The sequence below is a fragment of the Streptomyces longispororuber genome (assembly GCF_014656095.1).
In the GTDB taxonomy this organism is placed as follows: Bacteria; Actinomycetota; Actinomycetes; order Streptomycetales; family Streptomycetaceae; genus Streptomyces; species Streptomyces longispororuber.
This window is the reverse complement of record NZ_BNBT01000019.1, coordinates 1-56,972: the sequence shown is the minus strand read 5'-3', so window position 1 is coordinate 56,972 and position 56,972 is coordinate 1. Positions and strand designations below refer to the sequence as shown.

Annotated in this window: 49 protein-coding genes (1 of these 49 running past the window's edge); 23 read left to right on the top strand and 26 right to left on the bottom strand. The window is 72.4% G+C overall.

Going from position 1 to position 56,972, the window contains the following annotated elements:
* A protein-coding gene (locus IE330_RS09465; RefSeq protein ID WP_190135447.1) for a UdgX family uracil-DNA binding protein crosses the window boundary here: on the top strand, window positions 1-532 show its 3' portion. 248 nt of this gene lie to the left of the window's left edge; 532 of the gene's 780 nt are visible here — the last part of the coding sequence; its start codon lies off the left edge, out of view; the stop codon is at window positions 530-532.
* 75 nt (window positions 533-607) lie between these two features.
* A complete protein-coding gene (locus tag IE330_RS09460; protein ID WP_190135446.1) occupies window positions 608-763 on the top strand; it encodes a DUF6131 family protein in 156 nt (51 codons plus the stop codon).
* A 207-nt stretch (window positions 764-970) separates the two neighbouring features.
* Here IE330_RS09460 and IE330_RS09455 read toward each other — a convergent pair whose 3' ends face one another.
* Entirely contained in the window at window positions 971-2,137 is a 1,167-nt protein-coding gene (locus IE330_RS09455; protein WP_190135445.1) for a lactate 2-monooxygenase, read from the bottom strand.
* Between the two features lie 135 nt (window positions 2,138-2,272).
* Window positions 2,273-2,488, bottom strand: coding sequence for a dodecin (locus IE330_RS09450; RefSeq protein ID WP_190135444.1), 216 nt, complete (start codon window positions 2,486-2,488; stop codon window positions 2,273-2,275).
* A 264-nt stretch (window positions 2,489-2,752) separates the two neighbouring features.
* On the opposite strand from IE330_RS09450, the gene IE330_RS09445 reads away from it, so the two are divergent.
* Window positions 2,753-4,021 carry an extracellular solute-binding protein gene (locus IE330_RS09445; RefSeq protein WP_373314600.1) on the top strand — a complete coding sequence of 423 codons (1,269 nt, stop codon included), beginning with the start codon at window positions 2,753-2,755 and terminating at the stop codon, window positions 4,019-4,021.
* Window positions 4,022-4,078: 57 nt separating this feature from the next.
* Here IE330_RS09445 and egtD read toward each other — a convergent pair whose 3' ends face one another.
* The 4 genes from egtD to egtA all read right to left on the bottom strand — a co-directional run bounded on the left by egtD (window position 4,079) and on the right by egtA (window position 8,674).
* Window positions 4,079-5,041, bottom strand: coding sequence for an L-histidine N(alpha)-methyltransferase (gene egtD / locus IE330_RS09440; protein WP_190135442.1), 963 nt, complete (start codon window positions 5,039-5,041; stop codon window positions 4,079-4,081).
* On the bottom strand, window positions 5,038-5,793 hold the full coding sequence (gene egtC, locus IE330_RS09435; protein ID WP_190135441.1) for an ergothioneine biosynthesis protein EgtC: 756 nt from the start codon (window positions 5,791-5,793) through the stop codon (window positions 5,038-5,040). Before egtC ends, egtD begins: the two co-directional genes overlap by 4 nt.
* Window positions 5,793-7,160, bottom strand: coding sequence for an ergothioneine biosynthesis protein EgtB (gene egtB, locus IE330_RS09430; RefSeq protein WP_229925511.1), 1,368 nt, complete (start codon window positions 7,158-7,160; stop codon window positions 5,793-5,795). The genes egtC and egtB overlap by 1 nt, the downstream gene beginning before the upstream one ends.
* 110 nt (window positions 7,161-7,270) lie before the next feature.
* Window positions 7,271-8,674, bottom strand: coding sequence for an ergothioneine biosynthesis glutamate--cysteine ligase EgtA (gene egtA, locus IE330_RS09425; RefSeq protein ID WP_190135439.1), 1,404 nt, complete (start codon window positions 8,672-8,674; stop codon window positions 7,271-7,273).
* Between the two features lie 270 nt (window positions 8,675-8,944).
* Between egtA and IE330_RS09420 the strand changes: the two genes are divergently transcribed.
* Entirely contained in the window at window positions 8,945-9,763 is an 819-nt protein-coding gene (locus IE330_RS09420; RefSeq protein ID WP_190135438.1) for a TIGR02452 family protein, read from the top strand.
* Window positions 9,764-9,872: 109 nt separating this feature from the next.
* Here IE330_RS09420 and IE330_RS09415 read toward each other — a convergent pair whose 3' ends face one another.
* Both IE330_RS09415 and IE330_RS09410 read right to left on the bottom strand, forming a co-directional pair.
* Entirely contained in the window at window positions 9,873-10,184 is a 312-nt protein-coding gene (locus tag IE330_RS09415) for a hypothetical protein (protein WP_190135437.1), read from the bottom strand.
* Window positions 10,185-10,269: 85 nt separating this feature from the next.
* Window positions 10,270-11,691 carry an amidase gene (locus IE330_RS09410; protein ID WP_190135436.1) on the bottom strand — a complete coding sequence of 474 codons (1,422 nt, stop codon included), beginning with the start codon at window positions 11,689-11,691 and terminating at the stop codon, window positions 10,270-10,272.
* Window positions 11,692-12,280: 589 nt separating this feature from the next.
* On the opposite strand from IE330_RS09410, the gene IE330_RS09405 reads away from it, so the two are divergent.
* Window positions 12,281-13,378: a LacI family DNA-binding transcriptional regulator gene (locus IE330_RS09405; protein WP_190135435.1), complete on the top strand. Its 1,098-nt coding sequence runs from the start codon at window positions 12,281-12,283 to the stop codon at window positions 13,376-13,378.
* Window positions 13,379-13,396: 18 nt separating this feature from the next.
* Here IE330_RS09405 and trxA read toward each other — a convergent pair whose 3' ends face one another.
* Window positions 13,397-13,780, bottom strand: coding sequence for a thioredoxin (trxA, locus tag IE330_RS09400; protein WP_190135434.1), 384 nt, complete (start codon window positions 13,778-13,780; stop codon window positions 13,397-13,399).
* Between the two features lie 117 nt (window positions 13,781-13,897).
* Here trxA and IE330_RS09395 point away from each other — a divergent pair, with 117 nt between their 5' ends.
* Entirely contained in the window at window positions 13,898-15,355 is a 1,458-nt protein-coding gene (locus IE330_RS09395; protein WP_190135433.1) for a dihydrolipoyl dehydrogenase family protein, read from the top strand.
* 126 nt (window positions 15,356-15,481) lie between these two features.
* Window positions 15,482-17,629: a tetratricopeptide repeat protein gene (locus IE330_RS39640; protein WP_190135432.1), complete on the top strand. Its 2,148-nt coding sequence runs from the start codon at window positions 15,482-15,484 to the stop codon at window positions 17,627-17,629.
* Window positions 17,630-17,691: 62 nt separating this feature from the next.
* Here IE330_RS39640 and IE330_RS09385 read toward each other — a convergent pair whose 3' ends face one another.
* On the bottom strand, window positions 17,692-19,392 hold the full coding sequence (locus IE330_RS09385; RefSeq protein WP_308438993.1) for a hypothetical protein: 1,701 nt from the start codon (window positions 19,390-19,392) through the stop codon (window positions 17,692-17,694).
* Window positions 19,393-19,629: 237 nt separating this feature from the next.
* Window positions 19,630-19,911 (bottom strand): WhiB family transcriptional regulator, encoded by a 282-nt coding sequence (locus IE330_RS09380; RefSeq protein WP_190135431.1) that lies wholly within the window; start codon window positions 19,909-19,911, stop codon window positions 19,630-19,632.
* A 133-nt stretch (window positions 19,912-20,044) separates the two neighbouring features.
* On the opposite strand from IE330_RS09380, the gene IE330_RS09375 reads away from it, so the two are divergent.
* A complete protein-coding gene (locus IE330_RS09375) occupies window positions 20,045-20,368 on the top strand; it encodes a plasmid stabilization protein (protein WP_190135430.1) in 324 nt (107 codons plus the stop codon).
* 167 nt (window positions 20,369-20,535) lie between these two features.
* On the opposite strand, the gene IE330_RS09370 is transcribed toward IE330_RS09375, so the two are convergent.
* Together IE330_RS09370 and IE330_RS09365 are read right to left on the bottom strand one after the other, a co-directional pair.
* Window positions 20,536-21,462, bottom strand: a complete 927-nt coding sequence (locus IE330_RS09370) for a glycoside hydrolase family 18 protein (RefSeq protein WP_190135429.1) — start codon at window positions 21,460-21,462, stop codon at window positions 20,536-20,538.
* 320 nt (window positions 21,463-21,782) lie between these two features.
* On the bottom strand, window positions 21,783-22,136 hold the full coding sequence (locus tag IE330_RS09365) for a tetratricopeptide repeat protein (RefSeq protein ID WP_190135428.1): 354 nt from the start codon (window positions 22,134-22,136) through the stop codon (window positions 21,783-21,785).
* Between the two features lie 181 nt (window positions 22,137-22,317).
* On the opposite strand from IE330_RS09365, the gene IE330_RS09360 reads away from it, so the two are divergent.
* Both IE330_RS09360 and IE330_RS09355 read left to right on the top strand, forming a co-directional pair.
* Window positions 22,318-23,283: a pirin family protein gene (locus IE330_RS09360; RefSeq protein ID WP_190135427.1), complete on the top strand. Its 966-nt coding sequence runs from the start codon at window positions 22,318-22,320 to the stop codon at window positions 23,281-23,283.
* Window positions 23,284-24,250: 967 nt separating this feature from the next.
* Window positions 24,251-25,057 carry an AfsR/SARP family transcriptional regulator gene (locus tag IE330_RS09355; RefSeq protein ID WP_190135426.1) on the top strand — a complete coding sequence of 269 codons (807 nt, stop codon included), beginning with the start codon at window positions 24,251-24,253 and terminating at the stop codon, window positions 25,055-25,057.
* Between the two features lie 65 nt (window positions 25,058-25,122).
* On the opposite strand, the gene IE330_RS09350 is transcribed toward IE330_RS09355, so the two are convergent.
* Complete coding sequence (locus IE330_RS09350) at window positions 25,123-26,322, bottom strand: 3-hydroxybenzoate 6-monooxygenase (RefSeq protein ID WP_190135425.1); 1,200 nt, start codon at window positions 26,320-26,322, stop codon at window positions 25,123-25,125.
* A gap of 387 nt (window positions 26,323-26,709) precedes the next feature.
* Here IE330_RS09350 and IE330_RS09345 point away from each other — a divergent pair, with 387 nt between their 5' ends.
* The gene (locus IE330_RS09345; protein WP_229925506.1) at window positions 26,710-28,653 is read left to right on the top strand and encodes a GAF domain-containing protein; all 1,944 of its coding nucleotides are present in this window, start codon (window positions 26,710-26,712) and stop codon (window positions 28,651-28,653) included.
* A 212-nt stretch (window positions 28,654-28,865) separates the two neighbouring features.
* Here the strand turns inward: IE330_RS09345 and IE330_RS09340 are convergent, their stop codons facing one another.
* From IE330_RS09340 to wrbA, 6 genes are all read right to left on the bottom strand, one after another.
* Complete coding sequence (locus tag IE330_RS09340; protein WP_190135424.1) at window positions 28,866-30,773, bottom strand: anthranilate synthase family protein; 1,908 nt, start codon at window positions 30,771-30,773, stop codon at window positions 28,866-28,868.
* Between the two features lie 38 nt (window positions 30,774-30,811).
* Window positions 30,812-31,489: an isochorismatase family protein gene (locus IE330_RS09335; protein ID WP_190135423.1), complete on the bottom strand. Its 678-nt coding sequence runs from the start codon at window positions 31,487-31,489 to the stop codon at window positions 30,812-30,814.
* A 16-nt stretch (window positions 31,490-31,505) separates the two neighbouring features.
* Window positions 31,506-32,276: a 2,3-dihydro-2,3-dihydroxybenzoate dehydrogenase gene (locus tag IE330_RS09330; RefSeq protein ID WP_190135422.1), complete on the bottom strand. Its 771-nt coding sequence runs from the start codon at window positions 32,274-32,276 to the stop codon at window positions 31,506-31,508.
* Between the two features lie 38 nt (window positions 32,277-32,314).
* A complete protein-coding gene (locus tag IE330_RS09325; protein ID WP_190135421.1) occupies window positions 32,315-33,487 on the bottom strand; it encodes a 3-deoxy-7-phosphoheptulonate synthase in 1,173 nt (390 codons plus the stop codon).
* Between the two features lie 387 nt (window positions 33,488-33,874).
* Complete coding sequence (locus tag IE330_RS09320; protein WP_229925505.1) at window positions 33,875-35,044, bottom strand: IS701 family transposase; 1,170 nt, start codon at window positions 35,042-35,044, stop codon at window positions 33,875-33,877.
* A gap of 419 nt (window positions 35,045-35,463) precedes the next feature.
* Entirely contained in the window at window positions 35,464-36,081 is a 618-nt protein-coding gene (wrbA, locus tag IE330_RS09315) for an NAD(P)H:quinone oxidoreductase (protein WP_190135420.1), read from the bottom strand.
* Between the two features lie 282 nt (window positions 36,082-36,363).
* Between wrbA and IE330_RS09310 the strand changes: the two genes are divergently transcribed.
* Window positions 36,364-38,043, top strand: coding sequence for a carboxylesterase/lipase family protein (locus tag IE330_RS09310; protein ID WP_190135419.1), 1,680 nt, complete (start codon window positions 36,364-36,366; stop codon window positions 38,041-38,043).
* A 64-nt stretch (window positions 38,044-38,107) separates the two neighbouring features.
* Window positions 38,108-39,973 carry an asparagine synthase (glutamine-hydrolyzing) gene (gene asnB, locus IE330_RS09305; protein WP_190135418.1) on the top strand — a complete coding sequence of 622 codons (1,866 nt, stop codon included), beginning with the start codon at window positions 38,108-38,110 and terminating at the stop codon, window positions 39,971-39,973.
* Window positions 39,974-40,035: 62 nt separating this feature from the next.
* Here asnB and IE330_RS09300 read toward each other — a convergent pair whose 3' ends face one another.
* Window positions 40,036-40,524 carry a MarR family winged helix-turn-helix transcriptional regulator gene (locus IE330_RS09300; protein ID WP_190135417.1) on the bottom strand — a complete coding sequence of 163 codons (489 nt, stop codon included), beginning with the start codon at window positions 40,522-40,524 and terminating at the stop codon, window positions 40,036-40,038.
* Window positions 40,525-40,562: 38 nt separating this feature from the next.
* Here IE330_RS09300 and IE330_RS09295 point away from each other — a divergent pair, with 38 nt between their 5' ends.
* Window positions 40,563-41,876 (top strand): multidrug effflux MFS transporter, encoded by a 1,314-nt coding sequence (locus IE330_RS09295; protein WP_229925504.1) that lies wholly within the window; start codon window positions 40,563-40,565, stop codon window positions 41,874-41,876.
* A 118-nt stretch (window positions 41,877-41,994) separates the two neighbouring features.
* Window positions 41,995-42,243, top strand: a complete 249-nt coding sequence (locus tag IE330_RS09290) for a response regulator transcription factor (RefSeq protein WP_268257276.1) — start codon at window positions 41,995-41,997, stop codon at window positions 42,241-42,243.
* An 88-nt stretch (window positions 42,244-42,331) separates the two neighbouring features.
* On the opposite strand, the gene IE330_RS09285 is transcribed toward IE330_RS09290, so the two are convergent.
* Window positions 42,332-43,891, bottom strand: coding sequence for a hypothetical protein (locus tag IE330_RS09285; protein WP_190135415.1), 1,560 nt, complete (start codon window positions 43,889-43,891; stop codon window positions 42,332-42,334).
* 176 nt (window positions 43,892-44,067) lie between these two features.
* On the opposite strand from IE330_RS09285, the gene IE330_RS09280 reads away from it, so the two are divergent.
* From IE330_RS09280 to IE330_RS09270, 3 genes are all read left to right on the top strand, one after another.
* Entirely contained in the window at window positions 44,068-44,988 is a 921-nt protein-coding gene (locus IE330_RS09280) for a pseudouridine-5'-phosphate glycosidase (RefSeq protein WP_190135414.1), read from the top strand.
* Between the two features lies 1 nt (window position 44,989).
* On the top strand, window positions 44,990-45,676 hold the full coding sequence (locus IE330_RS09275) for an HAD family hydrolase (protein WP_190135413.1): 687 nt from the start codon (window positions 44,990-44,992) through the stop codon (window positions 45,674-45,676).
* Window positions 45,677-45,942: 266 nt separating this feature from the next.
* Window positions 45,943-46,506: a hypothetical protein gene (locus IE330_RS09270; RefSeq protein WP_190135412.1), complete on the top strand. Its 564-nt coding sequence runs from the start codon at window positions 45,943-45,945 to the stop codon at window positions 46,504-46,506.
* Window positions 46,507-46,544: 38 nt separating this feature from the next.
* On the opposite strand, the gene IE330_RS09265 is transcribed toward IE330_RS09270, so the two are convergent.
* The 3 genes from IE330_RS09265 to IE330_RS09255 all read right to left on the bottom strand — a co-directional run bounded on the left by IE330_RS09265 (window position 46,545) and on the right by IE330_RS09255 (window position 50,324).
* Window positions 46,545-48,221, bottom strand: coding sequence for a glycosyltransferase family 4 protein (locus IE330_RS09265; protein ID WP_190135411.1), 1,677 nt, complete (start codon window positions 48,219-48,221; stop codon window positions 46,545-46,547).
* Window positions 48,218-49,789 carry an asparagine synthase-related protein gene (locus IE330_RS09260; RefSeq protein WP_190135410.1) on the bottom strand — a complete coding sequence of 524 codons (1,572 nt, stop codon included), beginning with the start codon at window positions 49,787-49,789 and terminating at the stop codon, window positions 48,218-48,220. The genes IE330_RS09265 and IE330_RS09260 overlap by 4 nt, the downstream gene beginning before the upstream one ends.
* 211 nt (window positions 49,790-50,000) lie before the next feature.
* Window positions 50,001-50,324, bottom strand: a complete 324-nt coding sequence (locus IE330_RS09255; protein WP_190135409.1) for a hypothetical protein — start codon at window positions 50,322-50,324, stop codon at window positions 50,001-50,003.
* Window positions 50,325-50,896: 572 nt separating this feature from the next.
* Here IE330_RS09255 and IE330_RS09250 point away from each other — a divergent pair.
* A complete protein-coding gene (locus tag IE330_RS09250) occupies window positions 50,897-51,862 on the top strand; it encodes a hypothetical protein (protein WP_190135408.1) in 966 nt (321 codons plus the stop codon).
* A gap of 86 nt (window positions 51,863-51,948) precedes the next feature.
* Here the strand turns inward: IE330_RS09250 and IE330_RS09245 are convergent, their stop codons facing one another.
* Window positions 51,949-52,449: a hypothetical protein gene (locus IE330_RS09245; RefSeq protein WP_190135407.1), complete on the bottom strand. Its 501-nt coding sequence runs from the start codon at window positions 52,447-52,449 to the stop codon at window positions 51,949-51,951.
* 277 nt (window positions 52,450-52,726) lie between these two features.
* On the opposite strand from IE330_RS09245, the gene IE330_RS09240 reads away from it, so the two are divergent.
* From IE330_RS09240 to IE330_RS09225, 4 genes are all read left to right on the top strand, one after another.
* Window positions 52,727-54,088: an MFS transporter gene (locus tag IE330_RS09240; protein WP_229925502.1), complete on the top strand. Its 1,362-nt coding sequence runs from the start codon at window positions 52,727-52,729 to the stop codon at window positions 54,086-54,088.
* A 471-nt stretch (window positions 54,089-54,559) separates the two neighbouring features.
* The gene (locus IE330_RS09235) at window positions 54,560-54,670 is read left to right on the top strand and encodes a keywimysin-related RiPP (RefSeq protein WP_190135406.1); all 111 of its coding nucleotides are present in this window, start codon (window positions 54,560-54,562) and stop codon (window positions 54,668-54,670) included.
* Between the two features lie 27 nt (window positions 54,671-54,697).
* The gene (locus IE330_RS09230; RefSeq protein WP_190135405.1) at window positions 54,698-56,542 is read left to right on the top strand and encodes a lasso peptide isopeptide bond-forming cyclase; all 1,845 of its coding nucleotides are present in this window, start codon (window positions 54,698-54,700) and stop codon (window positions 56,540-56,542) included.
* 27 nt (window positions 56,543-56,569) lie between these two features.
* Complete coding sequence (locus IE330_RS09225) at window positions 56,570-56,824, top strand: lasso peptide biosynthesis PqqD family chaperone (RefSeq protein ID WP_190135404.1); 255 nt, start codon at window positions 56,570-56,572, stop codon at window positions 56,822-56,824.
* Window positions 56,825-56,972: the final 148 nt, after the last annotated feature.

The following is a 56,972-nucleotide window of genomic DNA, read 5'->3' as shown; positions in this document are numbered from 1 at the left end:
GCTCGTCGGCGAGCAGCCCGGCGACCAGGAGGACCGTGCGGGCGAGCCGTTCGTGGGCCCCGCCGGGCGGCTGCTCCACTCGGCCCTCGGCAAGGCCGGCATCGACGCGGAGCAGGCCTACGTCACCAACGCCGTCAAGCACTTCAAGTTCGCCCCCGTCACCGAGGGCCGCAAGCGCCGCATCCACAAGGCGCCGAACCTCGGCGAGCTGACCGCCTGCCGCCCCTGGCTCGCGGCCGAGGTGCGGCGCGTGCGGCCCGAGCTGATCGTCGCGCTCGGCGCCACGGCCGGGAAGTCGCTCCTCGGCAACTCCTTCAAGGTGACCGAGGCGCGGGGCGCGCTGCTCTCCCTCGCACCGGGGACGGAGCTGCCGCTGGTGGCCGGAGAGGGCGACGGTGACGACGGCGGCGACGGTCATCGGCACTTCCTCGCCACGGTGCACCCCTCGGCGGTCCTGCGGGCCACCAACCGCGACGAGGCGTTCGAAGGCCTCGTCGCCGACCTGCGCGTCGCCTCGGGCTTCCTCGGCTGAAGCGGCCGGGCCGACCGGCGCGGCACTCCGGTACGCGCGGCGCATACTGGACGTACCGGGAGATTGGAGGACCCAATGATCACTCTTGGGCTCATTCTGCTCGTCATCGGCTGGGTGGCCGGTATCTCGATCCTCTGGACGATCGGCATCGTCCTCCTCGTGGTCGGCGCCGTCCTGTGGGTGCTCGGCTCCGTCGGCCACGCGGTGGGTGGCAGGCGGCACTACTGGTGACGCGCGGCGGGAAGGACGCGCACGCCCGGGCGCGGCGGGCAGGGCTCGCGCCCGCCGCCCCGCAGGCCGTCGTCCCGCACGCCGTCAGTCCGTACGCCGTCGTCCCGCACGCCGTCAGTCCGTACGCCCCCAGCCCGTACGCCGTCGTCGCGTACGCCGCGTTCCGTACGCCGTCAGTCCGTCCCCCGGTCCCGGCCGTCCCGCCCGTCACCCCACGCGCCGGAGCGCCTCGGGCGTGAGGTGGGCCAGGGTCGGGTAGCCGTCGACGGCCATGGTCAGGTCGGTCTCGGCGAGGAGTGAGCGCAGGACGTGCACGACGCCGTCGGCGCCGCCGAGGGCGAGCCCGTACGCGTAGGGGCGGCCCACGGCGACCGCGGTGGCGCCCAGGGCGAGCGCCTTGACGACGTCGGCGCCGCTGCGGACGCCGGAGTCGAACAGGACGGGCAGCCCGTCGGCCGCCGCCACGACGCCGGGCAGGGCGTCGAGCGCGGGCAGCCCGCCGTTGGCCTGCCGTCCGCCGTGGTTGGAGCAGTGGATCCCGTCCGCGCCGCCGTCCTTGGCCCGGCGTACGTCCTCGGGGTGGCACAGCCCCTTGAGGATCAGCGGCAGGTCGGTCAGCGAGCGCAGCCAGGGCAGGTCGTCCCAGGTGAGCGGGTTGCCGAAGACGCGCACCCAGTTCAGGACGGCCTCCTGCGGGGCCTCCTCCGGCGGGCGCTTCAGGTGGGCGCGGAAGACCGGGTCGGAGAAGTAGTTGGCGAGGCAGTGCCCGCGCAACTGCGGGAAGTTGGCGGTGGACAGGTCGCGCGGGCGCCAGCCGGTGACCCAGGTGTCCAGCGTGACGACGATGCCCCGGAACCCGGCGGCCTCCGCGCGGCGCACCAGGCTCTCCGCCAGGTCGCGGTCGGTGGGCGTGTAGAGCTGGAAGTACCCCGGTGTGTCGCCGAGCGCGGCGGCGACGTCCTCCAGCGGGTCGGCCGACAGCGTCGAGGCGATCATCGGCACGCCGGTACGGGCGGCCGCCCGCGCGGCGGCCAGGTCGCCGTGGCCGTCCTGGGCGCACAGCCCGAGCACCCCGATCGGCGCCATGAGCACGGGGGAGGGCAGGACCGTCCCAAACAGCTCGACCGTCAGGTCGCGTTCGACCGCGCCGGCGAACACGCGCGGTATGAGGCCCCAGCGCGCGAAGGCGGCGACGTTGGCCCGCTGGGTGTGCTCGTCCCCGGCGCCGCCGGCGACGTACGACCAGACCGAGGGCGGCAGCGCCGCCTCGGCCCGGGCCTCCCACCCGGCGAAGCCCATGGGGAAGCGCGGCGCCACCCCGCCGAGCCCGTCCAGGTAGATCTCGTTCTGGTAGGAACCGAATGCCTGCCCCATGCGCCTGCCCCTCCGCTCCGGGCGCCGTCCCGTGCGGCACCCCGGCGACCAGGGTGCAGGACGGCGCCCCGGCGCACCACGAGGGCCTCGCGAGGGTGCGCCACCAGGCTCCTCCTGGAGCGGGCGGCGCCCGGCTCAGCCCGCGTCCTCCAGGCGGAAGCCGACCTTCAGGCCCACTTGGTAGTGCTGGATCTCCCCGTTCTCGATGTGGCCGCGCACCTGCGTGACCTCGAACCAGTCCAGGCCGCGCAGCGTCTGCGAGGCGCGGCTGATCCCGTTGCGGATGGCCTGGTCGACGCCCTCGGGGGAGGTGCCGACGATCTCCGTGACCCGGTAGGTGTGGTCGGACATGAGGGAGGTTCTCCTCTCCGCGGCGGTGCGGGTGCCTCCACGGTAGTGCCGCGCGCGGGCGGGGGCCTCCTGACGGCCGGGACGGACGGGGTCACTGGCGCGAGAGGCGCTCTTGACAGAAAAGCCGCGCGTGGGGCCGATGTGCCGCGAACCCTTGACCGGATGGCTGGTCCGTACCAAAATCCCGCATACCCGTTCGAGCGCCGCTCTTCCCCACGTCGGGTCCCCTTCCCCCATGCTGTTCCCCGGCAGAAAGTGACCGACGTGACCACGCGCCACAGACGTATCGCCCTCTCCCTCACCCTGTCCTGCGCCGCCACCGCCCTGCTGGCCGGCTGCGACGCCCTGCCCGGCGGGGACGACAAGACCACGGTCACGGTCTGGCTGATGCGCGGCAGCGCCACGGACGCCTTCGTCGAGCGCTTCACCGACGGCTTCGAGAAGCAGCACGACGACATCGACCTCGACATCCGCATCCACCCGTGGACCGGCATCGGCCCCAAGGTGCAGAAGGCCCTCAAGCGCGACGACGGCCCCGACGTCATCGAGGTCGGCAACACCCAGGTCGCCCAGTACGTCGACGGGGGCGGCCTGGAGGACCTCACCCTGGAGTCCGCGCGCGACCTCGGCATGGACGACTGGCTGCCCGGCCTCGCCGAGCCCGGGCGCTACCGGGGCGCCCAGTACGGGGTGCCGTGGTACGCGGCCAACCGCGTCGTCCTCTACAACAAGGACCTGTTCGCCCAGGCAGGCATCAAGCAGCCGCCGAAGACCCGCGAACAGTGGCTCGCCGCGACGCAGCGCCTCAACACCGGCGGTAACCAGGGCATCTACCTCGCCGGCCAGGACTGGTACACACTGTCCGGGTTCATCTGGGACGAGGGCGGCGACCTGGCCAAGGAGAAGGACGGCATGTGGAAGGGCGCCCTCGACTCCCCGGCGGCGCTGCGCGGCATGGAGTTCTACCAGCGGCTCCAGGAGCTCGGCAACGGGCCGGAGGACGCGGACGAGGAACACCCGCCGCAGGCCGGGGTGTTCGCCAAGGGCGACGTCGCGCAGATGATCGCGGTGCCCGGCACCGCCCGCGCCATCGAGGCGAAGAACCCCCGCCTCAAGGGGAAGATCGGCTACTTCCCGGTCCCCGGCAAGACCGCCCGCAAGCCGGGCGCGGTCTTCACCGGCGGCTCCGACCTCGTCGTGCGTGAGGGCACGAAGGACCGCAAGGCGGCCGTCGAGGTCGTCCGGGCCCTCGCGGGCGACAAGTGGCAGAAGGACCTGGCGCGGACGATGAACTACGTGCCGAACAAGACGACGCTCGCGCCCGCCGTCTCCGGCAACCCGGCCGTGGCCGCGATGGCGGCCGGCGCCGCGCGCGGCCGGGCGACACCCGCCTCGCCCCGCTGGGCCCTGGTCGAGGCCGACAACCCCATCAAGGCGTACATGACGAAGGTGCTCACCGGTGGCGACCCCGCCGCCGAGGCCAAGGCCGCCTCGCGCCGCATCACCGAGACCCTGGACGACCACGGCCGCTGAGCCGCGGGGCGGGGGCCCGCCGGTGGCGGGCCCCCGCGGTGCGCACCGGGCCGGGTCTCAGGACGCCGTGCTCAGGGACAGCGCGAACCGGCCGCGCTCGTCCGTCCACCACTGCGTCAGTTCGAGACCGGCCGCGGCCAGTTCGCCACGGACGCCGTCCTCGCGGAACTTGGCGGACACCTCCGTCCGCAGGTCCTCGCCGCGGTCGAAGTGGACCGCGAGGTCCAGCGCCGGGATCTTCACCGTCTGCGCGAGGCGGGACCGCAGCCGCATCTCGATCCACTCCCGGTCCCGGTCCCAGACCGCGACGTGGGCGAACGCCTCGGGGTCGAAGTCCGCGCCCAGCTCGCGGTTCACGACCCGCAGCACGTTCTTGTTGAACGCCGCCGTCACCCCGGCCGCGTCGTCGTACGCGGACACCAGCACCGAGGCGTCCTTGACCAGGTCCGTGCCGAGGAGCAGCGCGTCGCCGGGGGACAGCAGGCCGCGCACCGAGGTGAGGAACGCGGCGCGCTCGGCGGGCAGCAGGTTGCCGACGGTGCCGCCGAGGAACGCCACCAGGCGCGGCCCCGGCGTCTTCGGCAGTGCCAGGCCCCGGGTGAAGTCGGCGACCAGCGCGTGCACGCGCAGCCCCGGGCGGTCCGCGAGCAGCGAGTTCGCCGCGCCGGTCAGCGCCGACTCGCTGACGTCCACCGGCACGTACGTGTCCAGGTCCGGCAGCGCGTCGAGGAGGTGGCGGGTCTTGTCGGAGGAGCCGGAGCCCAGCTCGATCAGGGTCCGCGCGCCGGTGACCTCGGCTATCCGGGCCGCCCTGGCGACGAGGATCTCCCGCTCGGCGCGCGTCGGGTAGTACTCGGGCAGCGTGGTGATCTCGTCGAACAGGACGCTGCCGCGCGCGTCGTAGAACCACTTCGGCGGCAGCGTCTTCGGGGTACGGGTCAGGCCGTGCAGGACGTCGGCGCGCAGCGCGGCGCCGGTGGCGTCCTCGGGCAGGGTGCGGGTCAGCGAGAACGGGCTCACGCGGGTGGCTCCTTGAGCGGGGTGAGGAGAACGTCGGTGCGGTCGGCGACCAGCAGGGCGCGGTCGGGCGCCGCGCGCCAGCGCGGGTCGTCGTCGTAGGGCTCGGAGGCCACCACGGTGCGGCGGCCCGGCCCGGTCAGGTACCAGAGGGTGTCGCCCCAGGCGGTGGCGGCGATGCTGTCGCCGTCGGTGAGCAGGAAGTTGAGCCGGGAGCCCGGCGCCGCCGCGGCGACGTCCTGGACGACGTCCACGAGCGCCTGGCCGGGGCTCTCGCCGCGCGTGAGGCGGGCCAGGACCAGCCGCCACACCAGGGCCGAGTCGCAGCGCGCCTCCAGCGCGAGCAGGTCGGCGGGCGGCAGCGCCCCGGCGAGGTCCGCCAGCGAGCCGGGCCAGCCCGTGACGGCGCCGTTGTGGCTGAACAGCCAGCGGCCCTGGGCGAACGGCGCCGCCGCGGCCTCCCCGTCCGCGCCCGCCGCGGTGGCGTCGCGCACGGCGGCGAGCACCGCACGGGAGCACACCACGCGGGCGAGGTCCGCGAACGACAGGTCGGCCCAGATCGGCCCGGCCCTGCGGTAGCGGGCGGGCACCGGGTCGCCGTCGGCGTACCAGCCCACGCCGAAGCCGTCGGCGTTGACGGTGCCGTACCGCTGTCTGCGGGGCGCCCACGACTGCCGGAACAGGCTGTGCGGGGGCGCCACGAGCAGCGTGCCGAGCGGCTCGGGGTCGCCCACGTAGGCGAAGTGACGGCACATCAGGCGCGCCCCGCCGCCGACTCGGCGGGCGTGACGTCGCGCGCCGTGCGGAAGCCGGAGAAGATCTGCCGCCGCACCGGGTGGTCCCAGTTGCGGAAGGTGCCCCGGCAGGCGACGGCGTCCACGGAGAAGGCGCCGCCGCGCAGCACCTTGTAGTCGCCGCCGAAGAACACCTCGGAGTACTCGCGGTAGGGGAAGGCGACGAACCCCGGGTAGGGCAGGAAGTCGCTCGCCGTCCACTCCCACACGTCGCCCATCAACTGGCGTATCCCGAGCGGTGAGGCGCCCCGCGGATAGCTGCCCGCGGGCGCCGGGCGCAGATGGCGCTGGCCCAGGTTCGCGTGCCGGGGCGTGGGGTCCTCGTCGCCCCACGGGTAGCGGGCCGAGCGGTCCTCGCCGGGCCGGTGGCGCGCGGCCTTCTCCCACTCGGCCTCCGTGGGCAGGCGCCGCCCCGCCCAGCGCGCGTACGCGTCGGCCTCGTACCAGCTCACGTGCACCACCGGCTCGTCGGCGGGCACCGGCTCGACGTGGCCGAAGCGCCGCCGCAGCCACTGCCCGCCCTCACGGCGCCAGAACAGCGGGGCCGTGACGCCGTGGGCGCGCACCATCTCCCAGCCGCGCTCGTGCCACCAGCGCGGCTCGTCGTAGCCGCCGTCGTCGACGAAGCGCTGGTACGCGCCGTTCGTCACCGGCGTGGCGTCCAGGAAGAACGGCGCCACTTGGCGCCGGTGGGCCGGGCGCTCATTGTCCAGCGCCCACGGCTCGGTGGACGTGCCCATCGTGAACGGGCCGCCGGGTACCAGGACCTCCGCCGGACCGTCGTACGCCGGGACGGGCTCCGGGTCCGGCGCGGTGAGCGCCGGGGCGCCCTTGCGGAGCTGATGGGTGATCAGCATGGTCTCGTCGTGCTGCTGTTCGTGCTGGGCGATCATCCCGAAGGCGAACCCGGCGTCGGTGAGGCCGCCGCGGCCGTGTTCCCCGTCGTACGCGAACGGCGTGCCCGGGGTGAACGGGGTGGTCTCCAGCACGTCGAGCGCCCGGCCGCGCACCTCGGCGGCGTAGCGGCGGGCCTCCTCGGGCGGCAGCAGCGGCAGGGAGGGCCGGGTGGCGCGCGGGTGCTCGAAGGCGTCGTACAGGGAGTCGATCTCGGGCCGCAGCGCGTCACGGCCGCCGACCGCGCGCAGCAGCCACTGCTCCTCCTGGTTGCCTATGTGGGCGAGGTCCCACACCAGCGGCGACATCAGCGGCGAGTGCTGCGCGGTCAGGTCGGCGTCCTCGACGCAGGAGGTGAGCAGCGCGGTGCGCTCCCGCGCGGCGACCAGCGCGGCCCGCGCCCGCCGCCGCAGCGCCTCGGGGTCGGCGGCCACTTGGTGCGGCTCGGGCTGGTGCGGGGTGCGGGGCGTTCCGCCCGGGGCGCGGGGTGTGCCGCCCGGGGTGCGGGCCGCCTCGTGCGGGGTTCGGGCCGTGGAGCCGGTCGTCACAGTACGTCCTTCCCGGGGGTGAGCGCCCCTCGTGCGTCGAGTGCGTCGAGCAGGTCGTCGGCGGGGCAGCGCCCGCGCGCCACGTACCGGTCGGCGTGCGCGGCGACCGCGGCCGTCACCTCGGGGGAGGCGCCGATCCGGGGCAGCGCGTCCAGGGCGGCGGTGAAGCACGCCTGCGCCGCCTCGCGCAGCTCCGGGTCCGTCAGGCCGTGGCGCGCCGCGTCCCGCCAGAGTCCGTTGTGCGGCGCCGGTGCCGCTCCGGCCCGCTCGGCCAGCGGCTTGACGGTGCGGTACGCGGTCTCGGAGGCCTGCGCGTCGTCGAACAGCGCGGTCGTCAGCGCGAGCGGCACCACCCAGCCGTCCTCGCCGGGCTGCGCGTCGACCATGCGCAGCTCCAGGTGCCCGCGCGGCCTGACCGGCGGGAACAGCGTGGTCAGGTGGTAGGCGAGGTCGGCGCGGGTCGGCGGCCGGGGCAGCCCCGAGCGCACCCAGGAGCGGAAGCTCAGCCCCTGGGGCACCAGCCACGGCGTCCCGTCCGGCGCGTCGGCGGCGCCGACAGCCTCCGCGGTCTCCGCAGGTTCCGCGGCCTCCGCGGTCTCCGCGCTCCCGGTGGTCTCCGCGGTCTCGGCGCCCGGCGTACGGACGCACATCACCGGCGCGTCCAGGGCGTGCCGGGCCCAGGCCGCCCGCGGCTCGTCGTCGAGCGCGGGCGCGCCCGACCTGCCGGGGTCGATGCCCGCCCAGACGGCCTGCCGCGTGGAGCGCCAGCCGGTGGCGCGGCCGTCCTGCACCGGCGAGTTGGCGAACGCCGCCACCAGGACCGGCCCCAGCAGGTGCGCGAGCCGCCAGCGGCGCGCGAAGCCGAGCGGGCCCGGCTCCTCGTACCCGGCGTCCAGGCAGATCTGCACGGACGCGGTGGAGCACATCATGCGCCGTCCGGCCTCGCCCGCGCGGTCGAACCACGACTCCATGGCGTCGTAGCGCGGCTCGCGCAGTACGCGCGTGGGGGCGCGCCAGGGGTCGGCGCCGAGGCCGGTGAGGGTCAGACCCAGGGGGTGCAGAGCGTCACGGACGAGGGCCACATCGGCGGCGACGGCGGAGACGCAGTCCGTGAGCGAGGGGGCGGGCAGCGAGCTGAGCTCGAGCTGACCGCCGGGTTCCACGGTGACCGCCGAGTGCGGTGCTCGGGTCCGCAGCACCGCGCGGGCGGCCTCGACGCGGGCGGACGTGACGGGAAGACGCGGGGAACGCCGGTCGTGGACGAGCCACTCCAGCTCGACACCCACAGTGGCGGGCGGCCCGGTCTTGAAGCAGATGCCGCGCACCAGGGCCTCGACCTCGGCCTCGGTCACGGCGTCACCGGGGGGCGCGTGACGGTGCGTACAGTCTCCCTCTGGCATGCCGGGAACCTCCTGTTCCGGGACGGCGGGGACATGGCCCGGCGGCGGCCGGGCCCGGACGGCGCCGACGGACAGCGCTCGTAACAGCCAAGACCGTCACGGTATTTCGCACAAGACGGCCGCCGGTGGCCGGGAAATGCCGTTGCGGTGAACGGCAGGCGCGCCCCACCATCTGTTCATGCACTACACGGGGGACTTCTTCCGACACAGCACCGCCCTGCGCTTCCCGCGCAGGATGGCCGAAACAGCACACCTGACACAGGGGGACCGATGAGCGCCCGGCTGCGCGGCATCGCGCAGGAGACGGCGGCGATCGTCGCCGCGGGCGGCTATACCGCCCCGGACGGGCGGTACGTCCGCCTCGCCGACCAGGTCGCCGCCGCCCGCGCCGGCACCCGGGTCCACGGCCCCGGGCCGGTCGCCGTGGAGCCGCGCGCCGCGGGCCCGACGCGCGTCGAGGTCACGGGCGAGTCCAGCCTGGAGGCGGCCCGCCGCCTGGACGCCGCGGGCGCGGACCCGGTGGCCGTGCTGAACTTCGCCTCCGCCCGCAACCCGGGCGGCGGCTTCCTCAACGGCGCCCAGGCCCAGGAGGAGGCGCTCTGCCGCGCCTCCGCGCTGTACGCCTGCCTGCTGGAGGCGCGGGCGTTCTACGACCACCACCGCGCCGAGCGCGACCCGTTCTACAGCGACCGCGTCGTCCACAGCCCGGCCGTGCCCGTCTTCCGCGACGACCGCGGCGCGCTCCTCGACACCCCGTACGCGGCCGGGTTCCTCACCTCGCCCGCGCCGAACGCCGGGGTGATCCGGCGGCGAACCCCCGAGCGGGCCGCCGAGGTGCCCGGGGTCCTCGCCGTCCGGGCCGAGCGCGTCCTGGAGACGGCCGAGGCCTGCGGCTACCGCCGCCTGGTGCTCGGCGCCTGGGGCTGCGGGGTCTTCCAAAACGACCCGGCGCAGGTCGCGGAGGCCTTCCGGGCGCTGCTCGGTCCGGGCGGACGGTTCGCGGGGCACTTCGCGCACGTGGTGTTCGGTGTCCTGGACCACACGAAGGGCGCGACGACGCGCGGGGCCTTCGAGAAGGCGTTCGCGTAGGCGCGGCGAGGCGAGGGCACGGGGGCGGGGTGCCGGCTTCCGGGGTGCTCGGGGGGAGTGGGGGAGGGGCGTCAGCTCCCGGGGTGCTCGGGGGAGCGGGGGAGGGGTGTCAGCTCCCGGGGTGCTCGATCCGGTACTGCTCCGCCAGCTCGTCGAAGAGCCCGTCCGCCGCCTCACCCAGCGTGACCGGATGCGCCTCGCCCACGAACGCCCGTACGCGGTCGGCCACGTCCGCGGCCTTCGCCGCGCTCGCGAAGATGCCGAGCACCAGCGCGTCGTCGCCGAGGGTGAGGCCCCACGGCACCTCGCAGGGCCCGTCGTGGTCCTCGACCGGGCACAACAGCCGCGCGACGGGCTCCTGGAGCGCGAGCGCCGTGTCCGTGTCGGCGCATCCGTGGATGTGGATCTCGTAGAGCTGCACGGACCGGACGGTAGACGGCGCTCCCGCGCGGCGCACCGCAATTTCCCGCCCCCCCGGCCCGCCCCCGCGCCGGGCCCCGCCCCGGTCAGGGCGCCGCCGACGTGCCCGCCAGCGGTTCGGGCCAGTACCGGTGCCAGCGCCGGTCGTCCTCCAACTGCGCCGCGAGCGAGATGAGCAGGGGCTCGCCGCCCTCGGGGCCCAGGAGCTGGGCGCCGACGGGCAGGCCGCCTGCGACGCGGCCCGCGGGCACGTTCACGCCCGGCCAGCCGAGCACGTTCCACGGCCACGCGTACGGGCACGCCGCGATCATCGCCTGGTCGGTCCGCCAGCCGCTCAGCTTCGCGAGCGTCCCGACGGGCGGCGGCGGGGTCGCCGTGGTGGGCGCGAGCACCACGTCGTACGTGTCGAAGACGGCGCCGACGCGGCGGGCCAGGGTCGCCTCCGCCCGGCGCGACAGGCGCAGCGGCGCCCCGCCGAGCAGCCGGCCGAGGCGCGCGGCCTCCTTGGTGCGCGGGTCCAGGAGCGAGGGGTCGGGCACCTGGCGCACCCAGTCGGCGATGCCCGCCGTGGCCCGGGGGACGAAGGCCAGGCCGATCTGCCCGTAGCGGGGGTCGGCCTCCTCCACGTCGTGCCCGAGCGCGGCCAGGCGGTTGGCGAGGTCGACCACCTTCGTCCGCACCAGCGGGTGCAGCCGCTTGGGCGTGCCCGTGAACGGCGTGCGCAGCGAGAGCGCGATCCGCAGCTTGCCCGGTTCGCGCGTGGCGGCCTCGGCGGCGCGGATCGCGGGCGGCCGGTGCGGGTCGTCCTCGTGGTTGCCGCTGGCCGCGTCGAGCAGCAGCGCGGCGTCGGCGACCGTGCGGGCGAGCGGGCCGTTCACGGTGATGCCGTTGAACGCCTCCGGCCACGGCCACGTGGAGATGCGCCCGCGCTGCGGCTTGATGCCGACGAGGTGCGTCCAGGCGGCCGGGATCCGTACCGAACCCGCCCCGTCCGAGCCGAGCGCCGCCGGTACGAGGCCCGCGGCGACGGCCGCGGCGGAACCGCCCGACGAACCGCCCGGCGTGTGCCCGGTGTTCCACGGGTTGCGGGTGTCGCCGAAGGCGGGGCCCTCGGTGAACGGCCACTGCCCCAGCTCGGACGTGTTGGTCTTGCCGACGATCACCGCGCCCGCCGCCCGCAGCCTGCGCACCGCCTCCGCGTCCCGCGCCTTGGGCGGGAAGTCGCCGGGGCAGCCGAACGCCGTGGGCTCGCCCGCCACGTCGGTGTCGTCCTTCACCGCCACGGGCACCCCGAGCAGCGGCGCGCGGACGCCCGCCGCCAACTGCCGGTCGGCGGCGTCCGCCTCGGCGAGCGCCGCCTCGGCGCGCACCACGCGGAAGGCGTTCAGGACGGGCTGCGTCGCCAGGATCCGGGCGAGCGCCCGCTCGGTCAGCTCCCGCGCGGACACCTCACCGGCGGCAAGCGCACGAACGGCCTCCGCGAGGCCTTCGGAACGGTCGGCGGTCATCTTGCGGCACCTTCACTTCGCATACGTCGAACGGCGGACGGTGGTGGGTGGCGGTGGTGGGTGGCGGTCGGTCGGCGGGTGGTGGGCGGCGAACGGTGGTGAGTGGTGGGCGGCGGCAGCGGGCGGCGGGCAGCGGACGGCGGCAGCGGGCGCACCGGAGCACTTCGGCGTACCGACGCCCCGGGGGCGCGGGTACGGGGCTCGCACCGAACCCCGTGCGCTCCCGCGCGGGCCGCCGCACCGGACCGCGTGCGAGGCGCCCCCACCGAGCCGCGGGGACGTCGCCCCGGACGGCGCAGGGCCGCGCGCCACCGTCGTCACTTACCGCACGGTAGCTTCCGGTGGGGCAACGCGGTATCGATTGGCGGGAGTTCGCCTCCGTCCGCCGCGCGCGGGGCCGCGCTGTGGCGGCGCGCGTACGCGGCGTGTGCCGCCTCCGCCGGGCCGCGCGTGCGCGGGTACCGGCGCGTATGACATCCCGCGCCACCAGCCACGACGGTGTGCGCGGCCGTGCCCCGTCCCCTGCCCGGCAGCGCCCCCGCGCCCGCCTGGGTGCGCCCCGGGGCGGTCTGGAAGGATTGCCCCCGTCATGGTGCAGATACCGAAGCAGCAGCCCGCGCCGGATCCGGCGCCGGACGCGCCGAGCCCGCCATCCGACCCCGAACAGCGGGACGCCCCGCACCCCGTGCCGCACTCCGTTCCGACCAGTGCCGACGTCGCCCGCCTCGCGGGCGTCTCCCGCGCGACCGTCAGCTACGTCCTGAACAACACCAGTGCCGTGCGCATCAGCGAGCCCACGCGCCGCCGCGTCCTTGAGGCCGCCAAGGAACTCGGGTACGTCCCGCACGCCGCCGCCCGCAGCCTGCGCGCCGGGCACACCCGCATGGTGCTCATGCCCACGCCGCAGATCCCCGTGGGCCCGCTCTTCAGCCAGTTCTTCAGTGAGTTGCAGTGGGCGCTCAGCCGGTTCGACTACACCGTCGTGCAGTACGGCAGCCTCGGCCTGACCGGTGAGGAGGCCGCGCGCGCCTGGGCCGAGCTGCGGCCGGTGGCGGTCCTCGCGCCCGACGCGACCGCGCTCGGCGCCCGCGGCGTGGCCGTGCTCAAGCGCTCCGGCGCCAAGGCGGTCTTCACGCTCGGCCCCCAGCGCGCCGAGGGCGCGCACGCGCTGCTCATGGACCAGCGCCTGGTCGGCCGCAGCGCCGCGGAGCACCTGCTGGCACGCGGCCGCCGCCGCATAGGGGTCGTGGTGCCCGAGGAACCGGGCCTTGAGCCCTTCGCCCGGCCGCGCCTGGACGGGGCCCGCGCCGCCGTGCGCGGGGCGGGCGCCGCCGAGGTGACCGAGCTGCCCCTCGGCTACGGCGAGGCCTCCGCCGCCCGGCTCGCCGCCCGCTGGCGGCTGCTCGGCCTCGACGCCGTGTACGCGTACAACGACGAGTACGCGATGCTGCTGATGCGTGCCCTCCAGGACGCGGGCATACGGGTCCCGGACGAGACCGCCGTCGTCGGCGCCGACGACCTGATGCTGGGGCGGCTGCTGCGGCCGCGCCTGAGCAGTGTGCGCATCGAACTGCCGTCGGGGCGCGGCCTCGCGGAACTCGTCCACCGCGTGGTGCGGGAGCCGGGGACCCGGCCCGAGGTGCACGACGTGCTCGGCGTGAGCGTGGTGCACCGCGAGTCGAGCTGACCCCGGCCCGCCGGGGCCCTACGCCTGGCCCTGCTCCTTGGCCTGCTGCTCCGCGACCGACTTGCGGACCTCGTCCATGTCCAGCTTGCGGGCCTGCCCGATCACGTCCTCCAGGGCGGCCTCCGGCAGCGCGCCCGGCTGCGCGAACACCGCCACCTGGTCGCGGACGATCATCAGCGTGGGGATCGACTGGATGCCGAACGCGGCGGCCAGCTCGGGCTGCGCCTCCGTGTCCACCTTGCCGAAGACCAGGTCCGGGTTGTCCTCCGCGGCCTTCTCGTACACCGGTGCGAACTGGCGGCACGGCCCGCACCAGGACGCCCAGAAGTCGATCAGCACGAAGTCGTTCTCCGTCATCGTCTGGTCGAAGTTTTCCTTCGTGAGCTCCACGGTCGTGCTCATGATGAGTCTCTCTTCCTGATGTGGGCGAAGCCGTCCCGCACAACAGCCGCGACGGCGGCAGTATTCCGCGCGCGTACCCATGTGGCCTCGGCGCACACCTGGCCCCAGACTGTCCCCATGACGCCAACCTCGAACGCCACGGCCGCCTCATCCACCACGGACACCCGCACCTACGACGTCGTGGTCCTCGGGGCCGGACCGGTGGGGGAGAACGTCGCCGACCGGGTCCGCGCCGCGGGCCTCAGCGCGGCGATCGTGGAGAGCGAACTCGTCGGCGGCGAGTGCTCGTACTGGGCCTGCATGCCCAGCAAGGCGCTGCTGCGCCCCGTCGTGGCCCGCGCCGACGCCCGCCGCGTGCCCGGCCTGCGCCACCTCGTCGAGGGCCCCTTGGACGCGGCCGCCGTCCTCGCGCACCGCGACGACTACGCCTCCCACTGGAAGGACGACGGCCAGGCGGGCTGGCTGGACTCGATCGGCGTGGACCTGTTCCGCGGCGTGGGCCGCCTCGCGGGCGCCCGCCGGGTGACCGTCACCGCCCCCGACGGCACCGTACGGGAGCTGGCGGCCCGGCACGCCGTCGCCGTCTGCACCGGCAGCCGCGCCGTCGTCCCCGACCTGCCCGGCGCCGCCGACGCCAAGCCGTGGACCAGCCGCGAGGCGACCAGCGCCGACCACGTGCCCGAGCGGCTGATCGTGGTCGGCGGCGGCGTGGTCGGCGTCGAGATGGCCACGGCCTGGCAGGCCCTCGGCTCCCACGTGACCCTGCTGGTGCGCGGGGCGGTGCTGCCCAAGATGGAGCCCTTCGCCGGGGAACTCGTCGCCGACGCGCTGCGCGAGGCGGGCGCGGAGGTGCGCACGGACACCTCCGTGACGGCGGTGCACCGGCAGAACGGCACCGTCACCGTCGAACTCGACGGCGGCGACCGGATCGGCGCCGACGAGATCCTCTTCGCCACCGGCCGCGCCCCGCGCACCGACGACCTCGGCCTGGACACCGTCGGCCTGGAACCGGGCGCCTGGCTGTCCGTGGACGAGAGCTGCCGGGTGGCCGGCAGCGACTGGCTGTACGCCGTCGGCGACGTGAACCGCCGCGCGCTCCTGACCCACCAGGGCAAGTACCAGGCGCGCATCGCGGGCGCCGCCATCGCCGCCCGCGCGCAGGGCGTGCCCCTCCTGGAGAGCGACCGCTGGGGCGCCCACAGCGCCACCGCCGACCACGACGCGGTCCCCCAGGTCGTCTTCACCGACCCGGAGGTGGCGTCGGCGGGCCTGACCCTCGCCGCCGCCGAGGCCGCGGGCCGCCGCGTCCGCGCCGTCGACTACGACCTCGCGAACGTGGCCGGGTCCGGCCTGTACGCCGACGGCTACCGGGGCCGCGCCCGCATGGTCGTCGACCTGGACCGGGAGGTCGTGCTCGGCGTCACCTTCGCCGGGCCCGGCGTCGGCGAGCTCCTGCACTCCGCCACGGTCGCCGTCGCGGGCGAGGTGCCGATCGACCGCCTGTGGCACGCGGTCCCGGCGTACCCGACCATCAGCGAGGTGTGGCTGCGCCTGCTGGAGACGTACCGGGGGTGAACACCCGCCGCGGGAAGGCCTGATGGCGCCGCCACCGGGCCTCCCTCCGCGCCGCCCGCGCGGATAGGGTGGCCTGCCGGGGCGGCGGCGCCCCGGCGCGGGACTGCGAGGAGAGCGGGGGGCACGGTGGATCCCATTTCGCTGGGCGTGGTGACGGCGACCCTGGCGGCGGTGGGCTCCGGGATGGCCAACGAGGCGGGCAAGCAGCTCTACACCCTCGTCGGCGGCCTGTTCGGGGCCGGCACCCGCGCCCCGGACCGGACCGCGGGACTCACCGCCCTCGCCCCCGAACTCGCCGAGGCCGCCCGCCGCGACCCCGTGGTGGCCGCCCGCCTCGCCGGCCTCGGCCGCCTCGCGGAGCTGTCGCTCCCCGGCCCCGCGACCCTGACGGTCGCCCAACCGCCCCCGCCGGTACGGACGTTCGTCGACCGCCAGGAGCCGCTGCGGCGCCTGCGCCGCGAAGCGGCCCGCAGACACGACGGACGCCCCCGCCGGGTCCTGCTGCACGGCCCCGAGGGCGTCGGCACCACCGGCCTCGCCGTGCAGTTCGGCGCGGGGGAGGAGCACCGCTTCCCCGACGGACGGCTGTACGTCGACCTCGCCTCCGGGCCCGGCGGCGCGCCCCTCGACGCCGAGGCCGCCCTGCGCACGGCCCTGACCGGGCTCGGCGTCGCCGACCCGGACGTCCCGCCGGGGCCGCGGGAGCGGGCCGCGCTGTTCGCCCGCCTCCTCGCCGGACGCCGGCTCCTCGTCATCCTCGACCACGCCCACTCCGCCGCCCAGGTCGGCCCCCTCCTCGCGGCGTCCCCCGGCGTCCTCACCCTGGTCGTCGCCCACCGGCGCCTGACCGGCCTCGACGCCGAGACCGTCGAGGTCGCGCCGCTCACCCGCCGTCACGCCCGGGAGCTGCTCACCAGGGCGGCGGGCAAGGAGGCCGTGGACCGGCTCGGCCCGGCGCTCCCGGCCACGCTGTCCCGGTGCGCCGGATCCCCCTACGCCCTGTGGGCCACCGCAGCGCACCTCGCCGACGGCGGCCGCGACCCCGCGAGGACGCCCGTGCCCGCTGCCCCGCACCCCGACGACGCACTGCTCGACGGCCTCTACGACGGCCTGGAGCCGGACCTGGCCCGCGTCTACCGGCGCGGCGCGCTGTGGCCCTGGCACGCGGTGACCGCGGGCCCGGTGGCCGCCGCGGCCGGACTCGACGAGACCACCGCGGCGGCCCTCCTGGACCGCCTCGTCGAGCGCAGGCTCCTGGACCAGCCGGAGGCGGGCCGCTACCGCTACCGGCCCTCCGTACGCCGCCACGCCGAGCGGACCGCCGGGCGCGAGGACGGCGTCGCGGGCTGCGCCCGGGCCGTGGAGCGCACCCTCCAGTGGTACCTGCGCTTCGCCGTGGCGGCCGACCTGGACGCGCTGCCGCAGCGCTGGCACCTGGGAGCGGCCTACGCCCGCGCCACCCCGGGCACGTACCCGGACCCGGGCGCGGCCCTCGCCGCGCTGCTCGCCGAGCGCGGCAACCTCGTCCAGGCGGTCCTCGCCGCCCGGGAGTACGGCTTCGGCGACATGGCCTGCTCGCTGGCGGAGGCGCTGTGGACCGTCCAGCTCAAGGCCGGCCACCACGAGGAGCTGCTGCCCGCGCTGCGGGCCGCGGCACAGGCCGCCGACACGGTCTGCCCGGGCACCCGGATGGCGGGGCGCCTGCACACCTACCTGGCCTCCGCCCTCATCGAGACGCTCGCCTTCGACGAGGCCGAGCGCGAGGCCGCCGCGGCCCTGGAGGCCGAGCGCCGGGCGGGGCACCTGCGCGGCCAGGCCACGGCGGTGGAGACCCTCGGCCGCGTCCGGCTCGCGCGGTGGGCGTTCCGGGAGGCCGACGAACTGTTCGTGGAGGCCGGGCGCATCGCCGACCGCATCGGCCCCGGCGACGACGGCTTCGCGGACCTGCCGCGCGTCCGCGCCCTCCTGGAGCGCTTCCGCGGCCGGGCCCAGCGGGGCATCGCCCTGCGCGAGAACCTGCCCCTGGACGAGGCGGAGGGGCGGCTGCGGGAGGCGATGCGCTTCTTCGACGCCACCGGCGAGGCGTACAACGGCGCCCGCGCCCGCACCGACCTCGCCGAGCTGTACGTCCTCAGCGGCCGCCGCGAGGCCGCCCTGCCGCTCATCGACCGGGCCCTGGAGGCGCTGACCCGGGAGAACGCCCACCAGCACGTGGCGTACCTGCGGGCGCTGCGGGACGGACAGGCCAGCGGCCCGCCGGAGCCGCGGGACTGACCCGCCGGGCCCGTCGGCGAGACGGGACCTGGCCTGCCTGCGCGGCGCGTCCGGTGGCCACGTCAGCGGGGTCCCGGGCCGCCGGGGCCGACCGGGGTCACGGAGACGGCGTGCGCCGTGCCGCCCGTCCACACGGTCAGGCCGCCGGCCAGCTCGTCCGCGCCCTTCCCGGACGCCAGCCAGGCGAACAGCGCCGACGCGCAGGCGGCCGGGTCCACGTCCCGCGCCCCGCCGGCCAGGACCAGCACCTGCCCGTCGCGGGTGCGTACGGTGCACTCGCCCGGGCCGGTGACGTAGGCGGCGAGGCCGCAGTGCGGGTACCGGCCGAGGACCTCCGCCGCCCAGGCGGCGGGCGGCCCGAGCCGCGGGTCGTCGGCGGCCCCCTCGCGCACGATCACGTCGGCGACGGTCAGCAGCGCCGGGTCCAGGGTGTCCTCGTGCACCGCCGTGTGGGCCGCGCCCTCCGCGTCCGGCTCGTCGCGGGGGTCGGCGTACCGGGCCACCGCCACCTCCGCCGCGCCGCGCAGCCGGGTCAGGACCCGTACGGGCGCGGTGCGCGCGGGCGGCTCGTACGGCGGCAGCGGCAACGGCTCAAGGAGGGCGGGCGCCGTCGGCTCCGGTATCCCCATCAGGCCGTAGAAGGCGCGCCGCAGCAGCTCCGCCGAGCGCCCCGGGGCGGACGACGTCAGCTCCGCGGGGCCGGGCACGGGGACGTGCCGCGCCACCGCCGCGTCGAGCTGCGGGCGCAGCGGCCGGTACGGGTTGAGCCGCGGCGCGGCCCGTACGAACGCGGCGAGCGGCGAGTCCGCGCCGAGGACCCGCTCCCCGGCCGCGCCGAGCAGCACCGGCGTACCGAGGGCGGCGCTGTAGTACGACACCGACCCGAAGTCGCCGAGGGTGACGTCGGCGGCGACCAGGGCCTGCCGCCAGCCCGCCAGCGGGTCGACGAGCGTGAGCCCGCCCCGGCGCGCCCGGTCCAGCCACATCCTGACCTGGCCGGGGCCGTGCCCGTACCAGATGTTCGGGTGCAGCACGGCGGCGACGCGGTACTCGTCGGCGGGCAGCTCGGCCGTGAGGCGCGGCAGCAGCGCGGGCAGCACGTCGCCGTCCCGGTCCGGCCTGTCGCCGTCGCCGCCGTCCCCGAACAGCGACTCCGGGTTCCAGGTGGAGTTCAGCAGGACGAGGCGCTGGCCGCGCCGCACCCCCAGGGCGCGGCGGTACCGCTCACGGTGGTGCCGGGCGGCGAGCAGCCGGTCGTAGCAGGGGTCCCCGGCGAGCACGGCCGACGGCACGGCCTCGGGGCAGACGGCACGCAGCCGCTCGACCTGCTCGGGGTGCGACAGGACGAGGGCGTCCACGAACGGGGCGCCGTCCGCGAGCAGCCACTGGGGCGACAGCCCGAACACCGGCTCCGGGGCACCCAGGGCCTGACCGGGCCTGACCGGGCCTGACCGGGCCTGACCGGGCCTGGTCAGCCTCTTATTGTAGCCGACGCCGTGCGACAGCACGGCCAACCGCCCCGCGTAGCGCGGCAGTTGACCGCCGAAGCTGGCGGCGACGGCCAGGTCCACCGGGGTGCGCAGCGCCTGGTCCCAGGGCAGGACGGGGACCCCGACGTCCCGCAGCAGCTCCGCGACCCCGGCCCGGTACGGCGAGGAGCCGGTGCAGGTGGCGAGGAGCTGTACGCGCAGGTCGTCGCGGAACAGCGGCAGGACGTCAAGGAGCCGGGTGGCGGACGTGACGTTGTGGACGATCAGCAGCACACGACGGCACCGCCCCCGCGTCGCCCACCGCCCGGCGTCCTCACCGACCGGTACGCGAAGCCACTCCCCGCGCGCCTGCCGTTCCTGCCCCTCTTGCCGCTTCTGCCACGCCTGCTGCTCCCCGAGCACCGCACCCCCTGGTCCCTCGCGCGCGCCCGCGCCCCTGGCGCGCAACGATAACCGCGCGCCTCGGTGCCCGAGCGCCCGTCCGGGACCCTGATGTGCGCCGACGCGCCCTCAGCGCGTGCTCACGCCCGCCCTTCTCCGCGCGGACGCCGAGCCGCGCAGCTCCGCGAGCTCGCGCTCGCCCTTGCCTCCCCACACCCCGGACGTCTGCCCGGAGCGCAGCGCGTACGTGAGGCACTGCCGCATCACGGGGCAGCGCTCGCAGATCCGTTTGGCCTCCTCCTGCTCCCGTTCGGCCGGTCCGGTGGTCCCGACCGGGAAGAAGAGCTCAGGGTCCTCATCGGTACACGCGGCCCGACGAATCCAGTCCTGTCGCAGAGGTACCCATGTCATGCGCGCCGGGTGCCCGGGGCCCGGGGGCCGAAACGGGGTTTGGCGGACACGGCGACCGGTTACACGTGGTGGTCGTGGTCCGGGCCACGCCGTGGTCCCGGCCCGTGGACGCCTCAGCACGGAAGGACGCGTCATGCCCCGAGGATCGAGTGCCAAGCGCGAGCGGCAGTACGAGCACATCAAGGACAGCGCCGAACAGCGCGGCGAGTCGACGAAGCGGGCGAAGGAGATCGCCGCCCGCACGGTGAACAAGGAGCGGGCCCGCAGCGGCGAGTCGAAGACGGCCTCCCGCACCTCCACGCAGGACATGTCGTCCAGCCGCAGGGGCGGCCAGCGCTCGCACAGCGGAGCGCAGGGACGGACCCGCGACCAGCTCTACGAAGAGGCCAAGAAGAAGAACGTGAAGGGCCGCTCGTCGATGAACAAGGCGGAGCTCGAGCGGGCCGTAGGCCGCTGACACCGCGCGGGACGGGCGGCGCCCGCCACCGCCGGGCCCCGCGGTCCCGCAGGGCGGGCGGCGCCCGCCACGCGAAGGCGCCGCCCTCCGGCGGAACCGCGCTGCCCCCTTCCGGCCCCTCGGGGGAGCCGCCCTGCTGGGCGGGCCGGTCCGCGGAGCCGGCCGGGTCAGCCCTTCAGGGCCGCCGAGACCTCCGCCGCCCACCGCCAGGGCTGCGCCGTCCCGCCCGGCTGGGAGTTGAAGTACTCCCAGCCCATCACACCGCCCATCTGCGGGTACCTGGCGACCAGGCCGCGGATGGTGGACTTCAGGCGGGTGACGTCCACATAGCCGCTGCCGCCGTTCGACGGGTCGGTGAGGGTGCCCGCGACGACCTTCGAGGCCGGGATGAGGCCGCGCCGCATGACCGCGTCGTAGCTCGCCGTCGACGCCATGCTGCCCCAGCCGTTGTAGAACTGGGCGTTGAACCAGGCGATGTCGCCGCCGCGGTCGCGGTACAGGCGTTCGTAGTTGAAGCCGGAGAGGTTGCCGCCGCCGCTGAGCGCGCTGCCCACCGGCGCCAGGGTGATGAGGAAGCCGGGGCCGAAGTCGCGGCGCAGGGCGTCGATGACGCGCTCGATGCCCGCGAGGGACATCCGCTCCTCCACGTCCAGGTCGACGCCGTCGAGCCCGTACCGGCGTATGAAGTCCCGCAGCAGCGGATAGTACGTGTCGAACTCCGTGTCCAGCCGGGTGAAGCTGCCCGGTGCCGCGCCGCCCACCATCGCGAGCACGTGCACGCCTTGGCCCTGCAGCGTTTTCAGGTCGCGCCACATCTGGTCGTACTTCGCGGCGCCCGGCGGGTCGTCGTTCACGTGCACCGGCGCGTAGGGGCCGTTGACGTCGTTGAGGTGCACCGCGGCGACGATGACGTCGGTCACGCCCGTGCGGTGCGCGGTCAGGTTCAGCGGCGAGACGTACGCGCCGTTCGTGTACTGCGTCTGGTAGTAGACGACCACGCGCCTGCTCGCGGCGGCGCGCGGGGCGGCGTGCGCGGTGGCGGCGGCGCCCACCGTGAGCGCGAGGGCGCCGAGAAGTACCGAGCGTCTTTCCATGCGGGACTCTCCTCCGTGTTCAGCGCGTCGGCGGCCGGGGGCCGCGGGCGCCCGGCGACCGGAAGACCTGGTCAGCGGGCAGGGCGGACCTCGGCCGTGGCCGCTGACCGGGTGATCGGGGGCCCTGATCGGGACCGCCGTCATTCTGACGACGGAGAAGAGGCGCGGGCTAGGGTTTCGCGGGAACTAATGCGCTTTAGTTGGGTGCGGGGGAGTGTGGCGGGCGTCCGTCCGGCCCGCTCCCCGGAACGGCGGGAGGGCGCGTGGCGGGCGCGTATCGCCCACCACGCGCCCTCCGGGGCACGGCCAATCCTGTGGCCCTAAGCCACCGGCTCCGCCGTCCCGCCGGTCAGCGCCGCGGCGAGCCGCAGATGGGGAGCGGCCTCCGCGTCCCGGCCCTGGCGTTCGAGGGTGCGGCCCAGCATGAGGCGGGCGTAGCTCTCCACCGGGTCGCGCTCCAGGACGGCGCGCAGCTCGGTCTCGGCGCGGCGGAGCTGGGCCGAGTGGTAGTAGGCGCGGGCGAGCAGCAGGCGCGGGGCGACCTGCTCGGGCACCTCGTCGGCCAGCGGGGCGAGGATGCGCGCCGCCGTGGCGTACTCCTTGGCGTCGAAGAACTGCCGCGCACGCTCCCAGCGCTCGGCCGCGGTTCCGTGGTCGTAGTACGTGATGTTCACTGCTGCCTCCTTGCCGCCTCCAACGGACCGCTGTTGTTGAATATTCCACTACGTACGGCCGTGGTGTCGCTCGGCCGCCGCTCACCGGCGGGACGCCCCGGGACGCCCCGGGGCCGGACGGACGGCGGCGGTGGGCGGGCGGATGCTGACGCGAAGCCCCGCCGGGGCTAGGTTGTGCGGCATGAGCAATCTTGATCGTGAGGCGGTGCCGTCCCCGTGCGGCGGCCGTGGGTTCGTCGTCGCGGAGCCCGTGCGGGAACTCCTCAGCCCCAGGAGCGTGAAGCTGGGCGAGGCCACCGAGGTGCGCCGGCTGCTGCCGAACCTGGGCCGCCGCATGGTCGGCGCCTGGTGCTTCGTCGATCACTACGGGCCGGACGACATCGCCGAGGAACCCGGCATGCAGGTGCCGCCGCACCCGCACATGGGCCTGCAGACGGTGAGCTGGCTGCACGAGGGGGAGGTGCTGCACCGCGACAGCACGGGCAGCCTCCAGACGATCCGCCCCCGCGAGCTGGGCCTGATGACCTCGGGCCGGGCCATCTCCCACTCCGAGGAGAGCCCGAAGGCGCACGCCCGGTTCCTGCACGGGGCGCAGTTGTGGGTGGCGCTGCCCGACGCCCACCGGCACACCGAGCCGCACTTCGAGCACCACGCCGACCTGCCGGTCGTCACCGCCCCGGGCCTGAGCGCCACGCTGCTCCTGGGCGCCCTCGACGGCGCCGCCTCGCCCGGCACGACGTATACGCCGATCGTCGGCGCCGACCTGGCCCTCGCGCAGGGCGCGGACGTCCGCCTCCCGCTCGAACCCGACTTCGAGTACGCCGTCCTGTCCATGTCCGGCGAGGCCCACGTGGACGGCGTGCCGGTGCTCCCCGGCTCCATGCTCTACCTGGGCTGCGGCCGGACCGAACTCCCGCTGCGCGCCGCCTCGGACGCGGGCCTCATGCTCCTGGGCGGCGAGCCGTTCGAGGAGGAGCTGGTCATGTGGTGGAACTTCATCGGGCGCAGCCAGCAGGACATCGAGCAGGCCCGGACGGACTGGATGACGGGTACGCGGTTCGGTGAGGTGAAGGGGTACGACGGGGGCCCGCTGCCCGCGCCGGAGCTGCCGCCGGTGCCGCTGAAGGCGCGGGGGAGGGTGCGCTGACCTGCAGGGACAATGATCGACGACGGCTCAGGGCGAAGGGCGAGGGTATACCGGTGCAGCGGTAGTCGCTCCTCTCAGGAAGTCGCCCTACTCGCCTGCCGGTGACCGTAGCGGTGTCGCACCAGAACCCAATCTGAGGCGGCCGCGGTCGGCGGCAACCGGACTCATGTCGACTGGCCCGGACTGGCCGCGGTGCGCGATCGACTCCGTCAGCGTCCGCGCCTCCACAGCGAGCAACTGACGGGACCCCATCCCGGCCGAGCGCGGCAAGAACCAATCGGCGATGCATCTCAAGCTACTGAGCGCCCGGCACTTGAGCACAGGAGGGGAGCCGGAGGCGGCGGGGGCGTTGTCACGCGGTGCTCGTGGGCGTGGTGTCGGCCGACGCAAGGCGGGGAGGGGAATGTTCATCAGTTGTTGAGATTTGTAAGTGCCATGTCATGTTGGCTGTACTGAGAAGGCTTGAATGTATGTCATCGTGGCGTATTCGCTGCCGAGATGAGGGCCGCTTCAGCAAAGGCACTGGCGCCGCGTGTGATCGATGGGCGGCAGAGCCCTCCACGCAGGGACTGGCTCCGGCACGCGGGGGCGTGAGGCCGCGGCTGCGTGGCGGCTCTGCCGGCTGGGTCCGGATTGCGGTGGGCGTGCGTGGGTCTTCCGAAACCAAGTTCCGTTTCTGCGGCGGGGTTTGGGCGTGCAGCAGGAGATGCTCGCCCCGTACCACCACTTGCTGACGACTGTCCCAGTTCGGGGCGTGCTCATGAAGCCGGACGTCTCCCGGCCCGGGGTCTCGCATGCCCCCGAGGGCTTTCCAGGCGCAGTGGCCGCGGGGTGCCGAGACAGTCCCACGGTGCCCGCCATCGGGCTCACCTGACGCAATGTGCGCAATTGCAAATTGATGCATTCGGTGATAGCATTTTGTAACGGGTTTGACTGCATGACTTTTGCATGGGTGGAGCGGGGGGTTATGGAGATCAAGGTTCTCGGGCGTCTTTGCGTCATGGCGGGGGAGAAGTGCACCGTTCCGGCGGACCAGGAAGTGTGCCGGGTGCTGGCCCTGCTCGCTCTCAACGCCGACCAGGTCGTGCCTACATGTCTCATCGCTCAGGAGCTGTGGCCGAAAGGGCCTTTGCCGAAGGCCGATTCCCAGGTCGTGACCTACGTCGCCTTCATCCGGGAGCTGCTGATGGCGATGTTGCGGGAGGGGGAGGGCGTACGTGGGCGCGAAGCGAGCGGTGGAGACCTGCTGATCTCCGCCCCGGGCGGCTACAGGCTGGACAGCAGAGGGTGGGACCTTGACGCTCGTCGCTTCGAGCGTGACCTCGGTGCGGGATACCGAGCGATGGCCACCGGGGAAGCCGGTCAGGCCGCAGAGCGGCTGCACGCCGCACTGTCTGTGTGGCAGGGGGAGGTGCTGGCAGGACTGCCGCACGGTGTGGGGCTTCGGTCCCATGTCGCACGGCTCCAGCGAGCCAGGGCGGATGCCTTGGAGCAGTGGGCGGGGATCGAGTTGCAACTGGGCCGGCATCGTGAACGGCTCGCCGAGCTGAGCGACCTTGCCACCCGGTATCCTTCCCACCAAGGGTTGTACCGGCACTACATCCGGGCTTTGGTGCGTTGTGGCCGACTGGCCGACGCACTCCAAGCCTACGAACGTCTGGATGCGGCTCTGCGTGAATGCGGCACGGAGATGTCTCTCCCACTGCGTCGGCTCGGACGCCGGATCGCGGTGGCCGCCGACGAGCTCCGTCACCCGCTCCTGGCGGTCGGTTGACCGCGCAGGGCTGGGGACACGCCGGGCGCGCAACCACAGTCTCGGACGGCCGAGTCCCCGGCCGGTCAGTTGTTACCGGTGCCGGGCTGAGTGAAGTCGCGGGCACCGTGCAGCCACGACACCTTGTCGTACATATCCTTGACCGACAGCGATCGCAGCATCGCGTTGCGTGCCTTGGCCGCGTCGCCCGCCGGATGGTACAGCTGGGCGCCCATCTCGCGAGCGAGCAACTGCGTCCGGCCGGCGCGCTCACGCCGCTCGGCATTGAACGTCCTCAGCTGCCGGACCAAGTCGGCACCGCCGCCACCATCGAGCAGGTCCCCAAGGACGACCGCGTCTTCCAGTGCCTGGCAGGCGCCTTGGGCCGCGTACTGCAACATCGGGTGGGCGGCGTCGCCCATGAGGACAACGCGGCCGTCGACCCAGTCGTCAACAGGATCCCGGTCGCACAGAACCCACTCACGCCAACTCTCACCGAGTTCGAGGAGGCGTCGGGCTGTTGGGCAAAGTCCCGGGAAGCGGTCGAGGACGTGTGCCCGCTCGACCGGGCGGCCCGCCACCGCCTCACGGGCGCCGTCGTCCCGGGTCGCTGCGAGGTTCAGGTACTCGCCGCCGGCGATGATGTAGTGGACGAAGTGCCATTGTGGGCCAGCCCACAGGGTCACAGCGTTCCAGCGCAGTTCCTCCGGTACTTTCTCGATCGGAATCACGGACCGGTAGATGGTGTGCCCGGAGACGCGGGGTTCGCCGTCCGCGAGCGCCTGGCGGCGTACGGCCGAGCGGATGCCATCGGCCCCCACGAGGACATCTCCCGTGAATTGCCGACCGTCCGCCGTGTCCACGGTGATGCTGTCGGCGTCCTGTGCATATCGGTCTACGGTGGCGCCACCGATCAGTTCCAGGGTGTCGGCAGCCTGGCAAGCGGCGAGCAGCGGCTGATACACATCCCCTCGATGCACCACGGCGTAAGGGTTGCCGAATCGTTCACGGTAGGCACTGGTGAGCGGCATGACGGCTATTCGCTCATTGGTTGTGCCATCCATGAAGCGCAGTTCGTCGATGAACACGGCGCGTGCTCGTACTTGCTTCCCGACGCCCAGCAGGTCCAATGCGTGGAAGGCATTCGGTCCCAGCTGGATGCCCGCACCGATCTCAGCGAAACTACTGCGGCGCTCAAGCACGACGGCGTGGTGCCCGCGACGGACGAGGGACACTGCGGTGGCGAGTCCGCCGATACCGCCGCCTGCGATGAGTATCCGAGCCATCTTGCTCCTGGTGTCCCTTCTCGCTGCGCGCCCTGTGTCGAGCCGCTATCCAGCCACGGGAGTGCGCACGAGGCAACGCCACTCAGGACACTTCGTCATAACAATGCTTACTTGGTCAGATCGGCTCGCTGTATCTGCGCCACCTACGCCCCACATTTCCGGGAGCGCTCTCTTCCCAGAACCCACTTGCCGGACCGCCTGGCCGGCTCGCGGCGGCTCGCCTCTGGCGACCACAGGTGCGGGCCTGTGGCCGAGAACGTGTCCAGAGGGTGTGCAGCCGGGACCTGGCCCTCACGGGGCGGGGCTTCATCGCTCTAGTCTGCAGCGGGTTCAGCAATGCGCATTGCCTTTCGAATGCTGGGAAACCTACTGGGGGAAGGTGCCCTCGTGTCTGATGCGGCGTCACTGCATACCTACGCCTTGTCAATCCTTGAGCTGTTGGCGCATGAAGCGCCTGCCGACGAGATCGAGAACCTCCTGCACGCGGCCCTTGACGCCTCACCAAATCCCGAGCAGTCGGCGTATTTGGAACGGGCCTCTCAGTTAGGTCTGGAGGTTTTGGCACTGTTCAGCCAGCGACAGAAGCGGGAGGCGGATATGGCGGCTCTCATCGACACGGCACGTGACTTGACCTACCCGCATGACCTCGACAGCCTGCTGCGCGTGATCATCCGCCAGGCCCGTCGGCTGCTGGGCTTCGACATGACGTACATCGCCCTTCAGGACGAGAACGGGGGCGGATGGCACATCCGGATGTCCGAAGGAGAGACTGCCGACTTGCATATCGGGCTCCAGGTTGAGCCCGGCTACGGCTTCGGTCACGCACTCAAACGCAATGCCGCGTTCTGGACCCCGGATTACCTCAGGGACGGGCGCATTCAACACACCAAGCGCATGGACGATGTGGTGCGAGGCGAGGGGCAGCGCGCCATACTGGCCGTACCGCTGCATCGCGGCGGTACACCCTTCGGTGGCCTGTACGGCTCCGACCGCGCCGTGCGCCACTTCTCCCCCCACGAGGCCGGCCTCCTGCGCATTTTGGCCGACTTGGCGGCTGTCGCCATCGACAAGTCCTGGGTACTTGATCAGGCACGTGCGGATGTCGACGACTTGGAAGACGACGCCCATCAAGCCCGGCTGCAAGTGGCGCGGATGCGAGGCCTGCTCGAGGCGGAACGGCGGCTGATCGGGCTGGTGCTCGGCAGTGGAGACGTGTCCGCCGTCACCGTGGCTGCCAGTGACGCTCTGGACAGCGTTCTCGTCGTCCGGGACACCTCGGGTCAAACCATCACCGCAACGGGCGACATACCGGACCTGGATGAACGGAGTGTCGCCAGGGCTCTGCTGGATGCCCAAGCAGGCAACTGTCCAGTGGCAGCGGAGAACGGGGTCCGGATCGCTCCGCTTCAGGCCAGTGGAGAGAACCTGGGGTCGCTGTTTGTGCATCCGCATGGGGCGCTGACGCCGGAGGACGAGCAGTTACTGCAGCTTGTCGCACAGTGCCTCACGATCACCATGCTGCTGCAGCGGCGCGCGGTCGTTGTCGGAGGCCCCGTGCGAGACGAACTGCTCGATGACCTGCTGGCGGATCCGCCGAGCCATTCGCAGCGCCACCTCGTGGACCGGGCGGCGCGTTTGAGTATCGATCTGGCTGAACCACACGTCGTGGTGGTAGCGCGTCCTGTGGGCGGAGAGCAGGGCAGGGCCGGGGTCTGGGCCGCTTCGTACGCGCATCGCCTGAACGGACTCAAGGGAGTGCTTTCCGGTTGTGTCGTGCTCCTGTTGTCCGGCAATGACGCGTCGGATGCGGCCAAGCGAGTCTCGGCCGAGCTGTCATCGCTCCTCAGTAACCCGGTGACAGTGGCCGCCGCCGGGCCAACACGTGGCGCGGCCGATGCCGGACGCGTATACCGGGAGGCGATGCGCTGCCTGGACGTTGTCACCTTGTTGCAGGGCAACGGGGCGACGGCCGCTCTCGACGACCTCGGCTTCCTTGGCCTGCTGCTCTCCGACGACCGGGACATCGACGGCTTCATCGACTCCATCCTCGGGCCCGTGCTGGCTTACGACAGCGAGCGCCTCACCGGGCTCGCCCGGACACTGCAGGCATACTTCGAAGCGGACCGCAGTCCTACCCACGCCGCAGACGTGCTTCACGTGCACCCCAATACGGTTTCCCGGCGCCTGGAACGCATCACTGAACTCCTCGGCCCGGAATGGCAGAAGCCGCAGCAGGCGCTGGAGCTGCAGCTGGCGCTCAGGCTTCAGCAGAGCCGCAGTGCCCTGCGCACGCAGGGACGCACCGCGTCGCAGTCCGACGGAGACCTGTGAGGCGTGTCCCGGCCGCAGGACACGCCGCACAGGTCGGGGTGTTCTCGCTTCCAGCGCCGCTCCACGGCCCGCCGGCGACGACGTACCCCGGAGTTTGTTCAAGAGTTCGGACACAGAAACCGCACCCTCGGCCTCTCGACCTCGGAGAAGCGGTCCACGACCTCGTCGCGAAGGAAGCCGTGTGGCGACTGCACGGTCCGCGCGGGTCGCTGTCAGGTCCCACCGAACCGCTGCCGCATGGACGACCGCACCACCCCGGTCAGCAGATCGCGGATGATGCGAGGGCCGTCCCGGGTGAGCACCGACTCGGCGTGGAACTGTACGGAGGCGAAACGGCTACCACGTAGCGCGTGAATCTCACCGGACTTCGGGTCGCGGCTCACCTCGACGGTTCCGGCGGCCGGGTGCTGGAACCAGTCAAGATCGCTTCGGGCCGCGAAGGCGTTGTAGAACCCCACCCGCTCGGTACGGCCGAACAAGGAGATCTCGCGCTGTACGCCTTGGTGGGGAACCGGACGGCGGACCACAGCGAGGCCCAGCAATGAGCTGAGTACCTGATGGCTGAGACACACCGCCAGAAAGGGTTGTCGTTCGTCCAACAACTGGGAGGCGAGAGCCCGCAGATACGCGACCTTCGGGTGCCGGGCGTCGCAAGGGTCACCGGGCCCCGGGCCCATGACGACGAGGTCGTGGGCCCGCAGGTCATGGTCCTCGTCGAATCGCCGTACGATCACCTCGGGCCCCATGGCGCGCAGTTGTTGGGCAATCATCGCCGTGAAGGTGTCCTCGGCGTCGATGACCAGGACCCTGCGTGCGGCGAGTTCATCGACACCGTGCGCGCGTCCATCCGGTTCCCGCTGCCAGAAGTCGGCGATGCCGTCGTTGCGCCGGCCGAGTGCTGTGCGTACGTCCGGGTGGTCGGCGAACCGGGTGTGGGGGCCTTCCCTGAGCGCGGCCAGCAGTCCCGCAGCCTTGGCATGGGTTTCGCGGACTTCGGAGTCCGGATTGGAGTGGCGCACCAGTGTTGCTCCGACACCGATCCTCAGCAGGCCCGCGGCCGAGATGTCCGCGGTCCGGATCAGGATGGCGGAGTCGAGGACCTGGGCACCGGAGACGTCCCGGCCGATCAGCGCGGCCACACCGCTGTAGTAACCGCGTCCGGTCGGCTCGTGGCGGCTGATCACCTTGGCGGCGTTCTCCAGCGGGGAGCCGGTCACGGTCGGAGCGAACAGGGTCTCGCGCAGGATGTCACGGACATCGCGGTCGGTGCGGCCCTCGATGAGGTATTCAGTGTGCGCCAGCCGTGCCATCTCCTTGAGGTGCGGGCCCACCACCCGGCCGCCCGACGGGCAGATCCGGGCCATCATCTTCAACTCCTCATCCAGGACCATATACAGCTCGTCGGCCTCCTTACGGTCGGAAAGGAAGGCCAACAGCCCCTGCAGAGTGGGACCGTTCGCCGGATACCGGTAGGTGCCGCTGATGGGGTTCATCACCGCCGTACCGTCACGGACGCTGAGGTGGCGCTCCGGTGTGGCGCCTACGAAGGTGCGATCACCCGTGTGTATCAGAAACGTCCAGTACGCCCCGGCTTCGCGTTCGAGCAGCCTTCGGAAGAAGGCCAGTGCCGTGCTCACGGAGAAACCAGGCAAATGTGCGGTGAAGGATCGCTTGATGACAAAGTTGGCCCCCTCGCCGGTACCGATCTCGTCGGCGATGACGCGGCGCACGATGTCCGCGTAATCGCTGTCGGACACATTGAACCCGGCATGGTCCACTTTTACGGGGGTATGGGGGAGCCGCGACAGCGCCTGATCGAGCGGGAGCGCCTGCTGGGCGCGCACGCGATGGACCATCAGCGGCTCACCGTCGTCGTGGACAGCGAAACCACGCTCGGCGATCTGACGGTAAGGAATGAGGGCCAGCAGTTCATGGCCGCCATCGGGGCCATGGGCCGGTACGGGAAGGTCGGCCAGCGAAGTGCATTGCGTGGCGTCGGTCAGCAGCACTTCCAGGGTTCCTCGGCCGACGGTCTCGGGGCGGTGCAGGAGGGCGAAGGCCTCGGACGAGCCGTCAAGAACCTGATGCAGCATGTCGGATGTGCCGCGGTGTGGTGGCATGAGGATCCTTAGCGGGTCATTAGCGGGTCATTAGCGGGTCAGAGGTCCACGGAACGGGGAGCCGAACCGGGCCGGGCCGTGTCGAGTGCGTCGATCACGGACTTGGTGGCGACGACTCGGGCACAGCGCTGTGCCGCGTAGTCGAGGGCAAGGCGGTGGTAGGCGGCGGAGAAGTCGCCGACGGCGTCAGCCACCACGAAGGACTGGATGTCATGGGTGAAGGCGTCGACCGCTGTCATGAGTACGCCGATGTGGGCGTACACGCCGCAGATGACGAGCTGGTCCCGTCCGTGGGCACGCATGCGTCGCAGCAGCTCGGACTTGAAGAAGGCACTGTAACGCCACTTCGTCAGGACCCAGTCGCCGTCGTCCGGCGCCAGGGGGCGGACCACCCGGCGGTGTTCGGATGAGGTACGCATACCAGGCCCCCAGAAGTCCGACAGCAGGCCTCGCTGTGCGGGTGTCATTCCGCCCGGCTGCGCGGTGTACGCGATCGGGACATCGAGCGCGGCACAGTGGCGCCGGATCAGCGCCGCATTGCGGATGAGCGCTTCACGTGGCCCGGCGTGACGCGGAAAGGCGTTGAGGAAGTACTCCTGCATGTCGTGGAGCAAGAGGACCGAACGCTGTGGATCCACCTGCCAGTCGACGGCCGAAGGCGGCAGTTCGCCCGGTTCGGGCAGGGCGTACGGTTCGATCGCGGGTATGCCGGCCATGGCGTAGGTCTCCTTCCTAGACGCCGAGGGTCGCCCCACCGTCGACGGTGAGGGAATGCAGGGTGATGTGTCCCGCCTCCTCCGAGAGCAGGAAGGCCACGGCCTGGGCGACGTCTTCGGGCTGAGCGACCTTGCCCAACGGGATGCCGACCCGGTACGCCTCCGGAGTACCGGCGACGGACACGGCCACGGCCGTGCGGGCTGAGTGCATGCCGTGCAGCATGAGGGTGTCCGTGGAACCCGGGGCCACTACGTTGCAGCGGATGTTGTGCCGTGCCAGTTCCAGTCCGAGGCACTTGGTGAACGCCGTTGCCGCCGCCTTGGAGGCGGCGTAGGCGGCCATTTCGGTCCGGGCCGTACCGGCCGCGTTGGACGCTACGGTGACGATGGCGCCGCTGCCGCGCGGGGCCATGCGGTTGGCAACGGCCCGTGAGACGAAGAACACCCCGCTGGCGTTCACCGCGAAGGTAGCCGCCCAGTCCTCGTCGGTCAGGGTCCTGGCCTCGCCCATGCGCAGCACACCGGCGGCGTTCACCAAGTGGATGATGGCGCCCAGCTCGCTCTCCACTTCATGCACCAGGCGCGCGACCTCATGACTCGAGGTGACGTCGGCCGGGTAGGCGGTCACAGGCAGTCCGTCGGCGACGAGCTTGTCGACGGCTCGGGTCAACCGGGCCGAGTCCAGGTCGACGGCGGCGACGGCGACTTCACGCTCGGCGAGCAGTCGCACCACGGCCTCACCGATGCCGCCTGCTGCTCCGGTGACGAGAGCCACTGTCCGCTTCATATGGGTGCCCCTTCTGTCGTGTGGAGTGGGCCGAGACATCAGCCGCGCCATGCCGAGACGACCTCGACCGCTTGCTGCGGGTTCAGGCGCGGGTCGCAGAAGCTGAGGTACTTCTCGCCGAGCCGTGCGACGCCGGACGCGTCACGGACGCATTCGGTGACGGCTTCCGGGGTGGTTTCCAGGTGCAGGCCTGCGGCGACACCGCCATTGGTGGCGACGGCATACTGGAAGCACTCGAGTTCCCGGACAGCGGTCGCGACGAAGCGGGTCTTCAGTCCCTCGGGGCCGGTGACCGTGTTGCCGTGCAGGGGGTCGGACAGCCAGAGGACCGGGTGACCGGTGTCGACCACCGCCCTGACCAGCGGGGGCAGCCTGTGGGCCACGGTGTCCGCGCCCATCCGGACGATCAGGGTCACACGGCCGGGGTGGCGCATCGCATCGAGGCGTTCGCACAGGGCCACCAGTTCGTCAGGTGTCACGCTCGGACCGACCTTGACGGCCACCGGGTTGGAGATGGCCGCGAGCAGGGCCACGTGCGCACCGTCCAGCCTGCGGGTGCGCTCACCAACCCATGGCCAATGAGTCGAGGTGAGCAGGAGCGATCCGTCGGGTTCCCGGCGCAGTTGGGAGAGTTCGTAGTCCAGCAGCAGGGCCTCGTGGCTGGTCCATACCGGCACTTCGAGCTCCGGGCGTAGTGCGCCACCGCGCCAGCCGAGGAAGTGCACGATGTCGCTGGCGGCCCGGTACGCGGTCAGCATGTGCCGTGGGTCGGGACGGCGCATGTGCGGGTCGGGTTCCGGGCGGTTGACCATATGGCCCCGGTAGGCCGGCAGCTCCGTGCCACCGACGGTCTCCGTGGGCTTGGTGCGCGGCTTGGCGTACTGTCCCGCGATGCGTCCGACGCGCAGGACGGGCTTGCCCGAGGCGAGCTTGAGGGTGCCGGCCAGCACGTCGAGGAGTGCGGTCTTGCGCGTGACGTCGTCAGGAGTGGCCTCTGCGGGGTCCTCGGCACAGTCACCTGCCTGCAGCACGTGCAGGTGGCCGAGGGCTGTCTCCATGAGCAAGCTGCGCAGGCGGCTCACGGCGGCTGCGTCCACGAGTGCGGGCATGCGGCTCAGAGCCTGGCGGACCTGGCCGAGATGGGTGTCGTCGCCCCAGTCCGGCTGCTGGTCCGCCGGGAGGGAACGCAGATGGTCGGTGATGTCAGTCATGGAAAGCCCTTGGTTTGGGTGAACCGGTGCGATGCCCGGTGGGTGTGAGTGAGGCTCGGAAGGCGGAAGAGCCACCACGAGCGTCCGGCGGGGGTCACGGCGAGGAGGAGGTGCTCGCGGACCCCCGCCGGAGTTTCTGGCAGCCCAGACCAGGACGTATATGACTATTACGGTGAGCATGTTCGTATAGCAATAACGAGTGTTTGATTTCGTCAAGTACGACTGGACCTGATGACTCGTCATGGAAAGTGCGGGTAACAGACCCGCTGTGACGCCCGCACTACGGACGGCTGTCGCGGGGGAGGCTCCGGGCCGCCGATGCTGTCCGCGTGGTGGCAGGGCCACACGCCCCGGTGGCCGGGGTGGTGGTGCGGCCACCATCTGGCCTCAGGCCGTCAGAAGGGGAGAATTGGTGGCCGGGTCCGCGGGCCCGACCACGGCACCGGCACCGGCCAGCAGACAGGCGGCGTGCGCCACCGAAGCGAGCGTGGCGTGGCGATGCCAACCGGGGTACGAGCGCCCCTCGAAATCCAGTAGTCCCACGCGCTTCCCCGTGGTGGCGAGAGCATGTGAGACCCGCTGGGTGACCTTCGTCAGCCGCAGGAGCCCGCCCACGGGCGCCGCCAGGTCGGTGAGCCAGATGCGGGTCGGTGAACGCCACAGGTCGTCCCACTCGCCCAGGAGGTACAGTCGCCGCTCTGCCGTCACGTCGGTGCTGTGTGCGGTCCGGACCGGGACCATCACGGCGGTGGATGTGCGAAGGGTGCCCTGCGCGGCGTCGTGCCATTCCACACGCCGGCCCAGTCCGCGTACGGACATGAGGAGTCGCTGCGCGGACAGCGGACCGACACCGTAGCCGGGCATCGACCTGTCGGCCATGATCATTCTCGTGCCCGCGGGGACGCGTGCCACGAGAGGAATGTCTGCATCGGCGAAGGCCCGCAGCACCGTGGGACGGGCCCAGGCGCCGGGGGCGTCCAGCAGCACCGGCCGACGCAGCACGTTCGCTGTTCGGGTCTCGGTGACTGCGGCGACCACGCTCTGCTCCAGGGTCTCGTATGACGCACGTTCCGGTACTTCGGCGCGACGCCGCAGTCCGTCGTCACGGATCCACCGCTCGGGCAGAAGCAGCCGCCAGCTGATGGGTGTGCTCATCGCTGGTGCGGTGAGCCACACGCCCAAGGCGTGCTGCCCCCGCTTCGTCTGGCCCGTCTGCGGTACGAGGCGACGTCCCACGCCCACTGAATGCACTCCTGACTTCGGGATGGCCAGTGTCTGGACCACCCAGGCCACTGGTTCGGCGATGTCTTGGAGGTGGGAGGCGAGGGCGGCCCGTACGGGTAGCCAGTCCCAGGTGGAGCAGGCAACGAAGTGGTGCAGGCGCTGCACCGCTGATCCGCCGCCCGCGCCCGACGCGATATTGCGGACCGACTTGCGGCCCGGCGTCGTCAGCAGTCCGCGCACGTATTGCTCACCCCTTTGCCGCTGGTCCCGCCTGGGCAGGGAGGCGAACACGCGCGAGCACAGTTCGCTGACGATGTCCTCGTTCGTCGTCACGTACCTCACGGGCCCGGGGGACCGTGGACGCGAAACCTGGTTCACGTCCGGTCCTCGATTCACCCGTGGCAGTTCGAGAGCTTCCACTACAACCTCGTCTCGCAGTCGTGCAGTCTCGATCGACTGCCTCTCAACCGTGGCTGGACGAGGTGCAGCACACGAGGTGCACCAGTCACCGAGATCTGCGGGAAAGCGGTTACCGGGCCACCGCCGCCCTTGTTGGGCGCAGCGGCGAGCTGCCCGGCGCCGGCCGCCGCCGGCGCCGGGCCGTGTACCGTCTGTGGCCTGAGCACACCGCTGGGCAGCGGTTGCGTTCGGGCCGTGACCGCAGTACGCGCGGTGCGCGCGCCCGAACGCGCACCGGCCGGCACCACGCATGACGTGGTGCCGGCCGGTGCCCGGAGAGTCGCTTGCCGGGATCAGTCCGTGTGCCGGCCTCGCCGCAGCGCCGCGGCGACCTCCACGCAGCGGGTGGCCTGGAAGCGCATCGAGGCCAGGTTGTCCTCGGTGGGGCGGGCCTCGCCATGGGCGGACACACTGCTGGCGCCGTACGGATTGCCGTTGCTCGGGGCGAACTGCACCTCGTCGGCGTACCCGGGTGGGACGATGATTGCGCCCCAGTGGTAGAAGGTGTTGTTCAGCGCGAGGACGGTCGACTCTTGCCCTCCGTGCGTGCTCGATGTCGACGTGAAGGACGACACGACCTTGTCGACCAGCGCGCCCTGCGCCCATAGGCCCCCCGTGGTGTCGATGAACTGTTTGAGTTGGGCGGCCGGGAGGCCGAAGCGGGTCGGGCTGCCGAAGAGGATGACGTCAGCCCACGTCAGGTCGTCGAGCGAGGCGGGCTCTATGTTCTTGGTGGCTTCGTGATGGGCCGTCCACCCGGGATTCGCCGCGATGGCCTCTGCCGGAGCCAGCTCGGCCACCCTGCGGAGCCGGACCTCGGCCCCTGCCTTCTCGGCGGCCGTGGCTGCTGCGACTGCTAGTTCGTGGACTTGCCCGGTGGACGAATAGTAGATGACGGCGGCGTTCGTCACGTTTTCTTGCTCCTCACTCAGGAAGTGCGGGTGCCCGGGTGGCCGGGCCGGACGGTCGCGGCTGAGTGTCGCAGCGCGCCGTCGGTGCCGCAAAGCTCCGAAAAGGACTTGGTCACGTACGCCGTGATGGCGCAGGCTCGAGACCTACGCCTGCGACCGGCACGTTCTGGTGCTCGCGACGCGTCGGTGTCCGCGCACGTGCTTCCCGGCCGCAGCGGGCACCTGACGAAGTGGGGAGTGCGGCATTGCCCGGTTCTTCCCGGGCTCGGCACGCTCGGGCGCATGTCTCGATTTGACAGGACCAACGCAGTACTGGGCCGCCGGACCCTGTTGGCCACCTCTCTCTGTGCGGCGGGCGCCGGGGTCGTGGGCGCCGCGGGGTCGGCCGCTTCGGCACCGCTGTTCGGTCGGGCCGCCCGCGCGCGCAGCGCTACTGTCCGGACCACCTCCGGCTTGGTGTCTGGGAGGCCCTCCGGGCAGCTGCTCGCCTTCCGCGGCGTTCCGTACGCCCAAGCACCCACAGGGAGCCTGAGGTTTGGATCGCCCCGGCCGCCTCGGCCGTGGTCCGGCGCACGCGATGCCACCCGGTTCGGCCCTCCTTCGTACCAGTCGGCGATGCCTGGCAGTAGTGAAGACTCGCTGTACGCCAACATCTGGACGCCCGGGGTGAAGGGTTCGCGACCGGTACTCGTCTACATCCACGGCGGCGGCTGGTTCGTTGGCGCGGGTAGCGACCCCGTGTACGACGGAGAACGGCTCGCCCACCGCGGTGACCTGGTCATTGTTACCTTCAACTACCGTTTGGGCGCACTGGGTTGGGGGTTGCATGAAGACCTGATCGACCCGGTCACGGGATCCTTCGCCAACTGGGGCCTGCAGGACCAGGCGGCCCTGCTCCGCTGGGTGCGGGCCAACGCCGAGGCATTCGGAGGCGACCCGGACAACATCACGCTCTGCGGTACGTCCGCCGGCGGTTCGAGCGCATGGCAGTTGGCCCTCGTGCCCGAGCTTCAGTCCGTCATCAGGCGGATCGTACCGATCAGCGCGGCACACGCCTGGAGTCCCGCGATGAGTCTCACCCCGGAGGACGCCACGGAGGCGTACGAGAGGATCGCGCACAGACTCGGCACCACGGTCCGAGGGCTGCGGCAGGTGGACGCCGCCGCACTGAAGGACTCCTGGGAGGCGCTGTTCACGGGCTCCCCCGACCGTCGTCCGCTGCGCAGCGGACGGGAGTACCGCGGGCCCGTCGTCGATGGCGCATGGGTACCCGCCCACGACCACGAGCGCCCCACCCCCTCGATGCCGGTCCTCTCCGTCCACACTCGCACCGAGGGCTCCTTCTTCACCGGGCCGGGCTCTCCCGCCCCGTCGCCCATACCCACCGACGAGACGGAGCTGCGTACCGCTGTACGCGCCAGCCTGCAGAAGGGGATGGATGAGGTGCCCGATGCGTTGGCAGAGCGGTGCATCGCCGAGTACCGCTCGGCCGCGACCACTGAAGGGCTGCCGGACGATCCCTTGTCCCTGTGGACCGAGGTCTGGGGCGACAGCCTCTTCCGCCGCCCGGTCATCCGGTTCGCCGAGCGGCACGCCCGCACCGGCACCTCGCCGGTCTACGTCATGGACTTCGCTCACCCGGTGCTACCGCCGCACTTCGGCACCCCGCATGAGGCCACTTCCCGCTTTCTGTTCGGGACCCACCGACTACCGGAACAGGCTCCCGTGTACGGAGACGGACCCCTGGAACGGCGCGTCAGCGACACGTTCATCGACCTGGTTGCCTCGTTCGCACGCGGCGCCGTCCCCATGGCGGCCCACGTGCCGGACTGGCCCGCCTTCGCGCCCGGCCGTGCCACAGTCCTGATCCTCGGCGGGAAGCAGGTGGCACGGATCGCGAGTATGCCCAAGCAGCGCCAGCTGCGCTTCTGGGACGAGGCCGAATGGGGACCGCACATCTGATCCGCCGCAGAGCCCGCACCCCGCGCGAGCACGCCGAACACTTACGAGAGGGGACGATCCATCCATGTGCGGTCTTGCCGGATGGCTGAGCTACGAGCGTGACCTGACCCCGCACACCTCCACCGCCGCCGCGATGAACGCCACCCTGGAGTGCCGCGGCCCTGACTCCCACGGCGTGTGGGGTTCTCCGCGCGTCCTGCTGACCCACCGCCGTCTAGCCGTCATCGACCTCGACGGCGGTAAGCAGCCGATGGGGGCAGGCCCGGGACCCGGGGAGCCGGTGATCACGTATACCGGCGAGACGTACAACTACCGGGAAGTGCGCGAGAAACTCCGCGGACTAGGTCACACGTTCCGCACCGAATCCGACACAGAGGTGGTGCTGCGCGCGTACCTGGAGTGGGGCGTGGCGTTCGCCGAGCAACTGACCGGCATCTACGCGATGGCTGTCTGGGACCCGCGCACCGAGGAGCTACTGCTGGTGCGCGACCGTATGGGAGTCAAACCCCTGTACTACTGGGCAACGGCCGACGGAGTGATCTTCGGCTCCGAGCCCAAGGCGATCCTCGCTCACCCCGGTACCAAGGCCGTCGTCGACGCTGAAGGGCTGCGTGAGGTATTCGGCATCGTCAAGACTCCCGGCCACGCTGTCTTCCGCGGGATGAAGGAGGTCAAGCCCGGAACCGTGCTTCGCTTCACGCGCTCCCGCAGTGAGGAGTTCCGGTACTGGCGGCTCACGGCACGTGAGCACACCGATGACTTCGGCACCACGGTCGCCCGCGTGCGCACGCTCCTGGAAGAGATCGTCTCGAGCCAGTTAGTCGCCGACGTCACGGTGGGCACACTGCTGTCCGGCGGCCTCGACTCCAGCGCCGTCACCGCCTTGGCGGCGCGGGTCCTGGCCCGCGGTGGTGCCGATAAGCAGCGCGGGGGACCGGTGCTGGCCTTCTCGGTGGACTACAGGGGGCTCGGTGAGCGGTTCAAGGCCAACGGCCAGTGGGCTGACCCCGACACACCGTTCGCTGTCGAGGTGGCCCGGCACGTCGGCGCGGAGCATGTGATCGTCGAGCTTGACAACGCCGACGTACTCGCCGACGAAGTGCGCGACCAGGTACTGCGCGCACAGGACCTGCCCGTGTCCACGGGGGACATGGAGTACTCGCTCCTTCTGTTGTGCCGGGCCTTGAAGGAGCAGATGACGGTAGCGCTGTCCGGTGAAGCCGCGGACGAGCTGTTCGGCGGTTACACCTGGTTCCACGACCGTGAGGCGGTGGAAGCCGATACCTTCCCCTGGCATCACCCCTTCGAGAAGGCAGGGGGCATCGGGGCGCTGCGTACCATCGGTCTGTGGGGTCGTCTGGGGCTGACCGAGTACGTGAAGCAGCGTTACACGGAGGCACTGGAAGAGGTCCCCCGCCTCGCGGGCGAGGGCGGGTTGCAGGAGCGCATGCGGGAGCTGACGTACCTGAACTTGACCCGTTGGGAGAACTTCCTGCTGGACCGCAAGGACCGCATCTCGATGGCGGCGGCTCTGGAGGTGCGTGTGCCTTTCACTGACCACCGCCTGGTGGAGTACGTGTACAACGTGCCGTGGGAGATGAAGAGTTTCGACGGCCGCGAGAAGAGCTTGCTGCGGGCCGCCATGGGCGGGGTGCTGCCGGATGCGGTCCTGAACCGCAAGAAGAGCCCGTACCCGTCCACGCAGGACGCCGACTACGAACATGCGCTGCGTCAGCGTCTTGAGGCGGTGGTCGCCGTCGACGACGCGCCGGTACTGCGCCTCGCCTCCCGTGCGGAGATCCACCGACTGCTGGACGCGCCGGAGGGCAGTTACTCCATGGGCGGTCCCTGGAGTGCGCGTGCCGTGCTGGAGCGTCTCGTCGAGTTCGACCGCTGGGTCAGGGCGTACGGGGTGCACGTTGCGCTCTGACCGGTGCCTCTGCGCCGGCGCTTCGGGGCCTGTCGGCTGAACGACGGGCCCCGGCGCGGGCCTCATTCGTGCGGGGTGGAGCGCTGCGCCCGCAAGGCGGAGGCCAGGGCGCGCAACGCCGGGGCAGCGGCGGACAATGCGGCGCGCTCGTCCCGTGAGAGCGTCGCCAGGGAGTCCGCGAAGATTTCGGCCCAGGCCTGCTCGATCATGGCCATGCCCTGGGTGGCCGCCATGGTCGGAAAGAGCTGGACCGCGCGACGGTCGTGCGGGTCCGGTTGCCGGCGGATCAGGCCTTGCGCCACCAAGCCCCGCACGGTCGTGCTGACGTTGCTGGCGTGCATCCCCAGCTCCTGGGCGAGGGAGCCGACCCCGACGCCTGGTGAGTCCAGGACCTGCCGTAGTACCTCCAGATCCGCCAAGGGCAGCGGAGGCAGTCCGGCCTCGATGCTGCCGCGCAGCCGGAGCACACGCCCGAGTGCGTGGAGCGTCGGGGTCAGGTCTCTGGCCTCGCGCACGAGTCCTTCGTCACCTGCTGCATCGTTCGCGTTCATGCGGAGATGCTAGCGGTGGTTATAAGTATATAGCTATAATGAAGTCGTTTGCCCGTCGACGCAGCCTGGAGCGCCAGATGACCTCACCACCCACCAGCCCGGCGAAACCGGCCGTGCTGCTCACCGCGACACTGGCTCTACTGTCGTTCGTCATGCCGCTCGCCACGGACATGTACCTTCCGGCCTTTCCGAAGCTGGCCGACGAGTTCGGTACTGACGCGTCCGGCGTCCAGCTGACCTTGACCGCCTTCCTCTTGGGGCAGGCACTGGGGCAACTGGTGTTCGGCCCGTTCTCCGACCGCTACGGGCGCCGCAGGCCGATCCTTCTGGGAGCCGCGGTATGCACCGTGGCTACAGCGCTGTGCGCGATGGCACCCAACCTGGGGGTCCTGATCGCACTGCGTTTCGTGACGGGTTTCAGCGGTGCGGCCGGTCTCGTGGTGGGCCGTGCCGTTGTTTCGGACGTCGCGACCGGTGCGGCCGCGGCTCGGCTGTTCGGGGTGCTGATGGCCCTTGGCGGCATTGCTCCGATCGTGGCTCCGTTGGCCGGCGGCGCCGTCGTGGGCCATCTCGGGGGCTGGCGGGGTGTGTTCTGGGTCCTGGCGGGGATCTCACTGCTGGTGTTCCTCGCCACGATGTGGGGTGTCCCCGAGACTCTTCCCAAGGAGCGGCGCCGGTCGGGCGGTGCTGCGGCCACCTTGCAGGACGCGCGGTCCGTGCTCAGTGATCGCGTCTACGTGGGCTACATGCTCGCCTTCGTGTTCGGCTTCGGCGCGCTGTTCTGCTACATCTCGGGATCCGCGTTCCTGCTCCAGAACGTTCTCGACTTCACCGTGGGGGAGGCGTCCGTCGCCTTCTCGGTAGGTGCCCTCACCGCCACCCTCTCCAGCACCGTCAACACCAGACTGGTCAGCCACTACCCTCCGAGGTTGCTGCTGCGGATCGGGCTGGCCGCCATGCTCGCCGCCACCACGGCGGCGCTTCTGGTGACCGTTGCCGGCCAGCTCAACCGCGTTCTCGCCCTCGGATTGATCGGTATCGCCTTCGTGGGCCTCGGCCAGGTCTTCGGCACCGCTACGGCGCTCGCCATCGAGCGGGTCCCGCACGCGGCCGGGACCGGCTCGGCCGTGCTCGGCGCCCTGCAGGGCGTCCTCGGCGCCGTGGCCTCACCCCTGATCGGCCTGGGCGGGGACGACACCGCCGTGCCGCTGTTCATCGGCATGGCGAGCTGTTCCCTGATCGCCGTGCTCGCCCTGCTGCTTACCCGGCGCGGCGCGGAGACAGCCCGACCGGCACCGCGTTCGAAAACCCCGGCCGATGGCACGCCGGACCCGGCGAACGCCGCGACCTGACACACTGCTGGCCACCTGACGAGGTCAGCCAACCCTCGTTGACGGGCCTGGACCCCCTGCGTGAAGCTCATGCACGTCCTGTCAAAGGGTTCGCGAGGAAAGGGGAGAAAACGCCGACATGTCATTGTCCAATTCCACAGCGAGCCGTCAGCGCCCGCTCTGCGGCTGGCACAGCCTCACTCGAGCGGAGTTGCGGGTGGCCCGACTGGTGGCTATCGGCCTGAGCAACCGCGCGGTGGCGGAGCGCCTCGTGGTTTCGCCCCACACCGTGGACACCCACCTGCGGCACGTCTACGCCAAACTCCATATCCGCAGCCGGGTGCAACTCGTCCGGCACGCCCTCCAGCACGACATATCGGACGACTGAGGAGCCGAGCCGAAGGTACCGACGAAGGCCGTGCGCCCCGCGCGCGGGTTGCACGGCCTCGGTGTGCCCGCGGTCCTGAGTCCGAAAGCTATTCGTGTGCCGCGCGCATCACGACGACGTCGCCGTGAACGCCGTAGCCCAGCACCGGATGTGCCGATCCCTCCTCGTACTCCCGCCCGTCGGAGGTCACCATCAGCCACCGCTTCCGCCCGTTGCGGTCGGTGAGTGGAAAGACCTCCGGGAACGGTGTGCCCAGTGGGTACGGGGCATCGAGTCTTCGGTGTGGACGCATGTCCATGTCGCGTACCACGTACTGCTTCGACTCCGGGTCACTGGTGAGGAGATACCACCGATCGCCGAACTGTTGCAGTCGGCACCCCTCGTTGTTGTTGCGCCGGTAGTCGTCCTCCTTACGGATCCGCACGCCGTCGTGGTAATCGCCTCCTGGTGCCGCGACAGCCAGCACTGGACGAAACCGCAGGGCTGGCTGGAAGTCGGTCACGTTGACGTACGCCCAGTGCCAGCGGCCCTCGATCAGTCGCAGCGCCGGGTCCCAGGCCGCCTTCTGGAACGGCAGGTCCACACGCGTACCGCGTATGAGGTGGACACCACTCAACAGCTCCTGCCCACCGCTGCCGTGGCGTATCGTCACCCCGGGCTTCGGCAGGTTGCCGCCGCAGGCCAGCGCGATGAACCGGCCGCGGTCGGCGTCCCGCACCAACTGCCCGCCGTGATTGCCCATCAGCAACCCCTCGTACGAGAAGAAGTGCGACCCGACCTGCTCCATCCGTGTCGGGTCGGCCGGGTCCATCCGCCACATACTGGTGTGCGCCTGGTGCGCGTAACCCACTCCGGACGAGGTCGCCGTGAAGTGCAGCGCCCCTTCGTCGTCGACGTACGGCGTACCGTCCGCATTCCGGACGAGCGACACGTCCCGTAGCCCGAACTGGCCGAAGGGCCCTGCCTGCACCCGGCCGAGTGCCGCTCCCTCGCCGCCGAACGCGTAGTGCAGCCGGTGCAACTGCGCGGGCCGGTTGAGGTCCATCATGTCGGCTACGCCACCGCGGTCCGTGAGCAACGGCTGCCAGGGGCGGTCGATGCCGGCGTCGTAGCCGCCGCCCGCGCTGAAGGCACCCACTGCGTTGGCCGTCACCACGAAGGCGAGTCTGAAGGGCGCCGTCAGCAGCACCTCGGTGGAGTTCATGACGTGCACGGCGCCCGAGCGCACGACCTCCACGGACACCCGGCTCGGTCCGGCGTCGTAGCGGACTCTCACCGCGTCGCCGTCGACGGCCTGGAGTCCCATCGTCACCGATCCGTCCGCGGTGAGCCGGCGCACGTCCAGGACGACGGACGCCCACGGCGCTACAGGTCGTTCGTCCGTGCGCACGTCATCGCCGGAGCGCACTCGTTCCAGGGCTGCGCGGCCACCGGGTCGCTCAGTGTCGTACTGCACCAGGCGCGGCGGTATCACGTGCACTGGACGGAACCGATGGGTGATCTCGAAGTGCAGGTTCGACGGTGCGAGCCGGGCGGTCACGGGCCGGCTCCGTGCCGCGGCGACCGGCCCGGAGAGGGCTGACGCGGCCGCCGCGCCGACGACCAGGGATACCGCGCCGCGCCGACTCAGATGCTGCTCGTGTCTCATGCCGGAGTCCTCCAGTGCTGGGGAAGTCGCCTGTTCACCTTGGATGGGCTTCCACCGCACGGCATCACGTGACCTCGCGATATCCGCAGGAATCCCGTGAAGACGTGATGCGGGGTGTGCAACTGGACGGGCACGGTGTCCCGCGTACCGACATCCACGGAAAGGCAGCTATAGCCATGGATCCACTTCTCGCCGTGAGCGAAGAGGTGCGCACCGCTGTTGCCGAACGACGCCCGGTCGTAGCGCTGGAATCCTCGCTCATCGTCAATGGACCGGCCTATCCGGCCAACGCTGAACTCAGCCTCGACATCGAGAAGGCGGTTCGCGACCGCGGCGCGGTACCCGCAACCATCGGCATCGCCGACGGGGAGTTCGTCGTGGGCATGGACGCCGACCTGATCGACCGATTCGCCTCCGCCAAGAGCATCCCGAAGGTCAGCGCACGCGACCTCGGCACCGTCCTGGCCGGCGGCGGCCTCGGCGCCACGACGGTCGCCGGCACCGTGGTGCCCGCGGTCCGCGCCAGCATCGCGGTCTTCTCCACCGCCGGAATCGGAGGCGTCCACCGGCGCGCTCAGGAGACCTTCGACGTTTCCGCCGACCTCCAGCAGTTCACCCGGAGCCGGATCACTGTGGTGTGCGCCGGCGCCAAGTCCATCCTCGACCTCCGCCTGACCGCCGAGTATCTGGAGACCGCGGGCGTGCCCGTGCTCGGGTACCGCACGGACACACTCCCGGCCTTCTACGTTCGTGAGTCCGAGGTGCCGGTGAGCCGCGTCGACAACCTGACTGTCGCCGCTCGGGCGACCCGGCTGCACTGGGAGGTGAACGGCGACCGTTCGGTCTTGCTCACGGCCCCCATAGACGAGCAGGACGCCCTGGACGGCGACGAGATCGAGCGAGCCATCCAGGCCGCTCTCGTCGAGGCCGACCGGGCAGGCGTGCGCGGAAACGCCATCAGCCCTTTCCTGATGCGTGCCCTCACAGAAGTGACCGCGGGCCGCAGTGCTGCGGCGACTCGCGCGGTACTGCTGTCGACCGCCCGTGTCGCCGGCGAGTTCGCCGTCGCCCTCGCGGCCACCCCCGGGGAGCGGTGAGATGGCGGATCCGCACACCATCCCGTACCGCGGAGTCGTCTTCGACTTGGACGGCACCCTCGCCGACACTCCCGGCGCCATCGTATCCATCACTCTCCAGGTCCTTCGCGGGCTGGGGCGGGAAGCGGACGATGCGGCGGTGCGCGCCACCGTCGGCAAGCCGCTGGACCGCAACTTCGCCCAGTTGCTCGACCTGCCCGCCGATCACTCGCAGGTGCTCGACGCCATGGCCGCTTACCGCAGCGGCTTCGGTGAGTACCTTGCGGAGCATCGTGAGCGCATGCTGTACCCCGGCGTGCCGGAGGGGCTGACCAAGCTGCGCGACCTCGGCCACACCCTGGCCGTCGCCACTTCCAAGACTTACGAGGCCGCGGTCAGGACGATGGACGCGACCGGCATCTTGGGTCAGTTCACGGTCATTGCCGGACACGACTCGGTGAGCCGCGGAAAGCCCGCGCCCGACATGGCGCTGTACCTGGCGGAAGAGCTCGGGATTCCTGCCGAAGAATGTGTCGTCGTCGGTGACGCGACGGGTGACATCGAGATGGCTCGCGCTGCCGGCATGGCTTCTATCGGTGTCTCCTACGGTGTCGCTACCGCCCAAGACCTCATGGCTGCCGGTGCCTTGGCGATAGCTGATTCCTTCGACAGTGTCGTCTCGGCGGTTTCGCGAGGCGGAGGCGAATGACGGACGTCCTGACCACGTCGGCCGTGTGACGGGAGGTGATGACCACTCACGAGTGGCTGATGCTCGAGGCCGCCGCCTCCGCGCTGGAGGCGGCGGGCCGGCACCAGTGGGCCGCCGTTCCCTGGACCTCATCCTGGACGCGGATGCTGTGGCGGGCGTCGAGTGGCCCGCGGATGCGGTTCGAGGCCGGCCCGTCAACGGGCCTGGTGCAGCACGCACGTGGGGCAGGTGGCTGGCAAGGGAGTTGCGGGCGCTAGCCTCCTCGCATGTCTCTCACCGTTGACCAAGTGGCCGGATACGTGGAGCGGGACCTGGACGCCGACCTGGCGCGCTGGTTCCCCGGCGCGCCGCGGGCCGGGGCGGCGCCGGGCCGGCCGGTCGAGCCGTTCCTCGGCAGGCTCCCGCGGGACGCCGCGACCGCGTTGGCCGGCTTCGACCGGAGGGTGCGGGCGGGGGCCGTGCCGCGGGCGCTGGACGTCTGCGACTGGTCGTACGGGTTCGCGTTCGGGGCCAACGGCTGCCGGATCCTCGACTCCGACTACGAGACGGAGCTCTCCGACGACGACGTGTGGTCCGTCGGCGCGGACGGCGGAGGCAACTACCACGTCGTCCTCGCCTCCGGCCGCGTCGCGCTGTGGTTCCACGAGGAGGAGGTCATCGAGGCCGACACGCAGTACGACAGCCTCGACGTCTTCCTGTGGTCGGTGGTCCGCCACCGCGCCGTACGCGCGGGCGTCCTCGACCTGGCGGCGGTCGAGGCCGACTTCCGCTCCCTCGCGCAGCCAGGAGCACTGGCACCGGAGGTCGGACTCCTGGCCTCGCTGGCCTGACGTGGGCACCGCGGCGAGCCGGGGCCGGGGTGCGCGCGTCAGTCGGCCGGGTCCTCCCGCGGTTGCAGCAGGGCCTGTTTGAGCAGCCAGAACACGTGGTCGCTGACGCGGGCGGGCGGCTCCCCGGCGCGGTCGGCGACGAGGCCGGTGAGCGTGCCGAGGGCGAGGGGGCCTTCCCGCGCGGCCACGGACAGGGCCGTGCGGAGGAGGCCGAGGCGGAGCACGCCGAGGGCGGTGACGTACGCGGGCAGGGGGGACTCGCCCGCCAGGGCTGCGGCACCGTACGGGGTCACCGCCACCGGCGTGGTGCCGTCCAGGGTCCGGCTCGGGTAGGAGGCGAACACCGCCTTGTGGTCGATCGCGGTGTGGTCGGCGCGGCGCGGCACGGGGTCCGGGAGCCGGGCGGCGACGGCCGTCAGCTCGTCCCAGAGGCGTTCGTGCGCGCCGATCACCCTGGCCCAGGAGTAGCGGGCGAGGGCGCGGCGGCGTGAGGCGTCGGCCATCCGCGCCCGCAGGCCCTCGTCCCTGACCAGGGTGCGCAGCGCGGCGCGCAGCGCCTGCGGGTCGACCACGGTGGACTGCGCGAGGAGCAGGTGTTCGGGCAGGTCCCCGCGGTCGTAGAGGCCCTGCCGGGCGAAGGCCTCGCCGCCGGCCGGGCTCCAGTAGGTCGGTACGAGGAAGCCGGTGCGGCCGTGCGCCACGCTGTCGCGGTAGCCGTCCCAGTCCGACACGACCTGGGGGAGGCCGCAGGCCATGGCTTCGACGACGGTGATGCCGAACGTCTCCTGGACGTTGTCGACCGGGGACACGAACAGGTCCGCGGCGGCGTAGAACGTGCCCCGGTCCGCCGGGTCCACGGGCTCGACGACCCGGACGCGGTCGGCCACGCCGAGCCGCGCGGCCCAGTCGCGCAGCGTCCTGCCCCACCGGGGCGGCCCGCCCCCGGCGAGGAGCAGCAGGAGGTCGCGCCCCGGTTCGTCGGCGACGAGGTGCCGGAAGGCGGTGACGAGCGGCAGCAGGTCGGCCTTGTCGCCGGACGAGAACCGGCCGAGCCACAGCAGGACGCACGCGCCGGGCGGCAGGTCCAGGGCCCGGCGAGCGGCCTCCCGCCCGCCCGGGCGCAGGGCGTCGGTGTCCACCCCCAGCGGGATGACGTCGAGACGGCCACGGAAGCGCAGGTCGGCGCCGTGCCGGGCCCGCAGGTCCGCTGCCACGGCCTCCAGGAGGCGGCGCGCCGCCCGGCGCGTGCTCTCGCTGGTGCAGATCAGCGCGTCGCACGGGGCGGTGTCGGCGAGCAGCAGCCGCAGCGCCCACTCGTGCGCCAGCTCCGGATAGCTCAGGACGTGCGGCGTGGCCGTGACCGGGTGGCGGCGTGCCGCGAACCGCCCGCGCAGCGTCACCGCGGTGGCCAGGTCGCCCTCGGAGTCGTGCCAGGCCCTGAACGGATGGCCCGCGACGTCCCGTACCAGCTCGGCGAAGTCGGTGACGGTGAGTTCGACCCCCGGCCGGGCGGGGGCGGCGCGCAGACGTGAGCGGGCGGCGGTGGCCCGGTCGTGGAAGACGTAGTAGCGGCCCGGCGCGCCATGGCGGAGCAGCGCCGGCCAGAACGCGTCGACCGCGGCGCCCGCGCCGTACACGGTGCGCCGGGGCGGGGCACCGGGGGCGGGGACCGGGTCGTCGTACAGGTACGTGGCCAGGCGGGCGGGGGCTGTCACGACGAGGGCCCTTCGCCGCTCGCCTCGACCGAGCGCAGGGTCAGCTCGAGCACCGCCGCGGAGTAGAACTCCATCGCGTCGCCCGGCCCGCCGTCGGCCCACGCCAGGTAGCGGGAGAGCAGGACGCCGGGGTCGACGAGGCGCGTGTCGGCGAGCAGCGGAGCGGCGAACAGGGAGGCCAGCAGGGGGCGGGAGGGGCCGCGCAGGGCTGCGGTCATGGCCGGGGAGAAGTCGTCCGTCCCGCAGGGGCGGCCGACGCCCCGCAGGCCGAGCCGGGTGAGCAGGTCGCGCTGCACGGTGCGCCCGGATCGCCACCGGCCCGGCAGCCGTCGGCACAGCCGGGCGAGCTCCGGCGTGCACAGCGGATGGACCGGCCAGATGCCGTGACGGAGGTACAGGGCCGAACCGGAGGTCACCGACTCCACGGCGGATTCCGCGACGTGCCCCCGCGGGGCCGGGTCGAAGGCGGAGACCGGATCGGCCCGCGCGTCGAGGAGCATCTCCCGCGCGGAGCCGGTGAGATGCTCCGGAACGGGGTCCGGTCCCGGGGCCGGGGCCGTGCTCGTCGGCCCGTCCCCGGGCGAGGGAGGGCTGTTGTCCCCCGGCGCGGGAGGACTGTCGTTTCCCGGCGGGGGAGGGCCGTCGTCCCCCGGTGAGGGAGGCCCGTCGTCCGGGTGCGGCCCGCACAGTTCGTCGCCGCCGAAGCCGGTGAACAAGCACCGCACGCCGTCGGCGGCGGCCGTGGCGAACAGGGCGCCGACCGCCTCGTGGTAGCACTCCTCCCAGGGGACCACTCCCCGCGCACGCGCCCGCGCGCCCCCTGGCGGTAGCAGCGGATCGGCCGCGAGGGCGCGCGTGGTGTCCACCGCGCCGAACCGGTCGACCACCTCCGCGCGCCGCACCCGCTGCCCGGCCTGCTGCGCCCCCGGCATGGTGAGCCCATAGGTACGGGGCCGTCGCCCGGTCAGCGTCGCCACGCACGCCGTGACCAGGGACGAGTCCAGGCCGCCGCTCAGCTCGCAGGCCGCCCGGCCCGCGTCGGCGGCACCACCGGGCCCGGCCCAGCGCCGTACGGAGGCCCCGAGCGTCCGCCAGAACGCGCCGGGGACGTCGCCGCCCGGCACCACCCGGCCGACGCGGGGCAGGGGCACCGGCGGGGGGTAGTTGACGCGCAGGGGCTGTGCGGGGGCGTCGTCCACCGGCCAGGTGCCGCGTGAGCCCGCGCAGAGCAGCCACATGTCCCGCAGCAGCGTGCGCCGCGAGTACGGGGTGTCGGACCAGGCGAGGAACGCCGCGGCGCGCAGGGGGTCCAGGCAGTCCCGGCCGAGCAGGCGGTACAGGCGGCTCGGGTCCCAGTCGGCGTGCAGTTCCTCCCGCCGGGCGACGGCGTACAGGGAGCCGGTGCCCCACGGTCCCGCGTGCACGGTGAGCCCGCCCGGTGCACCGCCGCCCCCGGCCCGGATGACGACGGTCACCGAGGACAACGGCCATGCCAAGGCCGCGGCCAGGGCCATGTCCCACGCCGGTACGAAGGCGCCGGTGTCGCCCTGCGGCACGGCACCGGACATGTCTCCGGCGCGGGGCCGACGCGGCGCACCGGCGCAGCGCTCCCGAACCGACAGGAAGAACCTGCCGTGCCCTGCGAAGGCCACGTTCTCCAGGGCAGGATGACGGAAAGGAGTGATATGGCTGTGCCCGGCCGACCAGCCGTGCGCAGCAGGTCGCCATACGCGCCCGAGGTCGTCACGGCGCACGCGAAAGCGGAGCATGAACCCGGGCTTACCCCTTCTTTCTCCTCTGCCTGTCCCTGCTGCCCAGCAGTTTGCCGAATACCGGGCGGGCCTCGTCACCGCCGGGACGTTCACCGGCCGAGGCGCCGGATTCCCCTGCTCCTTCCGGCCCTTCCGGCTCGAACAGTTCCTCGGCGGTGGCGACCAGTTCGTCGGTGGGGTCCTTGGCGGTGTCCGCCGGGGCAGTGGATTCGTCCGCCGGAGTCGCGGACCGGGCTGTCGGGTTCGCGGTTTCGTCTGCCGGAGTCGTGGATTCTTCCGGTGAGGTCGTGGATTCGGCCGGGGGGTTCGTCGCTTCTTCCTCGCCGCCCATGGTCCCTCTCTGGCTGAGTCGTCGGCTTTCCCGAGAGTCTCCGATCCCGGGGCCCCGTCCGACAGCGTCAAACCGGTCAATGCGTGAACCACTTCATCCGCCGCCCGGCGTGCGGCAGGCGAGCTATGCCGATATTCCGCAGCAATGCAAGGCAATCGGTACGTCTTCGCCGGGGCGGCGGATGCGTATGGTGCGGGCGGGCCGGGTCGGGCGGATGGTGTCGCCGGATGCGGCCTGTCACCGGCGGTCCCGCCGGACCTGGCGGCGCGTCAGGACAGCAGGCGGGAGATCCCTTCCCGGCGTCGGCTCCCGACAATGGCCAGGACACGTATTGCGGCGATTCTCATGCCTGGCCGAGAATTCGGGTGCCCACGGATGAGCTGTCCTGGCGTTGGCGCACGGCGACGACGGACGAATGGCGCGGCGGAAAGCGATCCACCCTGCACGCGACGCCCTGCACGGAACACTCCGCACGGAAACGCTCCGCACGGAACGCCCGCACGGAACGCCCGCACGGAAACGCCCCGCACGGACCCGGAATCGTTCCCTCCCCCCACGGACAAGGAAGAGGCATGGCCACTTTCGACGTGCAGATAACAGCCGGTCAAGCGCCGAGCAACTGCTGGATAACGGCCACCGGACAAGAGATCCACACGATCAACGACGCGGAGAGCAAGGCCTTCGGGTTCGACGACTACGACAGGATCAGGCGGGCCTGCGGGAGCATCATCGGGGAGTCGCCGGACGAATGGTTCCTGCACAACCCGACCAAGCCCCACCCCAACTCCGGCGACCACCGGTACGACAACGCGTACGACGTGTTCGGATGGCAGCCCGTCACGGTGACGCTCCGGCCGATCAAGTCCGAATGGCTCGGGGTCGACACCAACCCCGTCATCGCGTACCACGTCGAGTGGGACAACGAACTGGACCACCCCGCCACGTATTCCGCGGACATGTCGGTCACGAAGACCGAGAGCGTCAGCCACACCATTTCGTCGAACACGTCCATCGGCGTGGGCACCACGATCAGCTTCGGCATCGGCATCGAGGGCTTCGGGGACGTCTCCAGGGAGGGGAGCTTCACCTTCACCAAGGAGTGGGGCGACTCCACCACGAACACCCAGGACATCATGGTGGGCACCACCGCGCAGGCGTACGACGACGTTCCCGCCCACTCGTCGGAGACCGCCTACCTCTGGTCGAACCTGGGCACCGCGCGCTACCGGGTCACCTATCAGGCGAGCCTCAGCGGCTGGCTGATGACCATCAACAACGACTGGTACGGCGGCCACGGCTACCGCGGCCTGAACCCCGGCTCCGTCCTCGGCAAAGCGGGTCTTGCCAGTACCGTCACCGTCCAGTACGACCACACCGTGGGCTTCTACTCCGGCGCCCGCATCGACCTCGCTCCCGGGCCCTACGACCCGAACCACACCCCGCCGTACGGGTCGCTGGCCCATGCGATGGTCTTCGCCCCCAAGGACACGCCCGCGCCGGGCGGCGACGCCGGGAACGGCGGAGGCGCCTCCGCGTAGCCCCACCGGCTTGCGGGCGGAGGCCGTCCACGTGGGCACCGGCAGCACGCCGGTGCCCACTGCCGTGCCGGCCGGGCCCCGTCCGCTCACTGCCCGGAGCGCGACCTTCCCTCCTGCCCCACGTGCTGCCGTACCCAATCGGTGACACCGCTCAGCCGGGCGGCGGCCCGGGCCGGGTCACCGGTGCGGACGGGCTGGTCCACCTCGAAGTCGTGCCCGGTCAGGCCGCTCTCGTCCTCGACGACGCGGGCGATGCGGTAGGCCCGCCGCATCAGGTCCCGTGCCGCCGGGCCCGCGTGGCCGTAGGCGACCTCGACGGTGGCCGTGTCGCCGCAGTAGTCGAGCTGCACGCGCCCCGGCGGGCCGACCGTCTCCAGGGTCAGGCCGTACGGGAACTCCTCCATCCCGACAGGTCCGACGTCCCGCGCGACGCGGTCCACGATCCGCTCCCACGCGGCCCGTTGCGCGGCGGTCAGCCGCAGCGGCGCCGGTTCCACGTCCGGATCGAAGTCGGCGCCGAGGCGCGCGACCGCTTCCTCGAGCGTCGAGCCCGGCGGTACCCGTACCAGCGTGATGTCGTAGGTCACCGGACGAATGTAGACGTGCGGAGTTCCTCCGCCGGTGTGGCGGTCCGGCGCACATCGGTCGGCGACGGCACCGGGCAGCGGGGAGGTGCTCCCGGAAGGACCGGCGGCGGTGGTGTCCGTGTGCGCCGGTTTGCGGTTTCCGCAAAGGATGGTTTTGCGGTTTCCGCAAAAAAGAGGGGGTCTGGCGGGGCCTCCGGCGGAGTCTGTGGGCATCGACGTCCACCGACCGAAGGTGCCGCCCGTGCGTACGACCTCACCAGCCGCCACCGTCCCGGCCGTGCCCGCTCTCGCTGCTCGTCGGCGCTGGGCGGTCCTGGCGATCTGCGCCCTGAGCATGTTCCTGGTGGGGCTGGACACGACCATCGTCAACGTCGGCCTGCCCGCGATCGGTGCCGGGCTCGGGACGAGCACGCGCCACCTGGAATGGATCGTCGACAGTTACACCATCGTCCTGGCGAGCCTGCTGACCACCTCCGGGGCGCTGGCCGACCGCTTCGGACGGCGCCGCGTGTTCCAACTCGGCCTGAGCGTCTTCGGCGTGGCGTCGCTGGCGTGTGCGCTCGCCCCGTCCGCCGGGGTCCTGATCGCGGCCCGCGCCGTCCAGGGCATCGGTGCCTCGATGCTGAGTCCGGTGGCCCTGGCGATCGTCGTCAACGCCATGCCGGACGCCCGGGAGCGCGCCCGCGCCATCGGGGTGTGGGCGTCGGTCTTCGGCCTGAGCATGGCCGCCGGGCCCGTCACCGGCGGTGCCCTCCTCGCCGTCCTGGACTGGCGGGCCCTGTTCTGGATCAACATCCCGGTGATCGTCGCCGCGCTGGTCCTCAGCGCGCTGTTCGTCCCGGAGTCGCGCGCCCCGCGGCACCGCTCGCTCGACCTGCCCGGCCAGGCCCTGCTCGTGCTCGTCGTCGGCCTCACCGTCGCGATCCTCATCGAGGGCCCGCACCAGGGGTGGACCGCGCCCCTGACCGTGACCGGCTACGGGACGGTCACCGCGGCGGCCGTCGCCTTCGTCGCCGTCGAACGGCGGCGCCGCGAACCGCTGATGGACCTCTCGCTGTTCCGCGTGCCCGCCTTCGGCGCCGCCGTCCTCGGCGCCACGGCCGTCTTCACCGCGCTGAACCTGACGCTGCTCCTGAACACCTACTACCTCCAGCACGCCCGCGGACTCTCCGCGCTCCTCGCCGGCTGCGCCACCCTGCCCATGGCGCTGGCGGCCACCGTGTGCGCGCCCGTGGCCGGGGCCATGGTCGGCCGCCACGGCCCGCGCCGGCCGCTGCTCATCGCCGCCACGAGCCTGACCGCGGGCGCCCTGGCCCTCGTCGGCCTCAGCGACAGCACGCCGCTCGCGCTGCTGCTCGGCGCCTACCTGGTCATCGGCGTCGGCGTGGGCTTCGCCAACGCGCCCCTCACCAACACCGCCGTCGGCGGCCTGCCCCGCGAGCGCGCCGGCGTCGCGGGCGCCATCACCTCGACCGCCCGGCAGGTCGGAGCGGCGGTCGGCGTCGCGGTGGGCGGGGGCCTCGTCGCCGGGCAGGACCCCGACCGGCTCGCCGAGGCCTCGCACCCCGGCTGGCTCACCGCCGCGGCGTGCGGAGCGGCACTGTTCCTCGTGGCGCGCGCCGCCCGCCCGGCCGCCTGAGTGCCCCGGCGTGGCGCGCGCCGCCCGGCCGCCCGAGTGCCCGGTGTGGCCCGAGGACTGCCTCTCTTTCCGGCCCGGCGGCCGGAAAAGGTTGTGCGAAAGGACAGGGCGCGCGCCCGGCCCCGGGCATTCGCGCGGAACACGTACGCCCCTGGGCTCCGGAGGGGACGGCGGCGCGGTGAGCGCTGGTCGCAAGGTTTCTTCTGACCAGAACTCGTTTCAGATAGGACAGGAACGCTCCGTCGATCACCGCCGGATGCACGCCGGTGATCACTCTGCACATGATTAGTCCTATGAGATGACTTGCATTTGTTCTGTTGCTCCGTGCCCGTGGCGTGCGGCTAGCTACTCACCGAGTCGCCGCCTCCCGCTCCGGGTTCCCGATGAGCCAGGGCGTGGGCGGTCACGAGCCGGTGCGCCGGTTCGGGGCCGGCCGGGGAGGCGGTGGCGAAACCGGCATGAGGAGAAGCCATGAAGAAGGCGTATGAAGCTCCGACGCTCGCCCGCCTCGGCACGTTCCGGAAGAAGACCGGGTTCCTGCAGCGCAACGGCAACGACCGTCTGATCCTCAGCAAGAACTGACGGTCGAGGGCTCGGAGACCCGACGCCATGACTGAACCGCACCACGGTGCGGGTCCGGGCCGCGGCGACGCGCACTTCGCGGTCTTTCCCGACCGCGTGGACGCGGCCGCCGCGGCCCGTTCCTTCGCCCGCCCCGGAACCCGCACGCTGCCCCACGCCTCGGGGCGGCCCTGGCTGGTCGGCTCCTGGCACGACGACGAGATCGTCACCGCCCGCGCCGGATCGGCCGCCGTCGCCGTCCTCGGCTGCTGCCCCGTCGACGCCGCCCACCTGCACCGGCACGTCGCACGGATGCGGGACCTCACGCACCTCGACGCCCTGGCCCGCACCCTGCCCGGCAGCCACCACCTGGTGGCCGCGCTCGACGGCCGGCTGCGGGTGCAGGGCACCGCGTCCGGCCTCCGGCTGGTGTTCCACGCCCGGATCGGGGGCGTGCACACCGCCGCCACCAGCGCGGACGTCCTGGCGGCCGCGCTGGGCGCCGCCCCCGACCCGCGCCAGGTGGCCGTACGGCTGCTGTGGCCGGTCCCGCACCCGCTCGCGGAAGCGCCCCTGTGGCCGGGCGTCACGGCGGTGTCCCCGCACGACGCGCTGCTGATCGCGGCGGACGGGCGCACGCTGCGCCACGCGCGCTGGTGGACCCCGCCGGAGCCGGTCCGGAGCCTCGCCGACGGCGCCCCCGACGTCCGCGCGGCCCTCACCGAGGCCGTCGACGCCCGCACCCGCCAGGGCGGCGTGGTCAGTTGCGACCTCTCCGGCGGCCTCGACTCCACCTCCCTGTGCTTCCTCGCGGCACGCTCGCCCGCGAAGGTGGTGGCCAGCACCTGGCCCGGGCGGGACCCGGCCGACAGCGACCTGCACTGGGCCCGGCTGGCCGCCCGGTCCCTGCCCGAGGTCGAGCACGTGGTCTGGGACGCGGACGCCTCGCCACTGGTCTACCAGGACCTGCTCGGCATCGACGACCTCCTGGACGAGCCCACCATCGGCGTGATGGACCGCGCCCGGGTCCTGCACCATCTGCCGGGCATGGCCGAGCGGGGCAGCCGGCTGCACCTGACCGGCATCGGCGGCGACCACGTGGCCTGGTGCTCCGAGGCGTACTACCACCGCCTCGCGCGCACCCGGCCGCTGTTCGCCCTGCGGCAGTTGCGCGGCTTCCGGGCCCTGTGGCAGTGGCCGCTCGGCGGCATGGGCCGCGCCCTGGCCGACACCCGGCCGTACGGGAGGTGGCTCGCGGACGCCGGCCGGCACCTGCGCGACCCGCTGCCCGCCACCGCCATCACCAGCCTGGGCTGGGGCATGCCGCCGCGCCTGTTCGACTGGGTCACCCCCGAAGCCAGACAGATGGCGGCACGAGCCCTGCGCGAGGCCGCCGAGACCGCCGTCCCGCTGCACCCGGACCGGGGCCTGCACGCCGACCTGGAACAGATCCGCTCCTGTACGCGCATCATCCGGCAGTGGGACCGGATGGCCGCCAGGGCCGGTGTGCCGATGGCCTCCCCCTTCCTCGACGACCGCGTCATGGAGGCGTGCTTCGCCGTCCGCCCCGAGGAGCGCGTGACCCCCTGGCGGTACAAGCCCCTGCTCACCGCCGCGATGCGGGGCATCGTGCCGGACGCGTGCCTGGGCCGCACCACCAAGGCCGCGGCCTCCATGGACGCCGCCAACGGGCTGCGCGAGCACCGCGGCGACCTGCTGGCGCTCTGGGAGGACTCGCGCCTCGAACGGCTCGGCCTGGTCGACGGCGAAGCCCTGCGCCGCCTGGCCCAGCGGCCGTCCACGCCCGGCCTGCACGACGCGATCCTCTACTCCACGATCGCCGCGGAGGTGTGGCTGCGCGGCCTGCCCCGGGCCACTCCCGCCCTCTCCTGAGCCCGCCCACGAGCGAAAGGCACCACCATGGCACTGCGGTTCAGCACCACGGTCTCCACGGCGGAGACCGACTACGGCACCGTCCTCCTGGACGAGCGCAACGGCGCGTACTGGGAACTGAACCCCACCGGCACCCTGGTCGTCCACGCCCTGATGCGCGGGGACGACGAAACCGCCGCCGCCGAGGCCCTCGCCGCCCGCTTCGACGTCGACCGGGCGCGGGCCGAGCGGGACGTCGCGACCCTGGTGGCGGAGTTGCGCGCGGCGGGGCTCGCCCGATGACGACGCCCAGCGCGCTGACGCCGCCCACGGCGGTGCCGTTCGCCCGGCGCCTGGCCGCCCGTCTCGTGCTCGTGCCCGCCCTCGTGCTGTCGTTCCTGCCGCGCGGCCGCGTCCGCGCCGTCCCCGGCGTGCTGCGCCGCGGCGCCGC

Bases quoted from the DNA above. Each gene is read 5' to 3' on its own strand.
- IE330_RS09460 (WP_190135446.1), top strand. From the start codon at position 608: ATGATCACTCTTGGGCTCATTCTGCTCGTCATCGGCTGGGTGGCCGGT.
- IE330_RS09455 (WP_190135445.1), bottom strand. From the start codon at position 2,137: ATGGGGCAGGCATTCGGTTCCTACCAGAACGAGATCTACCTGGACGGG.
- IE330_RS09450 (WP_190135444.1), bottom strand. From the start codon at position 2,488: ATGTCCGACCACACCTACCGGGTCACGGAGATCGTCGGCACCTCCCCC.
- egtC (WP_190135441.1), bottom strand. From the start codon at position 5,793: ATGTGCCGTCACTTCGCCTACGTGGGCGACCCCGAGCCGCTCGGCACG.
- egtA (WP_190135439.1), bottom strand. From the start codon at position 8,674: ATGCCAGAGGGAGACTGTACGCACCGTCACGCGCCCCCCGGTGACGCC.
- IE330_RS09420 (WP_190135438.1), top strand. From the start codon at position 8,945: ATGAGCGCCCGGCTGCGCGGCATCGCGCAGGAGACGGCGGCGATCGTC.
- IE330_RS09410 (WP_190135436.1), bottom strand. From the start codon at position 11,691: ATGACCGCCGACCGTTCCGAAGGCCTCGCGGAGGCCGTTCGTGCGCTT.
- IE330_RS09405 (WP_190135435.1), top strand. From the start codon at position 12,281: ATGGTGCAGATACCGAAGCAGCAGCCCGCGCCGGATCCGGCGCCGGAC.
- trxA (WP_190135434.1), bottom strand. From the start codon at position 13,780: ATGAGCACGACCGTGGAGCTCACGAAGGAAAACTTCGACCAGACGATG.
- IE330_RS09395 (WP_190135433.1), top strand. From the start codon at position 13,898: ATGACGCCAACCTCGAACGCCACGGCCGCCTCATCCACCACGGACACC.
- IE330_RS09380 (WP_190135431.1), bottom strand. From the start codon at position 19,911: ATGACATGGGTACCTCTGCGACAGGACTGGATTCGTCGGGCCGCGTGT.
- IE330_RS09375 (WP_190135430.1), top strand. From the start codon at position 20,045: ATGCCCCGAGGATCGAGTGCCAAGCGCGAGCGGCAGTACGAGCACATC.
- IE330_RS09370 (WP_190135429.1), bottom strand. From the start codon at position 21,462: ATGGAAAGACGCTCGGTACTTCTCGGCGCCCTCGCGCTCACGGTGGGC.
- IE330_RS09360 (WP_190135427.1), top strand. From the start codon at position 22,318: ATGAGCAATCTTGATCGTGAGGCGGTGCCGTCCCCGTGCGGCGGCCGT.
- IE330_RS09355 (WP_190135426.1), top strand. From the start codon at position 24,251: ATGGAGATCAAGGTTCTCGGGCGTCTTTGCGTCATGGCGGGGGAGAAG.
- IE330_RS09350 (WP_190135425.1), bottom strand. From the start codon at position 26,322: ATGGCTCGGATACTCATCGCAGGCGGCGGTATCGGCGGACTCGCCACC.
- IE330_RS09340 (WP_190135424.1), bottom strand. From the start codon at position 30,773: ATGCCACCACACCGCGGCACATCCGACATGCTGCATCAGGTTCTTGAC.
- IE330_RS09335 (WP_190135423.1), bottom strand. From the start codon at position 31,489: ATGGCCGGCATACCCGCGATCGAACCGTACGCCCTGCCCGAACCGGGC.
- IE330_RS09330 (WP_190135422.1), bottom strand. From the start codon at position 32,276: ATGAAGCGGACAGTGGCTCTCGTCACCGGAGCAGCAGGCGGCATCGGT.
- IE330_RS09325 (WP_190135421.1), bottom strand. From the start codon at position 33,487: ATGACTGACATCACCGACCATCTGCGTTCCCTCCCGGCGGACCAGCAG.
- IE330_RS09310 (WP_190135419.1), top strand. From the start codon at position 36,364: ATGTCTCGATTTGACAGGACCAACGCAGTACTGGGCCGCCGGACCCTG.
- asnB (WP_190135418.1), top strand. From the start codon at position 38,108: ATGTGCGGTCTTGCCGGATGGCTGAGCTACGAGCGTGACCTGACCCCG.
- IE330_RS09300 (WP_190135417.1), bottom strand. From the start codon at position 40,524: ATGAACGCGAACGATGCAGCAGGTGACGAAGGACTCGTGCGCGAGGCC.
- IE330_RS09295 (WP_229925504.1), top strand. From the start codon at position 40,563: ATGAAGTCGTTTGCCCGTCGACGCAGCCTGGAGCGCCAGATGACCTCA.
- IE330_RS09290 (WP_268257276.1), top strand. From the start codon at position 41,995: ATGTCATTGTCCAATTCCACAGCGAGCCGTCAGCGCCCGCTCTGCGGC.
- IE330_RS09285 (WP_190135415.1), bottom strand. From the start codon at position 43,891: ATGAGACACGAGCAGCATCTGAGTCGGCGCGGCGCGGTATCCCTGGTC.
- IE330_RS09280 (WP_190135414.1), top strand. From the start codon at position 44,068: ATGGATCCACTTCTCGCCGTGAGCGAAGAGGTGCGCACCGCTGTTGCC.
- IE330_RS09275 (WP_190135413.1), top strand. From the start codon at position 44,990: ATGGCGGATCCGCACACCATCCCGTACCGCGGAGTCGTCTTCGACTTG.
- IE330_RS09270 (WP_190135412.1), top strand. From the start codon at position 45,943: ATGTCTCTCACCGTTGACCAAGTGGCCGGATACGTGGAGCGGGACCTG.
- IE330_RS09260 (WP_190135410.1), bottom strand. From the start codon at position 49,789: ATGTCCGGTGCCGTGCCGCAGGGCGACACCGGCGCCTTCGTACCGGCG.
- IE330_RS09255 (WP_190135409.1), bottom strand. From the start codon at position 50,324: ATGGGCGGCGAGGAAGAAGCGACGAACCCCCCGGCCGAATCCACGACC.
- IE330_RS09250 (WP_190135408.1), top strand. From the start codon at position 50,897: ATGGCCACTTTCGACGTGCAGATAACAGCCGGTCAAGCGCCGAGCAAC.
- IE330_RS09235 (WP_190135406.1), top strand. From the start codon at position 54,560: ATGAAGAAGGCGTATGAAGCTCCGACGCTCGCCCGCCTCGGCACGTTC.
- IE330_RS09230 (WP_190135405.1), top strand. From the start codon at position 54,698: ATGACTGAACCGCACCACGGTGCGGGTCCGGGCCGCGGCGACGCGCAC.
- IE330_RS09225 (WP_190135404.1), top strand. From the start codon at position 56,570: ATGGCACTGCGGTTCAGCACCACGGTCTCCACGGCGGAGACCGACTAC.